General features: G+C 69.8%; 40 protein-coding genes, 1 pseudogene and 3 CRISPR repeat arrays (1 of these 44 only partly in view). Of the genes and pseudogenes, 27 read left to right on the forward strand and 14 right to left on the reverse strand.

All coding sequences use genetic code 11. The features are described 5' to 3' along the window. Positions 1-6,837, reverse strand: partial view of an RHS repeat-associated core domain-containing protein gene (locus KZQ38_RS09105; protein WP_219440200.1) — the 5' portion only. The gene continues 2,853 nt to the left of window position 1, outside the view; only the first 6,837 of its 9,690 coding nucleotides appear in the window; it begins with the start codon at positions 6,835-6,837; its stop codon lies off the left edge, out of view. 300 nt (positions 6,838-7,137) lie between these two features. On the opposite strand from KZQ38_RS09105, the gene KZQ38_RS09110 reads away from it, so the two are divergent. From KZQ38_RS09110 to cas2e, 10 genes are all read left to right on the forward strand, one after another. After that, complete coding sequence (locus tag KZQ38_RS09110) at positions 7,138-9,048, forward strand: tachylectin-related carbohydrate-binding protein (RefSeq protein ID WP_219440201.1); 1,911 nt, start codon at positions 7,138-7,140, stop codon at positions 9,046-9,048. Between the two features lie 676 nt (positions 9,049-9,724). Further along, the gene (locus KZQ38_RS09115) at positions 9,725-10,927 is read left to right on the forward strand and encodes a site-specific integrase (RefSeq protein ID WP_257900976.1); all 1,203 of its coding nucleotides are present in this window, start codon (positions 9,725-9,727) and stop codon (positions 10,925-10,927) included. Between the two features lie 549 nt (positions 10,928-11,476). Beyond that, positions 11,477-13,438: a CRISPR direct-repeat array (repeat unit 27 nt; unit sequence GTTCTCCCCGCGCAGCGGGGGTGGGTC). Positions 13,439-14,092: 654 nt separating this feature from the next. Then, positions 14,093-16,687, forward strand: a complete 2,595-nt coding sequence (gene cas3 / locus KZQ38_RS09120; RefSeq protein WP_219440202.1) for a CRISPR-associated helicase Cas3' — start codon at positions 14,093-14,095, stop codon at positions 16,685-16,687. A 3-nt stretch (positions 16,688-16,690) separates the two neighbouring features. Next, on the forward strand, positions 16,691-18,271 hold the full coding sequence (casA, locus tag KZQ38_RS09125) for a type I-E CRISPR-associated protein Cse1/CasA (RefSeq protein WP_219440203.1): 1,581 nt from the start codon (positions 16,691-16,693) through the stop codon (positions 18,269-18,271). After that, the gene (gene casB / locus KZQ38_RS09130) at positions 18,268-18,831 is read left to right on the forward strand and encodes a type I-E CRISPR-associated protein Cse2/CasB (RefSeq protein WP_219440204.1); all 564 of its coding nucleotides are present in this window, start codon (positions 18,268-18,270) and stop codon (positions 18,829-18,831) included. Before casA ends, casB begins: the two co-directional genes overlap by 4 nt. A gap of 41 nt (positions 18,832-18,872) precedes the next feature. Next, positions 18,873-20,075, forward strand: a complete 1,203-nt coding sequence (gene cas7e, locus KZQ38_RS09135) for a type I-E CRISPR-associated protein Cas7/Cse4/CasC (RefSeq protein ID WP_219440205.1) — start codon at positions 18,873-18,875, stop codon at positions 20,073-20,075. Further along, positions 20,072-20,827 carry a type I-E CRISPR-associated protein Cas5/CasD gene (gene cas5e / locus KZQ38_RS09140; protein WP_219440206.1) on the forward strand — a complete coding sequence of 252 codons (756 nt, stop codon included), beginning with the start codon at positions 20,072-20,074 and terminating at the stop codon, positions 20,825-20,827. Before cas7e ends, cas5e begins: the two co-directional genes overlap by 4 nt. Further along, positions 20,824-21,474, forward strand: a complete 651-nt coding sequence (gene cas6e / locus KZQ38_RS09145; RefSeq protein WP_219440207.1) for a type I-E CRISPR-associated protein Cas6/Cse3/CasE — start codon at positions 20,824-20,826, stop codon at positions 21,472-21,474. The genes cas5e and cas6e overlap by 4 nt, the downstream gene beginning before the upstream one ends. Before the next feature lie 3 nt (positions 21,475-21,477). Beyond that, positions 21,478-22,458, forward strand: a complete 981-nt coding sequence (cas1e, locus tag KZQ38_RS09150) for a type I-E CRISPR-associated endonuclease Cas1e (protein ID WP_219440208.1) — start codon at positions 21,478-21,480, stop codon at positions 22,456-22,458. Continuing rightward, positions 22,458-22,781, forward strand: a complete 324-nt coding sequence (cas2e, locus tag KZQ38_RS09155) for a type I-E CRISPR-associated endoribonuclease Cas2e (RefSeq protein WP_219440209.1) — start codon at positions 22,458-22,460, stop codon at positions 22,779-22,781. The genes cas1e and cas2e overlap by 1 nt, the downstream gene beginning before the upstream one ends. 29 nt (positions 22,782-22,810) lie before the next feature. Then, positions 22,811-23,677: direct repeats of the CRISPR family, unit length 27 nt; unit sequence GTTCTCCCCGCGCAGCGGGGGTGGGTC. Positions 23,678-24,451: 774 nt separating this feature from the next. On the opposite strand, the gene KZQ38_RS09160 is transcribed toward cas2e, so the two are convergent. The 8 genes and pseudogenes from KZQ38_RS09160 to KZQ38_RS09190 form a co-directional block, all read right to left on the reverse strand. Next, the gene (locus KZQ38_RS09160; RefSeq protein WP_219440210.1) at positions 24,452-25,099 is read right to left on the reverse strand and encodes an RNA polymerase sigma factor; all 648 of its coding nucleotides are present in this window, start codon (positions 25,097-25,099) and stop codon (positions 24,452-24,454) included. Then, a complete protein-coding gene (locus tag KZQ38_RS09165) occupies positions 25,096-26,304 on the reverse strand; it encodes a tyrosine-type recombinase/integrase (protein WP_219440211.1) in 1,209 nt (402 codons plus the stop codon). The genes KZQ38_RS09160 and KZQ38_RS09165 overlap by 4 nt, the downstream gene beginning before the upstream one ends. Positions 26,305-26,409: 105 nt before the next feature. Next, positions 26,410-26,589 (reverse strand): helix-turn-helix domain-containing protein, encoded by a 180-nt coding sequence (locus tag KZQ38_RS09170; RefSeq protein ID WP_219440212.1) that lies wholly within the window; start codon positions 26,587-26,589, stop codon positions 26,410-26,412. Between the two features lie 244 nt (positions 26,590-26,833). Continuing rightward, positions 26,834-27,757, reverse strand: a complete 924-nt coding sequence (locus KZQ38_RS09175; RefSeq protein WP_219440213.1) for a hypothetical protein — start codon at positions 27,755-27,757, stop codon at positions 26,834-26,836. Next, the gene (locus KZQ38_RS36975; protein ID WP_308258327.1) at positions 27,754-28,068 is read right to left on the reverse strand and encodes a hypothetical protein; all 315 of its coding nucleotides are present in this window, start codon (positions 28,066-28,068) and stop codon (positions 27,754-27,756) included. The genes KZQ38_RS09175 and KZQ38_RS36975 overlap by 4 nt, the downstream gene beginning before the upstream one ends. A gap of 450 nt (positions 28,069-28,518) precedes the next feature. Then, positions 28,519-28,959 (reverse strand): annotated as a pseudogene (locus KZQ38_RS36980) (DNA cytosine methyltransferase); the annotation flags it as partial. After that, the gene (locus KZQ38_RS09185; protein WP_219440215.1) at positions 28,956-30,026 is read right to left on the reverse strand and encodes a TRM11 family SAM-dependent methyltransferase; all 1,071 of its coding nucleotides are present in this window, start codon (positions 30,024-30,026) and stop codon (positions 28,956-28,958) included. The pseudogene KZQ38_RS36980 and the gene KZQ38_RS09185, both read right to left, overlap by 4 nt. Then, complete coding sequence (locus KZQ38_RS09190; protein ID WP_308258313.1) at positions 30,023-30,778, reverse strand: hypothetical protein; 756 nt, start codon at positions 30,776-30,778, stop codon at positions 30,023-30,025. The genes KZQ38_RS09185 and KZQ38_RS09190 overlap by 4 nt, the downstream gene beginning before the upstream one ends. Before the next feature lie 773 nt (positions 30,779-31,551). Here KZQ38_RS09190 and KZQ38_RS09195 point away from each other — a divergent pair. The 13 genes from KZQ38_RS09195 to KZQ38_RS09255 all read left to right on the forward strand — a co-directional run bounded on the left by KZQ38_RS09195 (position 31,552) and on the right by KZQ38_RS09255 (position 46,413). Further along, the gene (locus KZQ38_RS09195) at positions 31,552-32,580 is read left to right on the forward strand and encodes a hypothetical protein (protein ID WP_219440217.1); all 1,029 of its coding nucleotides are present in this window, start codon (positions 31,552-31,554) and stop codon (positions 32,578-32,580) included. Between the two features lie 155 nt (positions 32,581-32,735). Continuing rightward, positions 32,736-33,047: a pilin gene (locus tag KZQ38_RS09200; RefSeq protein ID WP_219440218.1), complete on the forward strand. Its 312-nt coding sequence runs from the start codon at positions 32,736-32,738 to the stop codon at positions 33,045-33,047. A 260-nt stretch (positions 33,048-33,307) separates the two neighbouring features. Further along, complete coding sequence (locus KZQ38_RS09205; RefSeq protein ID WP_308258314.1) at positions 33,308-35,209, forward strand: TrbL/VirB6 family protein; 1,902 nt, start codon at positions 33,308-33,310, stop codon at positions 35,207-35,209. Between the two features lie 32 nt (positions 35,210-35,241). Further along, positions 35,242-36,315, forward strand: coding sequence for a PrgI family protein (locus tag KZQ38_RS09210; RefSeq protein WP_372452216.1), 1,074 nt, complete (start codon positions 35,242-35,244; stop codon positions 36,313-36,315). Further along, complete coding sequence (locus KZQ38_RS09215; protein WP_219440220.1) at positions 36,315-38,234, forward strand: VirB4 family type IV secretion system protein; 1,920 nt, start codon at positions 36,315-36,317, stop codon at positions 38,232-38,234. The genes KZQ38_RS09210 and KZQ38_RS09215 overlap by 1 nt, the downstream gene beginning before the upstream one ends. A gap of 63 nt (positions 38,235-38,297) precedes the next feature. Further along, positions 38,298-40,874 carry a DUF8128 domain-containing protein gene (locus KZQ38_RS09220; protein WP_219440221.1) on the forward strand — a complete coding sequence of 859 codons (2,577 nt, stop codon included), beginning with the start codon at positions 38,298-38,300 and terminating at the stop codon, positions 40,872-40,874. A 77-nt stretch (positions 40,875-40,951) separates the two neighbouring features. Then, complete coding sequence (locus KZQ38_RS09225; RefSeq protein ID WP_219440222.1) at positions 40,952-41,998, forward strand: replication-relaxation family protein; 1,047 nt, start codon at positions 40,952-40,954, stop codon at positions 41,996-41,998. 4 nt (positions 41,999-42,002) lie between these two features. Further along, a complete protein-coding gene (locus KZQ38_RS09230) occupies positions 42,003-42,980 on the forward strand; it encodes a C40 family peptidase (protein WP_308258315.1) in 978 nt (325 codons plus the stop codon). Positions 42,981-43,095: 115 nt separating this feature from the next. Next, the gene (locus KZQ38_RS09235) at positions 43,096-43,734 is read left to right on the forward strand and encodes a helix-turn-helix domain-containing protein (RefSeq protein ID WP_219440223.1); all 639 of its coding nucleotides are present in this window, start codon (positions 43,096-43,098) and stop codon (positions 43,732-43,734) included. Positions 43,735-43,935: 201 nt separating this feature from the next. Further along, the gene (locus KZQ38_RS09240; protein WP_219440224.1) at positions 43,936-44,169 is read left to right on the forward strand and encodes a hypothetical protein; all 234 of its coding nucleotides are present in this window, start codon (positions 43,936-43,938) and stop codon (positions 44,167-44,169) included. A gap of 209 nt (positions 44,170-44,378) precedes the next feature. Further along, entirely contained in the window at positions 44,379-45,200 is an 822-nt protein-coding gene (locus tag KZQ38_RS09245; protein ID WP_219440225.1) for a restriction system modified-DNA reader domain-containing protein, read from the forward strand. 250 nt (positions 45,201-45,450) lie between these two features. Further along, on the forward strand, positions 45,451-45,912 hold the full coding sequence (locus tag KZQ38_RS09250) for a hypothetical protein (RefSeq protein WP_219440226.1): 462 nt from the start codon (positions 45,451-45,453) through the stop codon (positions 45,910-45,912). A 120-nt stretch (positions 45,913-46,032) separates the two neighbouring features. After that, positions 46,033-46,413: a hypothetical protein gene (locus tag KZQ38_RS09255; RefSeq protein ID WP_257900978.1), complete on the forward strand. Its 381-nt coding sequence runs from the start codon at positions 46,033-46,035 to the stop codon at positions 46,411-46,413. Positions 46,414-46,677: 264 nt separating this feature from the next. On the opposite strand, the gene KZQ38_RS09260 is transcribed toward KZQ38_RS09255, so the two are convergent. Next, positions 46,678-47,736: a LysR family transcriptional regulator gene (locus KZQ38_RS09260; RefSeq protein ID WP_219440227.1), complete on the reverse strand. Its 1,059-nt coding sequence runs from the start codon at positions 47,734-47,736 to the stop codon at positions 46,678-46,680. A 229-nt stretch (positions 47,737-47,965) separates the two neighbouring features. Between KZQ38_RS09260 and KZQ38_RS09265 the strand changes: the two genes are divergently transcribed. The 4 genes from KZQ38_RS09265 to KZQ38_RS09280 all read left to right on the forward strand — a co-directional run bounded on the left by KZQ38_RS09265 (position 47,966) and on the right by KZQ38_RS09280 (position 51,139). Then, positions 47,966-49,084 carry a radical SAM protein gene (locus KZQ38_RS09265; RefSeq protein WP_219440228.1) on the forward strand — a complete coding sequence of 373 codons (1,119 nt, stop codon included), beginning with the start codon at positions 47,966-47,968 and terminating at the stop codon, positions 49,082-49,084. Then, on the forward strand, positions 49,081-49,737 hold the full coding sequence (tmk, locus tag KZQ38_RS09270; RefSeq protein ID WP_219440229.1) for a dTMP kinase: 657 nt from the start codon (positions 49,081-49,083) through the stop codon (positions 49,735-49,737). Before KZQ38_RS09265 ends, tmk begins: the two co-directional genes overlap by 4 nt. Further along, complete coding sequence (locus tag KZQ38_RS09275) at positions 49,728-50,567, forward strand: endonuclease/exonuclease/phosphatase family protein (RefSeq protein WP_219440230.1); 840 nt, start codon at positions 49,728-49,730, stop codon at positions 50,565-50,567. The genes tmk and KZQ38_RS09275 overlap by 10 nt, the downstream gene beginning before the upstream one ends. A gap of 71 nt (positions 50,568-50,638) precedes the next feature. Beyond that, the gene (locus tag KZQ38_RS09280) at positions 50,639-51,139 is read left to right on the forward strand and encodes an NUDIX hydrolase (RefSeq protein WP_219440231.1); all 501 of its coding nucleotides are present in this window, start codon (positions 50,639-50,641) and stop codon (positions 51,137-51,139) included. A 198-nt stretch (positions 51,140-51,337) separates the two neighbouring features. Here KZQ38_RS09280 and KZQ38_RS09285 read toward each other — a convergent pair whose 3' ends face one another. From KZQ38_RS09285 to KZQ38_RS37585, 4 genes are all read right to left on the reverse strand, one after another. Beyond that, complete coding sequence (locus KZQ38_RS09285) at positions 51,338-53,074, reverse strand: VWA domain-containing protein (RefSeq protein WP_219440232.1); 1,737 nt, start codon at positions 53,072-53,074, stop codon at positions 51,338-51,340. A gap of 57 nt (positions 53,075-53,131) precedes the next feature. Beyond that, positions 53,132-54,289 (reverse strand): AAA family ATPase, encoded by a 1,158-nt coding sequence (locus KZQ38_RS09290; protein ID WP_219440233.1) that lies wholly within the window; start codon positions 54,287-54,289, stop codon positions 53,132-53,134. Positions 54,290-54,969: 680 nt separating this feature from the next. Beyond that, entirely contained in the window at positions 54,970-55,266 is a 297-nt protein-coding gene (locus tag KZQ38_RS09295; protein WP_257900979.1) for a hypothetical protein, read from the reverse strand. Between the two features lie 245 nt (positions 55,267-55,511). Then, a CRISPR array of direct repeats spans positions 55,512-56,379; the repeat unit is 27 nt. Between the two features lie 595 nt (positions 56,380-56,974). After that, a complete protein-coding gene (locus KZQ38_RS37585; protein WP_443706233.1) occupies positions 56,975-57,331 on the reverse strand; it encodes a hypothetical protein in 357 nt (118 codons plus the stop codon). Positions 57,332-57,671 lie beyond the last annotated feature (340 nt).

Raw genomic sequence — 57,671 nt, forward strand, 5'->3', positions numbered from 1 at the left:
GGACCCGGTTTCCCGGACCAGGCGGTTGAGCAGGTCGTACTGGCGTTCGCGGACGACGGCGCCGGGGGCGGTCAGTTTGGTGACGTTGCCTGCTTGGTCGTAGGCGGAGGTCCAGGTGCGGTCGGGGGCGTTCGGGTGGGTGGTGGTGGCGGGCTCGACGACGGATTCGGGGCGAGACCACGAGTTGTAGGTGGTGATGAAGCTGTTGCCGCGGCCGTCGGTGTAGCGGGTGGGGTTGTCCTTGGCGTCGTAGCCGAGCGAGGTGGTGATGGTTTCGGTGTCGGAGACCGGTTCGACCTGGCGGGTGGGACGGTCCAGCGCGTCGTAGGAGTAGGTGGCGGTGCGGTTGAGGGCGTCGGTGGCCGTGAGCACGTTGCCGGACGGGTCGTGGGTGTAGGTGGTGCGGCGCAGGATGGCGCCTTGGCCGTTGAGGCTGAACTGGCCGGTGAGCCTGCCTGCGGTGTCGTGGCGCAGGTAGCTGGTGCGACCCAGGGCGTCGCGCTGCCACACGGGGCGGCCCAGGCCGTCGTAGCCGAGTTGGAGCACTATCCCGGCGGGGTCGGTGGTGCTGGTTCGCTGGCCCAGGGCGTCGTAGGTGAACGTGGTGACGTCGCCCGACGGCGCGGTCGTCTTCAGCAGCTCGCCGGCGTCGTTGTACTCCAGGGTCGTGGTGTACGCGGCGGCGCTCGGTTTGCGTTCGAGCGCGGTCTCGGTGATCTTGCGGCCGAGTGCGTCGTAGGTCGCTTCCCGGCGTGCGCCGGTCGGGTCGGTCGTCGACAGCAGTTCGTTGTTGTGGGTGTAGGTGTAGCGCCACGTTCCGCCGACTTCGGTTCCGTTGTCGGGCTTGGGGTCCTGGCGTTCGATCACCCGGCCGATCTGGTCGTAGCGGAATCTGGTGATCTCGCCGCGTGGGCCGGTCACTTCGATCGCGTTGCCGGCCGCGTCGTACTTGGTCGCGGTGGTGTTCTTGACCGGTGTGGACGAGCCGGGGGCGGTGTAGTCCGGGGACTCCGCGCGGACGGGGCGTCCGGTCTTGTCGTAGGCCCAGCGGGAGACGTGGCCGTTCTCGTCGCGGACGGCGGTCTGGTCGCCGAAATTGTCGAAGCCGACCAAGGTTTCGGGGCGGGTGGTCACCGGCGCGCCGCCACCGGTTTCCACTACCACCGCGGGCTTCTTGACCGCGATCTGGCGTTCGTTCTCGTCGTAGCGGTACTCGGTGGTGAACGCGGCGGGGTCGGCGCCCGCCGCGTTGCCGCGTGGGTCGGTCTCGGCGACCATCAGGCCACGTTTGTCGTAGCGTCGCGTGGTGGTGATGGGGGTCGCGCCGAACTGCACGGTTTCGGCGATCTGGTTGCCGACGTTGTCGTAGGTGTAGTCGACGGTCGTGACGGCGGAGGTCTGTACACCCGGGGTGTTGGATCCGTTGCCGGAGCGGGTGAGTCGGGTGACGTTGCCGTTGGCGTCGTACTGGTAGACCGTGCGGCGGGCGAGCCCGGCCGGGTCTTCGACGGTTTCGCTGATGCGGCCGACTTCGTTGACCGCGTGCGTGGTGACCTTGCCGTTGGGGCCAATGCGCTTGATCAGGTTGCCCGCGCCGTCGTATTCGTTCTGTTCCAGTACGACGCGTCGGGTTCCGCTGGCGGACGGGACTTCGGCGACCACCCGGAAGACCAGGCCGTTGGGCGTGTACTCGTAGCTCGTTTTGCGGCCCATGGCGTCGACGCTGCGGATCAGTCGGCCACCGAGGTCGTAGGTGTTGGCCTCCATCACCAGCAACGTGCCGTCACCCGGTGGTTCGCCGGTACTGATGCCGCCGGAGACCGGTTTGCCGTGCCAGCCGCGCAGTCGCACCTCGGCGACCTTGTTGCGGGCGGTGTAGGCGTACTCGATGCGGGTGCCCAGCGGGTCGACGACCCAGGTGCGGTTGCCGAAGACGTCGTAGCCGTAGCTGGTCTTCGCACCCTCCGGGTCGGTGACCGAGTCCTGCCGGCCGCGGTCGTCGTAGGTGTAGGAGATGGTGCGGGTCTCGCCGCCGCCGGTGAGGTCGGAGACCTCCAGTTTCTCCGGGCGGCCGTCCGGGTCGTAGGTGGTCTTGGTGAACTTGGTGTGCTTGACGCCGGTTATCGCGTTGGTGACGGGTGCGTCGGTGACTTCGGTCGGTTGGTTGCGCTCGTCGTAGACGAACTTGGTCTCCAGGCCCGCCGGGTAGGTGTCGGAGAACTCCGTCTCGCTGATCTGGCGGCCCAGCAGGTCGTACTTGTTGGTGGTGACGCGGCTTTCGGCCTCGGCGTCGGTTCGACCGGGTTCGGTGGTCGAGTACAGGTCTCCGTTGGGGTAGTAGCGGTAGGTGGTGACCTTGCCGCGTGCGTCCTTGGTGGTCTTGAGAAGTCCGGGGGGTTCGTTGCCGCTCGGGTAGGCGGCGGTGGTGCCGTCGGTGTAGGTGTGCGTGACGGACGTGCCGTCCGGCATGGTTTGGGTGAGCAGTTCGCCGCGGTCGGTGTAGGTGGACGTGGTCAGGTACCGGTTGTCGTTGGCGTCTGTCGAGCGTCCGTCGCGGGCCGTGAGCTGCTTGTCGATGCGCGGGTCGGTGTCGTTGACCTTGCCCGGCTCGGGTTTGTGGTAGGTGAACCGCTCGGTGTCGCAGACCCCTGGTGCGCGGCAGGTCTTGCGGGAGAGCACGTTGCCGCGCTCGTCGTGGACCAGTTCGACCTGGTTGCCGTTCTCGTCGGTGATGGTCTGTTGGAAGCCGGATGGGTCGTAGTCGTAGGTGCGGACGCCGACTCCTTGGACGGGGCCGCCTTGCCAGTTCGGGTTGTTGACGCCTTGGCCGCCGCAGTAGACGGGTGTGCCGTCGGGGTTGGTGGTCGGCCCGGTGCACGGTGGTCCGGTGGAGGGGGTGGTGGGCACGACCGAGGGGTCGGGTCTGTCCTCCAGGCGGAGGCCGATGCCCAGGGGTGCGACGAACCGGGTGATCCGGCCGCGGATCGGGTCGTAGTCGAAGAAGTGCTGCCGGTTGCCCGGGTCGGTGACCTGGATGGTGCGCACGAGGTTGCGCACGGTCCGACCCTGCGCGTCCTGCTCCTCGGTGCCGCTGACGGAGGGCAGGCTCAGCTTCCACAGGCCGCCGTCGGTGTCGGTGTACTCGCGGATGCGGTCGTTGGTGGTGTCGTAGGCCAGTTGCGCGGCCACCCGACCGCTCGGCGTGGTCACCTTGGTCAGCTGGTCGGAGTGCTCTCGTGCGCGGAAGTGCGCCTGCACTGCGGCGTGGCCGAGTGGCTGCTGGTAGATCGCCACCTCGTCGACCTGGCCGGCGAAGTGCTTCTTGCCCTCGCCCGGCCACCAGCCCGCCGGCGCCCAGGCCGACGGCGGGACCACGTGGGCCGCGCCGACCTGGCCGAAGTTGAGCAGGCTGTCGTCGATCTCGCCGTTGGTGGTGCCGACCTTGTTCCCGTCCAGGTAGAGCGTCTGGACGGCCAGTGACCCGGTGAGCACGACGTGGTGCCAGTTGCCGTCGTTGACGGTGCCGGGGCTGGTGATCGGGTCGACCCGGCCGTGCCAGAACTGGCCGCGCAGCTTGCCGTCGCGGTCGACGTACAGCGCCGGCACCGCGCCGGTCTGGGTTCGGTCGAACGGTGCGTGTTGGAAGCCGATCAGCGGGCCGCCGGAGGCGGTCTTGAACCACAGCTCGATCGACAGGTCGCGGGACTTCTTGATCGCGCCGTCGGGCAGCGTCACGTACGACGAGGTGCCGTTGAACCCAGTGGAGGCGTCGTCCGTGCCGTCCAGCACACCCGGCTCGGCGAGCTGCGTGTTGCGGTGCGCGCCGTTGTCCTTGCCCAGGTTGGTGCCGACCTGGCTGACCGCGACGTCGCCGCTGCCTTCACCGAGCCGCCAGTACGAGTCCGGCTTCGAGTCGATCACCACGGAGCGGTAGTGCGAGCCGTTCTCGTACTCGTACTTGGTGCAGCCGTTCTTGGGGTCGCAGACCTCGGTCAGCCGGTCACCGAGGTACTTGTACGTCCACCTGATCGGGGTGCCGCCGGTGACCGGCGGGTCCGTACGGACCTCGGTGACGTGGTTGCCGGCCCACGTGAAGTACAGCGTGCGGCCACTGGTCATGCTGACGGCGCGTCGGATCTTGCTGTCCAGGCCGTAGTCGAGTTCCACCGCTCGACCGGCGTTGTCCCGGATGGTGATGAGCCGTCCGTCGAACTCTCGGAACGTGTAGACCGTGTTCGCCTTGTCCACCAACACGAACGGCCGACTCGGCTGGCCCACGTCCTGGTAGAAGGTGGCGAACCGGCCGGCGGGCGGGTCGAAGCTGCCGTCGGCGGCGTTGCGGCCGAACCGCACCTGCTGACCGTCCGGGTAGGTGACGACGACGTTGCCGCTGCCGTCGTCGTCCCGCACGACGCGCATGTCGTACCGGGTCGACCAGCCCGCGCCGAACAACGAGTCCTTGCGCGGGTCGAGGCTGTTATAGGTCCGCGCGACTGTAAGTTCCGGTCCGGTGACGACGATGGAGGCATCGACCGCGGCGGTGCTGTAATTGCCGATCTGCGGGTCGAAGTCCAGATCGCCCGCGCTGTAGGGCGCGCCGCCCAGGTGCGAGGTGATGTCCGGTTGCGGCACGGCGGTCAGCAGCGCGCTGAACGGCAGCGCCTCACTGCGGGTGCCGCTCGGGTCGACCGCCCACGCCCGCCAGTGGTAAGTCTCGCTCCAGTGCAACCGTCCACCAGGGACGGTCCAGGTCTTGCTCGTGGAACGCGGCCCGAGCGTGCAGTTGCCGGTGTCCGGCGAGCCGTCGACGGCGCTGCCGCAGACCTCGAACTCGTACCGCACCGAGGTGTTCGGCGGCGCGTCCACGTCGACCGCGTCCGCCCACAGCTGCGGGTTGAGCGTCGGCGCGGAGTGCCCGGCGGGCGGGTACTGCGCCTTCACCACCGGCGGCAGCTCGAACATCGTCAGCGACAGCCGCGCCGGTGGGATCTGCTCGTCGGTGAAGTAGGTGCCGTTGTGCACCATGCTGAAGTCGAGCAGGTAGTCACCGGGGCTGGCGAACCGGAAGACGGTGGCGTCGAGCGTGATCGTGTCGCCCGGGGGCACGTTGCGGGGCAGCGCTGCCGATTCGCGGGAATCGACCGGGCGGCCGGCGGAGGTGAACGCACGGTAGGCCAGCTTGAACGCGCCCGGCGTCCAGGTCTGCGCACCCCGGTTGGTGACCGCGATCCGCACCTTGCCGTCCTGCCGGCGGTGCACCGGCGGCTCGGGTACACCCCGCTCGATCCGGTAGGACGCGTCGTAGGACGTGTGCGTCACGAACAGCCGGGGCGGATTGGCCGTGCCCGCACCGGTGAACTTCTTCCAGCTGCGCACCGCTTTCACGGCCAGCCCGTTGTTGGCGCCGCCGCGCACCCAGTCCTGCACCGCGGCGCGGCCCGCGTCACCGAGGTCGATGGAGTCGGGTGCGGCCGGGCACGCCGAGTGCGACTGGCCCAGTGCCACGTAGCCGTGCGCGAACGACGCCGTGCCCAGCGTCGGGCCGGTCGACGGGTGGCCGGACCCCGAGGGTGCCCAGCTTCCGGTGACCCGGTGGACGGTGATCGGCTCGGGACGGCAGGACGGTGCGTCGAAGCTGGTCAGGTAGAGCTGCGCGCCGAAGATCCGGTGGTTGGCCAGCGCCGACGAGACGCCGTCGAACTTCAGGTACATCGCACTGCCGTTGCCCACCAGCAGTTCCGAGCCGCCGGTCCGCGGACCGCCGGACGTGACGACCGCGGCGTTCGCTTTGGCCCCGTGCACCGACGGATCCACCGACACCGGGTAGATCCGCGCCGGGTCGCGCAGCCACGCGTCGTCCAGCGTCATCGTCAGCGCGTCGCCGGTGACCTCGTAGCGGACACCGTGCGAGACGTTCGGCTGCTCCGGATCCGCATCCGTCATGAACCCGGCGGGGATGCGGGCCTTCTCCTGGCCGGCGGAGTCCAGCAGGGCCACGTCGCCGTTGTCCGGCTTCGCGGTCAGACCCTTGAGCCGCAGGGGGAACACGAAGGTGCGCGGGGCGTCCGGCGAGGCGAGGACCAGGGTCTCCTTCACGCCGCCGGGCAGCACCTCCAGCCGCAGGTCGGTGTCCTTGCCGACGCCGGGATAGGTGACGCCGCTGCCCTCGACCCGTGCCCGCGCCGGGGCCGTGCCCGCCAGACCGAAGGCCAACTCGTGTCCGCCGGACAGCGTCAACCGCACGAACGGGTCCTCCGACGCGGTCGCGGCGAATCGGGTCCGCACGTCGTCGGCGGTGTTGCGGAACGAATCGCCGTCGGCGACCACACGCGTGTCGATCGGCTGCCACGAGCCATCGGCCGCCCGGTAGTGCACCGGCGACTGGCTGAACTCGGTGGTCGCCGTGCCGTCGGTGTTGCGGTAGGTGCGGGAGTTCGCCTGCCGCTGCCCGGCGTCCTCCTCGCTGGACGCGGGGTCGTAGCCGGTCGGTCTGGTCTCGGATGCGACCTCGCGTGCCTCGTTCGGGCGCGGCTGTTCCGAGGGGAACTTCGGTTGTGGATGCTTCGCGGACTCCGACCGCGGGAGCGCGCGGTTGGCCGTCGAGCCGGCTTCCTCTTGTGGCTGCCCCTCGGCGGAGCCCCATACCTGATCGGGGGCGGACTCCCCCGGATCGACCGCGGGCGCTGAGGACGACCCGAACGGGGGCAACGGCTCGATCAAATCCGCCGGAACCACGCCGAGCGCCAGCACCAGAATCAGTCCGAGCGCGCCGACCACCCGCCCGGCGCGGGAACGCGGAAACGGAAAACGGGCACGCCGAATACGCCGTTCGACCATTGCATCCCCCCGCGCCGAACTCCCGTGGCAGTCCCGGCCGACACCGATCCCGGACCGGTACGCGACGTAGCATCCGCGACCGATCTTGAAAAGGCAAGAGAGGCTTCGAATGGAATAAGACGACATTTACCCACTTGCCCCGAACAGTCGAACACACTGGTCCGCAACACTGCCCAACAGCCGATCAAGCACCGATCGCCACCCACTGACACTGGCCTTGGCCTGCGAAGGTGGGCTACCTTTCCTCCATCCGTCCAGCGAGCGGACACGGGGGAGATCATGCCGACAACCGGAACGACCATGTCCAGAAAACTCCTGGCGACATCGTCCGCGATCATCGTCGGATTGGCCGCCACGAGTAGCCCGACAGCACGATCCGATATCACGAAGAATTCCACTCTGACTTGCAAAACTGCGGTGAACCTGGTCGGCTCGAGCCAGGACGGAACTTTCTGGATCCTTCCGCACAACGAACCGGAGATCGGCAACTACGACTGGTCCACGAAACGGACCGTGGGATCCCAGTGGCACGTCGGCCGCACGCTGGCCGGTCCGGACGGAGTGGTCTACAGCCTGGTCGGCAGCAGCGGCGATCTGCGCCGGTTCCGGTGGAACGGCGCCAGTTGGGACGTGTGGAACGGTGCCCAGTTCCGCATGGTGGGCACGGGCTGGGGTCGTTACGCCCAGACCGAGCACCGCAACAAGGTCACCGTCGACGAGAAGGGCCGACTGTACGAGATCAACGCCGCAGGTGAACTCCGGGTCCGCATCTGGACGGGCGACGACGCCACCGGCAACTGGACCCCGGAGACCAGCGCTGGAGGGAAGGCTCTCGGCACCGGCTGGAACCAGTACAACCTGATCATCGCCGCAGGCGACGGAGTGCTCTACGCCCGCAAGCCCAACGGCGACCTGTTCCGCTTCCGCTACCACTTCGGCTCCGACCGCTTCACCCAACACGGGCTACGCGTAGGCACCGGGTGGGCCGAGGCCAAGCACATCCTCTCGGTCGGCGGCGACATCCTCTACGGCACGTGGCCGGGCAGCGACGGCCCGCTCCTGTGGTACCGGTACTACGAGGACACCAACTCCTGGGCGAGCGGGGTCGGCAAGAAGGTCGGCGTTCGGTGGTACGGGGAACTCGACGTAACAGCCGACAGCAACGGTTGCCGCCTGACCGGCTACCCGGTCCCGTCCCGTCCCGCCGTTCCTCAGCGCTTCGACGCCCCGACGACCGTCCGGCAGGGGCCGGACGGCAAGGTGAGCTGGTTCTACGTCAACAGCTCGGGCGGCCTCACCGTGGCCACCCAGCGGTACGTGGGCGACTACACCTTCCTGGAATACAACACGTTCGCCGAGTACCACAAGTTCACCGGGCAACCCGGTGCGGGACTGCGCCAGGACGGCCGGTTCGAGGTACTGGCCAACAGCTACGACGACGCCTCCTTCCGCGGCAAGACCCAGCAGGTGAAGAACGGCGTCTGGGGCACTGCCCTGACCAACCAGGAAGGGTGGATGCGCAGCGATCCGGTGCTGGTTCGGGAATCCGACGACACCCTGAGCCAGTACGCGGTGGATGACGCGGGCGCGCTGTGGCGACGCGCGCAGGTCGCGCAAAACGGGCCCTACAGCGGCTGGCTCAAAGTCGTGGCGAGTGGCGTCACCACAGACTTCACCGCAGTGCGCAACGGAACCAACGTCGACCTGGTCGCCCGATTCACCGACAACTCCGTCAACACCGCACGCGTCACCAACGGTGTTGTCGGCACCTGGCGGACCGTCGGAACCGATACCACCGACCGACCGGCCGCGGTCGCCCATCCGAACGGCGACCTCCAGGTCTTCGCCCGACGGGGCAACGGCGTGGTGCACACGCAGCGGGAGTCAGCCGGAACGTTCCCCGGAACGTGGACCGCGCTCGGCAGCCTCACCACCAGAGGCTCACCCGCGGCGGTGGTTCGAGGCAACGGCCTGGTCGAACTCGCCGCACGTGGCACCGACAACTACGTGTACCAGGCCAGCCAGTTGGCACCGTCCGCGGGCTTCGGCGCGTGGAGCGTCCGCTACTTCGAGGAGACCGCCACCGACCCGACGGGAACCGTCCTCGCCAGTGGCGACCCGATCTTCACCTGGCGCTCGCCTCAGGGGTTGATTCTCACGTCCTACATCAACCCCGGTGCCACGTTCACCGGCGCGACCGCCAAGCGCTGAGCGGAACAGCGGATCGCAGGTCCACCGGGCGACAGTCGTGCCTGGTGGACCTCGTATCCCACCGGGACTCGCCCGAAAAGCGAAGTCGACGAGACCACGCCAACCGCATTCCCCGCGACCGGAAAACTCGAGGCGTCGGCAACCACCCGCAGCACCGCCACTCGAGGACGATCCTGGCTCAACTCACGCCGGCTTGACCATCGCCGCGACGCGCACTCCCCCGCCCAGGCCGACCCGATCGGCACCGACGAAGGCATCGCCGATCTCACCCGCTAATCCGGTGACGGCCACGTTTCCCTATACCAGGGCCGCAGCGACGTCGAACCAGGGCAGGCATTCTGGTAGGCACGCGACCACGGCACGAGCTGGAACTGAACACCCGTGAGGCCAGCTGGTTCCTCCAGCACTGAAAACATCAACCGTCCCTCTGAGGCGGCTGAGCTTAGTCCATGCGCGGTCACCGTCCGCTTGCGCGACAGACCCGCGGCACGACCCGGAAACCTTTGGGGACTTGAAGTGATCGAGGCAGTCCCACCGCGCCGATAGCGCTGTCGTGGCGTCAACTGCCAGCCGTTCGACCTGCAATGACATGACCTGTGGTCGCGATGTGGTCGCGTCCGGCGCACGCTCGTGCCCCTCACCCACCCCTGGGCGAGGAACACGGAAGAAGGTCGTGATGAGCAATCCCCAACGCGGGCGCGTGTACCGACGCTGCGGCTGCCGCAACGCCGCAGGGAGGCAACTCGGCGCCCAGTGCCCCAAACTGGCCGGCGGCAAGCATGGACGGTGGACCTTCGCGGTCGACATGCCGTCATTGGACGGACGACGTAGGACCAAGCGGCGCGGCGGGTTCGCATCCAAGTCCGCTGCACAGAACGAACTGGGCAGGGTGCTGGAGTACGAACGGATCGGCATCGTCACCGACGACAGGCAGACCGTCGCCGCCTACCTGACCAACTGGTTGCACGACAAGTCACGGACACTCAAACCGACCACCGCAGCCCTCTACCGCGGCTACGTCACCAAGGACCTGGTCCCCGCGCTGGGCTCGATCCGGCTCGACTCGCTCAGCCACCACCACGTCATGGTGTTCATCGCCAACCAGGTCGCCGAAGGACGCGGCAAGACCACCCTGCGGCGGTGCGTGGCAACTCTGTCGAGCGCGCTCACCGACGCCGTCCGACAACGACGACTCCCCCACAACCCCGCCCGTTACGCACTCGTCCCCCGACCACCCAAGTACGAACCCACTTGCTGGTCACCCACCGAGGCCGCGCGGTTCCTGCGCTACTGTCACGAACAAGACGATCCGCTGGCAGACCTGTTCGAGGTCGTCATCGGCACCGGACTGCGCAAAGGCGAGGCACTCGCGCTGCACTGGGACGACATCAGCCTCGACGACCACGTCGCCTTCATCCGCTACACACTGTCCAACGTCAACAACACCACACCTGTACTGACGGCGCCCAAGACCAGGAGCAGCCGGGCCTGGATCGGCCTGTCCGACCGTGTCGTCACCGCCCTGCGCAACCAACTCATCCGACAGCCCGGCCGTGACTTCGTGTTCAGCCGACGCAACGGCAAACCACTACGACCCGAACACGTACTCCACCGCTTCCACCACCTCACCACCGCCGCAGGACTGCCCAAGATCCGCGTCCACGACCTGAGGCACTTCGCCGCGACCACCATGCTCAACTCGAACCTGCCACTCGCCGTGATCTCCCGGGCGATGCGCCACTCGCACCTCTCGACCACAACCGACGTCTACGGCCACCTGCTGCGCCACGTCGCACACGACGCCGCCGACGTCGTCGCTAACGCCCTCAACGCCGTCGACGCAACCCTGACCGAAGGAGACCACACCGCGACCACATAAACCTCAAAACGAAACCAGCGGGTTCACCATCATGGTGAACCCGCTGGTCACAGCCGTCGGGACGACAGGATTTGAACCTGCGACCCCTTGACCCGGTCGCCCAGATCATGTCCTGACCTGCGGAAACAGCGAGTTCGCCCTCGATTAAGGAGCAGTTGAGAGCACTTGTTGCTTGGACATGTCGGCAGCGGGCAGCACGCACCTCCCTCCTGCACCTCGACCGAGCAAGGCCGGCCCGTTCCGAGGCACCCGCATGGTGGCTGACAGGTGAACTGCAACCCGCCCACTCCTAGCGACTGATCTCGGGGCGAGAGCCCCGGCGCGCGTCCGAGGGGTGACGACGACCGTCAAGCCTGGGCTTGTGTCCGGGATGCGGACGGCTGAACAATCAGCGGGACAAGGTGTGTACGCCTACGAACGCGGCGTGGCCGCAACCGTCGGGATCCGACCATGGCAGGGCAACCGAGATGCGGGGGCACCGTCTTCCAGGACACCATCCGGGAACATCACGAAACGGTAACCCCTGTGCATCGTCGCTGTTCAGGAAGTGTTCTCCCCGCGCAGCGGGGGTGGGTCCCGAACAGGACGCCTCCGCACAGGACCCGTCGCAGACCGGCGAGGAGGTTCTCCCCGCGCAGCGGGGGTGGGTCCTGCGCCGCCGCGCCCGCGCCGAAGCCGACCGGGTTCTCCCCGCGCAGCGGGGGTGGGTCCACCGACGGCGAGTTCTTCGACGGCACGCAGTTGTTCTCCCCGCGCAGCGGGGGTGGGTCACTCGCGCTCGTGCACGCCATCGGTGAGCATCCTGTTCTCCCCGCGCAGCGGGGGTGGGTCCTGCTCCACCCGCAACGCCGGCGGCGCGAGCGGGTTCTCCCCGCGCAGCGGGGGTGGGTCGGCGACCGCCGAGGCCAACGAGGGCAACATCAAGTTCTCCCCGCGCAGCGGGGGTGGGTCCCTGGAGACCAAGATCCGATGAGCACTTCGACTGTTCTCCCCGCGCAGCGGGGGTGGGTCTGCCTCCAGGTCGGCCACCGACTCGTTCGCGGCGTTCTCCCCGCGCAGCGGGGGTGGGTCCGTGTAGGCACCGGGCCCCACGTGCGTGGCGGAGTTCTCCCCGCGCAGCGGGGGTGGGTCGAAGTACACCGACACCGCGGTCGGCACGCTCGAGTTCTCCCCGCGCAGCGGGGGTGGGTCCAGCGCCCAGTCCTCTGCGGACCAGGCGTAGCGGTTCTCCCCGCGCAGCGGGGGTGGGTCCTCCGCGATGAGTTCCAGCAGGTTGGCGACGCTGTTCTCCCCGCGCAGCGGGGGTGGGTCCCTGCACGTCGACCGCGGTCTCGGTGGTGTCGAGTTCTCCCCGCGCAGCGGGGGTGGGTCTTTCCTTCTTCGTCGCTTCCGAGATTTCCATCTGTTCTCCCCGCGCAGCGGGGGTGGGTCCCGCACGCGCCACAGGGCGACGTTCGACGCGATGTTCTCCCCGCGCAGCGGGGGTGGGTCCAGGTCCGTGATCACGGACCACACCGCGGTGTGGTTCTCCCCGCGCAGCGGGGGTGGGTCCACTCCATCCGCTCCGACGGCTACACCCAGCCCGTTCTCCCCGCGCAGCGGGGGTGGGTCGTCGCCCCGGCGGGAGAACAAGGCCGCGAGCTAGTTCTCCCCGCGCAGCGGGGGTGGGTCCGTGCACTGCTCGACCTTGATGCGGTTGAGGTCGTTCTCCCCGCGCAGCGGGGGTGGGTCCGTGCCCACGTGCACCGCGTTCCCGAGGCGCGTGTTCTCCCCGCGCAGCGGGGGTGGGTCCTCGATCGCCCACACGTTGCCGTCGCCGTCCGCGTTCTCCCCGCGCAGCGGGGGTGGGTCCTGATCAGCTCTGCGGCCCTCTCCCGGTCCTGCGTTCTCCCCGCGCAGCGGGGGTGGGTCCGCGTAGTAGCGGGAGTGGGCCGAGGTGTTCCGGTTCTCCCCGCGCAGCGGGGGTGGGTCGGCGGCGCGGGCGCTGTTCGCGGACACCGTGTTGTTCTCCCCGCGCAGCGGGGGTGGGTCCTCGATGTGGAGCCCACGGGCGTTCGCGGTAGGGTTCTCCCCGCGCAGCGGGGGTGGGTCGCAGTCGGCAGCGATGGCGCGCTCGGAGTCGATGTTCTCCCCGCGCAGCGGGGGTGGGTCCTCCCACGTCTTGGCCTCGACCACGCCGCCGACGTTCTCCCCGCGCAGCGGGGGTGGGTCCTCGCCGTGGCAGCACCCCACCGACACGCGGGTGTTCTCCCGCGCAGCGGGGGTGGGTCCTCGTCGCGTCATCGATCTTCACTTCGATCGCCGTTCTCCCCGCGCAGCGGGGGTGGGTCGGGCGTCGTAGTGGTGATGCCTTGGTCTTCCCCGTTCTCCCCGCGCAGCGGGGGTGGGTCCGTGGCGTGGTCGCCGTCGACCACCAGGGCGCTGTTCTCCCCGCGCAGCGGGGGTGGGTCCTTCGCCGCGCCGATGAGCAGTAGCGTCTCCGCGTTCTCCCCGCGCAGCGGGGGTGGGTCGATGCCAGTGGGGTGGGTCGGTTCGGGTGCCTCGTTCTCCCCGCGCAGCGGGGCGGTTGGCCTTCACGTCTTCGAGGGTTCTCCCCGCCCAGCGGGGGTGGGTCCATCTCGTCCGCGGACAGGCCCAGCGACTCGTAGTTCTCCCCGCGCAGCGGAGGTGGGTCACTGGAGCGCAAGCTGGGCCGGTCCACCGGCCAGGTTCTCCCCGCGCAGCGGAGGTGGGTCCCGCGAGCTTCAACCACTGGCTCGGTGGAAACCCGCCCCCGTTAAGTCCTGCCTACCGTGAAGTCGCTGGTGGGTCGCTCTCGTCGTCTGGGTTGCCGTTCCCCGCTGGCTTCGCTGTAAGCGAAGCCAGCGGGCCCTCGCTAGGAGCTCACCCGCGGCCAGGTATACGGACCGTAGCCGGAGGTTGCGCTGTCGCGAGGAGCGCGGCACGTCGACCGGGTTCTCAAGCACCCAGATGACTCACCCTCGCCGAGGCGAGGAGCAGTTGGACTCATCCGGAGTCCGGTTGCCCAGTGCCGCCGCGTCACCGTCACTCGGTGGTGCCGCTGACAAGGGCAAACCTTAGCCGGCACCTCGCTGTGCCGCAGGCCACAGCGGCCTGGTAGGGTCCTTCTCTTCGATTCTGAAGTCTGGTTGCTTAAGGAGGAACGTGAGGATCGACGCTCCATGGGCTAAGGACAAGGACCTTGATCCTCGGTATCCCCTGGTTCATCACCTGCTCGATGCGGCTGCGGCGGGGCGGGCCTTGTGGGAGCTGCACGCGACACCCGGGATGCGACGGTGGCTCACGGAGGAGCTGGGGATGTCCGAGGACGAGACCGGTTCGTTCGTGGCACTCCTGGCCGGGTTACACGACATCGGCAAGGCCATGCCGTGCTTTCAGGAGCAGAAGCTCCGGCCGGGCGCCCATGGCTACCTTCACCATGCTGAGGCGGCGTACCTGATTCTGCCGACGTTGCTGGATTCGGAGGTGGCGAAGGAGGCGAAGCCCGACCTGGTCGCCTGCCGGATCGGGCAACTCCTGGCGGGCCATCACGGTGTCTTCCCTTCGCCCAAGGCGTGGCAGGTCGAGCGGCCGTTGGAGGACGATCGGCTCGGTGGCGAGGAGTGGCACCGGGTACGGGTCGAGTTGGTCGCGGCCATCCGGGGTGTGCTGGGCGGGCCGCGGCTTCCCGAGTCGCTGAGCGTCGAGGCCGCGACGGTGTTGACGGGCCTTGTGGTGGTCGCGGACTGGGTGGTGTCCGACGTGAAGGACTTCATCCCGCACCAGCAGGCGAACGCGCCCGAGGACCTGGAGGAGCGGTATCGGTACACGCTGGAGGTGGTGCGGCGTCGGGTCGTCGAGGTCGGGCTGCGTGCGCCGACGTTCGTCGAGTCGTTGACGACCGAGCAGGTGTGGGGTTTCGCGCCCAACGCGTTGCAGCGGTCGCTTCAGGAGGAGTGGCTGCCCGGGTTGTCCGAGTCGGGTCTGCTGATCGTCAGCACGTCGACGGGTTCGGGCAAGTCCGAGGCGGCCCTGTTGGCGGCGCATGGTCTCGGGCGGGTGACCGGGCGCAGCGGGGTGTACTTCGGGTTGCCGACGATGGCCACGGCGGACGCGATGCGCGCGCGTGTGGCGGAGTTCGTGGCGGGGTGCACCGTCGGTGGGGTGCCGGTGACGTTGGCGCATTCGATGGCCCGGTTCAGTGAGCGCTACGAGCAGGATGCCGATGTCACCGCGTGGTTGCGCGACCCGAACACGACGTTGCTCGCCGGGTTGTGCGTGGGCACGATCGACCAGGCGTTGTTGGCGGGGTTGCGGGTTCGGCACAACGCGTTGCGTGTCCACGCGTTGGCGAACAAGACGTTGATCATCGACGAGGTGCACTCCTACGACGCGTACATGCTGGAGTTGCTCGCGAGTCTGTTGAACTGGTGTGGGCGGTTGGGCACGCCGGTGGTGTTGTTGTCGGCGACCCTGCCGAAGAGGATCAGCGACCGTCTGGTCTCCGCTTATCTGGGTGGCGCGGGCATCGACCGCTCCGGCGGTCCCGAGGCCGCCTATCCGGGGTGGGTGTTCGTCGGGCGTTCGGGTTCGGTCCTGTCGCCTTCGGTCGAGTCGGCGGCGGCGATGGCGGTCGAGAAGTCTCCGGTTCCGGTGGTGGAGGTGCGGCGGCACGCCCGGTCCGCGGAGAGCCGGTTCGGGGTGATCACCGAGTACGCCGGGCTTGTGCGGGCGGGTGGTGGTTCGCTGGCGGTGCTGTGCAACACGGTGGCGTCCGCGCAGCAGACCTTCGCGCGGTTGCGGGCGTGGCTCGCGGACGCCGAGGTGGATCTGGTCCTGCTGCACTCCCGTTTCCCCTTGTATCAGCGGCAGGAGATCACCGAGGAGTTGCAGGGGCGGTTGGGCAAAGGCGGGCGTCGCGATCGCCCGGTGATCGTAGTGGCCACGCAGGTCATCGAGCAGAGCCTTGATCTCGACTTCGATCTGATGGTGTCGGACTTGGCGCCGATCGCGTTGCTGATCCAGCGTTTGGGTCGGTGCTGGCGTCACGACCTGCTCGTGGACGGTCGTCCGGCTCGGCCGTCGTGGTGCGTCGTTCCACGTCTGGTCGTCCTCGATCCGGTCGATCTCGAATCGTCTGAACCGTGTCCGCCGGAGTGGGGTGAGGTGTATCCGGAGTTCGAGCTGGCCGCGACCCACCTGGTGCTGGCGGGCAGGCGACCCGAGCTGCGGGTGCCCCACGATGTCGACGCCCTCGTCCAGGAGGTGCACTCGACCACCATGCAGGGCGTGCCCGCGGCGTTGCGCGAGGCGTGGTTGACGCAGTACGCGAAGGAGCGAACTCAGGTCCAGTTCGCCGCGGTGGCCGGTGTCGGCGCGGTCAGCGGACTCGTCGACCTGGCGCAACTCAGCAAGAATGAGGTGTCGGAGTTGGACGTGTCCACGCGGTTGGGTATCGACACCGCCCGGTTGATTCCCCGCTACACCGGACCGGACGGGAAGTGGTTCCTGGACTCGGCGTGCTCGGTGGAGTGGCCAACCGGCCGGCCGGGTGTCACCGAGGTCAAGCTGTTGATCCGCCACTCGGTCACCTGCCCGGACGCGTGGGTCCGTGACGCGGTCGCGGCCGGCCGACTGGCTCCCGATCCCAGATGGAAGCGGAGTTCGGTGCTGCGTGACGCGCTCGTGCTGCCCGCGCCGGCGCATGGGGATCTGCGCCTCGATCGCGACTTGGGTTTGTTCCGGGAAGGGAAGAAGTAGTCGATGTCCTCGCCGTCGTACCCCGTCGACAGCAGGCCGTGGGTTCCGGTGCTCACCGGGGATGGCACGTGCGAGCCGCTGTCGCTTCGCGACCTGTTCCTGCGCGCGCACGAGTTGCGCGACATCGCCGTACCTGTCCCGCCCGCGGCGTCGGCGGTGCTGCGGCTGCTGTACGTGATCACGGCCCGGATCACCGACCTGGACCTGAAGTCCGTCGAACGCGGCTCGGTCGACTCGTCCGGGTGGCTCGCGCTGCGCCGGGACGCCGTGGAGAAGGGCGAGTTCGACCCGACGCACGTGCGCGCCTACTTCGACGACCCCAGATACCAGTGGGATCTGTTCTGTGCGGAGCGACCCTGGATGCAGGACTCGCGGCTGCGGACCGAGGCGCGTCCCATCGGGATCAACCGGCTAGATCCCACTCGGCCTCGGGACAACTCCCCCGTGTGGTTCAAGCACACCTACCACGGGCACGCGCCGGCGATCGAGACTCCCGAGGCGATCCTGTGGCTGCTCACCACCCACCTGTACGGGCCGGGAGGCGGCGGGGGGACCCGGACCGTCACCGGCACGTTGCCCGACGGCACCGCGGCCACGGTGTCGGACCAGTACATGAGTTCGGGCCCGTTGCGGGCGGCGCTGACGCACTACCCCTTGGGCCGCAACCTGTTCGAGACCCTGATCGCCGGTCTTCCCGATCCGGTGAACCCGCCCGAACGCGGCGAGGACCGCGCCCCGTGGGAACACGACGAGTTGCCCGACCCGCTCGGTTCACCACCGCCGATCACCTCGCCCGCCGGTCTGTTGTTGGGCCGCAGCCGCCACGCGGTGCTGTTGCACCCCGACCCCACCGGTGAGTACGTGGTGGACGCGCGGATCACGTGGGCGTTCAAGCAGCCCCACGTCGAATTGGTCGGCAGTGATCCCTACACGATCCGGCAGCGCGACAAGCAGGGCGGTTGGCAGGACAGGCAGGCGGACGCCGACCGGGCGCAGTGGCGGGACCTGGACGCGTTGCTGGCCGACTCCGACCACCGCACCCGCCCCGACACCGTCCGGATGATCCAGCACAACCTTCCCCCCGCTGTGCGTGACAGCCTGCGGGTCCGGGTGCACGGCGTCGACCAGGACCGCCAGGCGACCGACCGGCAATGGTTCACCGCGACGACACCACCGCTGTTCGCGTGGCTGGCCGAACAGGACCGCAACTACGCGCGGGGCGCGGAACTCCTGCGCACCGCCGCCGAAACGGTCGCCGGGGTGCTGCGCAGCGCGTTGAACACACAGTTCCGGATGCTGACCGGAGGAGGCGGCGGTGGTCCCGGCAAACGGGACGCGCCCTGGGTCGCGTCCGCGATGACGCACTACTGGCCACACGCTGAGACCCTGTTCTGGGAACGCTTCCACGACCAGGACTTCACCGAGCCCGTCCGCGCGTTCACCGGCATCGCGGAGAAGTCGATGGCCGCCGCCACCGACCACGAGGCACATCAGCCCCCTGTCGCCCGCGCCCAGGCGAGAATCCTGCGCTACCTGCGAAACCATGCCGCGAAGAAGGAACCCCGCGAGGACAAGGACCTATGACCGCCGACATCCCGACCCGGTTGGACTTCAAGGATCGCAAAGCGGACTCCGCCGCGTTCGTCTCCAGGATCGTGTCGCTGTGCGAACGTTACCCAGGCGCGAGATCCGCACTGCGCTCCGGACTGGGCCGCACGCCCCAGGACTTCGCGTCCGCGCCCATGCACCGCTACATCTTCCAAGCCGTCCGGCGCCCGCTGGAACCGCGGCACCTCGAGCACTCGCTGCACACCATCGCCTCGCTCATCGCGCTGCGGCCCGACACCGCCATCCCCCGGCTGTCACCGGGAAACCTGGGGGCGACGTTCGCGCACGCGGCGAACACCGGTGCCTTCGCCACGAACACGATGGACAAGTCCGTGCAACGCCTGGCACGTCAGACTTCCGACACCATCTGCGCACACATCGCCAACGTCGTGGCCCCGTTGCGCGGCAGCGACGTCCCCGTGGACTTCGCGCTGCTGCTACGCGACTTGATCAACTGGCCCTACGACCAGCGGGACGTGGGCACCCGTTGGCAGCAGACCTTCTTCCTCCGCCTCGACCACGACCCCGACCTGTGACAACAGCTCCCGGCATCTTTGAAACCGTTGAAAGGCCGATCGTGCACCTCGACATCCACGCACTGCACGCCGTTCCCTACAGCAACCTCAACCGTGACAACATGGGCTCCCCCAAGGAGGCCGTCTACGGCGGCAAGATCCGAACCAGGATTTCCAGCCAGTCGTGGAAGCGCGCCGTGCGCCACCAGGTCGAGACCCTCCTCGGCGAGTCCACCGTGCGCACCCGCGCGGTGGCCCAAGGCGTCGCGAACCTGCTGGTCGACCGGGGATGGGCCGCGGACCCCGCACGCAAAGCCGGCCGCGCCGTGTTGTACAGCGCCGACGCGGCGGCCAAGCGGTCGGACTCCAAGGCCGGTGGCGTGACCCCCGACGACAGCGATCTGTCCAAGGTCCTGTTCTGGGTTCCCTCCGCCGCGCTGTCGGAACTGGCCGACCTGTGCGAGCAGCACCGCGACGCGATCGACGCCACCGCGCTCCCGGCCGCCGAGGCCGCCGCGGAAGGCGACGTCCCCGACGGCGAACCCGCCACCAAGCCTGCCAAGGGCAAGGGCAAGGCGGCCAAGGCGAAGGTCGAGGTCGTGCTGCCGTCCGAGCGGGTCGACGAGATCCTGCGCCGCCGCTCGGCGACGATCAACCTCCTCGGCCGGATGCTCGCGGAGATGCCGGGCCACAACGTGGACGGCGCGACGCTGTTCGCCCACGCGTTCACCACCCACGAGACCTCGGTCGACTTCGACTTCTTCACCGCCGTGGACGACCTGCGTCCCTCGACCGGATCCGGACACCTCGACACCGCCCGTTACGCCAGCGGCGTGTTCTACCGCTACAGCAGCGTCAACATCACCGACCTGGCCGCCAACGTCGGCGGCATCGACGACGCCCTGAAGGTGACCGACACCTACCTGCGCGCGTTCTGCTCGGCCATGCCCAGCGGCAAACAGCGCACCACCGGCGCGGTCACCCCGCCCGACCTCGTGCACCTGGCCCTGCGCCACGCCCCGCTGTCACTGGCCGGCGCGTTCGAGAAGCCCGTGCCCGCCGGACACGGCGGCGGCCATGCCGCACCGTCCCGGCAACGCCTGGCGCAGTACGCGGAGAAGGTGCACACGTTCCTGGGGCGGGACGCCCTGCTGTGGCACGGCTACGCGTCGATCGAGGACGACCACACCGGGCTCGGTGAACGACACGAGTCCCTGCACGACCTGGTCACCGAAGCCATGAACCAGGCCGGGGACCGGGCGTGACCGCGCTGCTGCTGCGGCTGGGCGGCCCCCTGCAGTCCTGGGGCGCGCTCGCGGTCAGGAACGAACGCTTCACGCTGCCCTTCCCCACGCGGTCGGGACTGATCGGCATGATCGCCGCCGCCGAGGGCCGCGGTCGTGAGGCGGACCCCGCCCGTTACCGCCCACTGCGATTCGAGATCCGCGTCGACCGCGTCGTGGAACCGAGGGTCGACTTCCACACGGTCGGCGGCGGACGCCCCGCCCGTGAGACCGTCCCGATCTCCGCCGGGGGCCACCGGCCGGCGGGACAGGGCACCGTCGTCACCCGCCGCCACTACCTCCCGGACTCGGTCTTCGCCGTCGCACTGTCCTGTGAGGACGACACGCTGTTCGGCGACATCCGCTCCGCGCTGCGCAATCCCCGTTGGGCGCCATACCTCGGTCGACGCTCCTGCCCACCCGACGGCCCCCTCGTCCTCGGTGAGGTCGACGACGGCCGACGCTGGCTGCAAACCCTGCTCCCCCTGGCCAGGCCACGCCCGCGGGACGGGAACGACGTCGCGGTCGAGTTCCTCACCGACACCCCGCCCGACGACGCGGTCCCGCACAGCGAATCGGTGCCCGACGAACCGGTGACCTTCCACCCCGTCAACCGGGCCTACCGCGACCGCACCGTCCACCGCTACCGGAAGCACCTCCCCGCATCCCTGTGCGCCGGGCACGGAATCGACTACCTCGACGCCGTCACCGCGGCCCTGGAGAACCACCGATGACCAACGCCACCGCGACCGCCACCCTGACCCGGCTGCGCCTGAACCCGCACCACCACGGCGCGACAGCCGACCTGGCCAACGCCCACCGGATGCACCGACGGCTGATGAGCCTGTTCCCCGACGACCTCGGTGACAAGGCCCGCGAACAGGCAGGTCTGCTCTACCGGGTGGAACACGACCGCCACCATGTCACCATCCTGGCCCAATCCGTCATGCGCCCCGACACCACGCGCCTGCCCGACGACTACGCCACCGTCGACACGACCGACCTGGACCCACTGCTGGACCTGCTCGACCACGACACACCGGTGCGCTACCGCATCGACGCCAACGCCGTCGCCATCAAGACCACCGACAACCACAAGGCACGTCGATGGCTCCACGGCGACGAAGCACTGGCCTGGTGGCAACGCCGAGCAACCGCCGCCGGACTCACCCTGGTCTCCGCCGCCCTCGTCCGGGAAACCCTCACCTACGCGTCGTCCACCCCGAAGAAAAGGGGCACCCCCCACGGCACGTCACGCTTCGAGGGCCTGGCCACCGTGACCGATCCCGACGCGGTGCGCCACGCCACGCTCAACGGCATCGGCCGCGCCCGCTCCTACGGATGCGGACTGCTGTCGCTCGCCCCCGCCGACGACAGGTGAGACATGGTCAGACGCCTGCCCAAGACCCTCGGCGCGCCCAGCGTCCTCGGACTGCACCCGGTCAAGGACCGCATCACCTACCTCTACCTCGACACCGTCCGGGTCGTCGCCGACCGCAACGGAGTGTGCGCCCAGGCCCAACACCCGGAAACCGGTGAACTCCAACGGGTCTACCTGCCCACCGCCAGCCTGGCCTGCGTCCTGCTCGGCCCCGGCACCAGCATCACCCACGGAGCGGTCACCACCCTCACCAGGGACGGCACCGTACTCGGCTTCGTCGGCAGCGGCGGCGTCCGCTGCTACTCGGCGTTCCTGCACGACAGCACCTCCACCGAGCTGCTGCACCGCCAAGTCCGGCTCGTGGGCGACCCAACCCAGCGCGAAGCCGCGGCCCGACGCCACTTCCACCTGCGGTTCGGCGAACAACCACCACCCGACACCACCCTGAACCAACTACGGGGCATGGAAGGCACCCGCGTCAAGACCACCTACAAGATCCTCGCCCGCCAACACCGTGTCGGCCCGTTCCGCCGGTCCTACGACCCCCACGACTTCGACGCCGGCGACCCCGTCAACAAAGCACTCACCGCGGGAACCACCGCCCTGTACGGCATCTGCACCGCCGTACTGCTCAGCCTCGGCGCCTCCCCCGCGCTCGGCATCATCCACGAGCACAACCAACGCGCCTTCAGCTACGACATCGCCGACCTCTACAAGACCGAATACGTCCTGCCCACCGCGTTCTCCCTGGCCCACAGCACCAACCCCGAACGCGACATGCGCCTCCGCCTGCGCGAGGACCTACGTTTGCTCAAACTGATCCCCCGAATGATCCGCGACATCCACTACATCCTCGACGACAACGACCAACCCCCACCCACGGACCACCCCGCCACCGGCGTCGTCGACCTCTGGGACCCGGACGGCAACGTCCCCGCCGGCGTCAACTACGGCACCCACGACACACCGGACCCGGGCTTCTGATGGCACACTTCGCCGTCATCACCACCAGCGGCATCCCCGACGGAACCCGCGGCGCCATCACCCGCTGGATGATCGAACCCGCACCCGGCGTCTACGTCGGCACACTCACCACCAGAGTCCGCACCTACCTCTGGACAGCCGTCAAAGACAGCATCGACCAACAAACCGGATGGGCCGCGATCGTCTACAACGCACCCACCGAACAGGGCTACCAGGTCGAAACACACGGACAACGCCACATCGAACGAACACTCACCAACCTCGACGGACTCACCCTCGTCGCCTGGCCCCGCAACACCACCAGCAACACAACAGAATGGTAACGCCACCACATCAGCCCAGGTCAGCAAGAGTTCTCCCCGCGCAGCGGGGGTGGGTCCGTCCAGCCCGGTGCGCAGGGCGTCGAGCCGAGGTTCTCCCCGCGCAGCGGGGGTGGGTCGATCGTCGAGCGGCTCGGCGCCGCCGAGGTCGGGTTCTCCCCGCGCAGCGGGGGTGGGTCCATGGCGTCCTACACCTACAGCCTCTCCGCTCCGTTCTCCCCGCGCAGCGGGGGTGGGTCTTGGAGCCGGAACGGCCCCGCGGCGCGCGGTCCGTTCTCCCCGCGCAGCGGGGGTGGGTCGACCTACCCCGACCAGGTCGAGGAGGTCGAAGAGTTCTCCCCGCGCAGCGGGGGTGGGTCCTACGCGATGGCCGCCGACCTGTTCGCGGGGCTGTTCTCCCCGCGCAGCGGGGGTGGGTCCCAGAGGTTCCACGCCGTCCGCTTGGCCGGGTCGTTCTCCCCGCGCAGCGGGGGTGGGTCGTCAGTGGTGGATGCGGAGGCGCGCGGTGCCCCGTTCTCCCCGCGCAGCGGGGGTGGGTCCCCTGGGTGGGTGCGGGAGTAGCCGACGTCGGCGTTCTCCCCGCGCAGCGGGGGTGGGTCCACCAGGCCCGCGGCGTATGCGGACGTGGAACTGTTCTCCCCGCGCAGCGGGGGTGGGTCCTCTGGGTCTTGGACAAGGTTCCCGACCACCGTGTTCTCCCCGCGCAGCGGGGGTCGGTCCCATCCCCGGCTCGGCAAGCCGCTGTCGGACCGGTTCTCCCCGCGCAGCGGGGGTGGGTCCTCGGCTCCGCCTTGGGATAGGGGGTGATGTGGTTCTCCCTGCGCAGCGGGGGTGGGGCGGTCTCGTAGCTGGCGAGGTCGCCGCAGCGGAGGTTCTCCCCGCGCAGCGGGGGTGGGTCTTCTCCGACGCTGTGGCGACCCGCTCCTGCTCGGTTCTCCTCGCAGCGGGGTGGGTCGATCCCCGCGTTCACCTTCCGTGTTCGCGCCGCGTTCTCGCCGCGCAGCGGGGGTGGGTCCCTGGACGCGAGCCTGCACCACCTGGAGATCCAGTTCTCCCCGCACAGCGGGGGTAGGTCCGTGGTCAGCTCATCCGGGGTGATCGGGCCGTCGTTCTCCCCGCGCAGCGGGGGTGCGTCCCTGATGCTGAGCCCCCTGGGTAAAGCGATCATGTTCTCCCCGCGCAGCGGGGGTGGGTCGTCACCAGCGCGGCACGGGGTCCGAGGTGACCAGTTCTCCCCGCGCAGCGGGAGTCGGTCCGTGCTCCTGCCCATCGAACCACGCGAGGTGCTGGCCCCCCGCCCCCCGCGCAGCAGCGCGGTAGATCGCTGCTGCTGCTCTCCGGCGGCGGGGAATCGTCCCCTGCGCAGCGAAGGGTGAGTCCTCCAGACACCCACCGCGGACGTTGCGGATCGGGTTCTTCCCGCGCAGCGCGGGTGGGTTCGTCCGGCGGTTCCCTGAGCCATCCCGCTGAATGCTGTGCGTGCTGGTGATCCGGTCCGGAGGCGAGCGGCGAGAATTCAACTGGTTCGGAGCGGGCCAACGACGTGTAGCTCTGGACCGTCCGCGTCAACTCCGACTCCTTCGCCGAAGCGGTCTTCGCCATGACGGTCGCCATGATCACGGCCGGTCGGGTATCGCGCTGGCCGGTGACATCCGGTTGAAACCGTCACGTCTTCAGGCTTGTCGGACTGCGGGCGGTCTGTCGGTGTCACCGGTCGCGCTGCCCAGTGCGCGTCGTAGTCCCGACCGTGCCCGGTAGGCCAGTGCCGAGATGGCGTTGGGGCTGGCTCCCAGGCGGGGTGCGATGTCGGCGGGGCGCTGGCCCTCGATGTCGATCAGCCACAGAATCGCCCTCCAGCGTGCGGGCAGTTCCGCGAAGCTCTTTGCGAGACGGGCATGTTCGTCGGCGACTGCCTGGGCGTTCTCGGGGCTGGGGGTGTCGTGGTCGATGAGGTGGGCCATGTCGTCGACGAGGACGGTGCGGCGTTCCCGGCGGGTGCGGTCGTAGGCCAGGTGGCGGAGGGTGGTGTGCAGGTAGGCGTGGAAGTTCCTGATCGGATCCCGGCGTGTTCTCGATGTGGCGAGGATCCGGCTGAAGGCTTCGGAGACCAGGTCCTCGGCGTCGGGCCGGGATCGCGAGAGCCGGAGTGCTGTCGCGGTGGCCGCGGAGAGGTGACGGGCGTAGAGCGTGCCGTAGGCGTGGTGGTTACCCGCTTCCACCTGCCTGACGAGTTCGGTGTCCGGTTCGGCGTTGTCGTGGTCGTACCGCATGCGTTTGCCTCTCGCCGCGGCCGGTTGCCGGTCGTGGGTCGTGCGGATCACGCGGCGGGCGGGCTGAGCGGGCGGGGCCCGCAGTGGGGAGTCGATGGTGTGGCGCGGGAGGCGAGGGTGGCCAGGGCGTCGACCCAACGCTGTTGGAGACGCTGGAGGATCGTGACTTCGACTTCGGGCGCGACGTGCTCGTAGATCTCCCGGATCTTATCGGGGAGGAGGTGGCCGAGGCGGCGGGCGCGGCCGACGTCGGGGATGCCGTCGGCGATGAGCCAGGTGTTGTGGCTGTGGCGCAGTCCGTGGAACGTCAGGCCGGGTGCGACGGGGTGAACGGATACGGCGGGGTTGGTGCGGTGGTGGTTGCCGTCGGCGGCGGGGCGCATGGCGCGGCGTCCGAAGTTGGAGCGGCGCAGGAGTTGTCGTTCGGAGGTGACGAAGATGTGCGGGTGGTCGTGGGTGGTGAGGTGGTGACGCCACAGGTCGATCAGGAAGGGTGGGAGGGTGACGGTGCGGGCGGAGGAGTCGGTCTTGGGCGGGCCGAGTTGCAGGGTGCCGCCGACTTCGTGGAGGGCCCCGGTGTCGGGGTCGATGACGAAGCAGCCGTCGTCGAGGTGGATGTTGCCGCGTTGCAGGCCGGTGAGTTCACCCCAGCGGGCTCCGGTCCAGGCCGCGCTGACGATGACGACCGCGGCCCATTCTCCGACGAGGTCGCCGGCCTGGAGAGCGACGAGCAGTGCTTGTTCGGGTGTTGCCCAGACGACGTCGGGTTTGCGCCGGGGTCGTCGCCGGCCACGCCGACGTGGTCGTATGGGAGTGGTGGAGATGATGCCTTCGTCGGCGGCGTCGGCGAGCATCATGGTGATCAGCTTCATGATGGTCTTGACGGTGCTGTCAGCGAGGCCGCCGGCGCGGAGTTCCGCTGCCCAGGTGTGGGCGGCGAGGTTGCTGATGGTGTTGAAGGGCACCGCGCTCCAGCGGGGGCCGATGTGGTTGCGGACCAGGCTTCGGTATTGGGCCAAGGTGGCCGGTGCGACGTCGAGTGAGTCGAACCAAGGCTCGATCCAGGTGCCGAACCGTTGATCAGCCGTGGTGGCTTCACTGGTGGGTGTGCCGCCGTGCCGACGCTCGGTAATGCGCCGGGCTTCGTTCCTGGCGGCTTCCTCGGTGGTGAAACCCGTCTTGGATCCGAGGCTTCCGTCGTCCCGCAGATACCGGACTCGCCAGGAGTTCCTGCCGGACCGTTCGTAGTAGGCCATCCGCGTGTCTCCCTGCTGGCGGTGGTTCGGGTGGCGTGATGGGTTGATGGACGCATCGTCGGGTCGAGGCGATCAAGCCTGGTACGTACCGTTACCCGGATCGGGTTACGGGGTGTGGCGCGTGGGTGTGTGCTTGCTCGCGGCGGCGATGTCGTCGATGTCCTGTCGCGTGAAGCGGAGGTGTTTGCCGAGGAAGCGGCAGGGGACCGCGCGGGCGGCGGCGCGGCGGCGCAACCACGAGGGTCGGACCTGGAGCAGCGCGGCGGCTTGTTCCGGTGTGTACAACACAAGTTCCGGTGCGGCGCCGGGATCGTGTGTTTTCTCGCCGGGGACTCGCTGCTGCGGTGGCGGTTCGGCACGGCTCGTGTCCGGAGTGGAGTCGCCGGGCGGTGGTTCTCCGGGATGGTGAGCGGGCGGTGGGACGCGGCGGGTGTGCGGGCGGCCGGCTATTCGGCGTGACGGGTGCACCATGTTTCTCTTCTCCGGGACGGTATGCGGCGGCGGTGGGCGCCCGGTTCGGTCGTGGCGTTCATGCCGCGCGTTCCGCTGGACGGGTGTCCGTGGTGGCGGCGGGGTGGCCGGAGCGGCATGACCAGGGTGAGCAGCCGTCCGGGTCGTCGTCTTCCTCGCGTGTCGATTCGGCGGTGATGAGCCGCAGGTGTCGTTTGCCTGCCGCGGGTGTGTCGAGGTCGGCTTGGTCAAGGGGGATACAGGACCGGTGCAGGAAGTACTGCCCGTGCAACTGCTGGCCCTGTGTGGTGGCGTGGGGGTAGCCGTGGCGGATGGCGTGGTCGAACTGGACCGCTTCGGCCCAGCCGTGCGGGTCGTTGTCGCGGATCCAGCGCCAGCCGGCGTTGCCGTGGTACGGGCATCCGACGCAGGCTGATTTGACCGTCTTCTCGAAGCCGTGTTCGGCGAGGTACTCGATGCATCGTGCTCGGTCGAAGCCGAGGTCGAGCAGGGGGAAGACGTTGCGCAGGAACCGCACGCCGGAGTCCTTGGCGCGGCCGATCTCGTCGGTGCTGATGCCGATGGCCTGCTCGGCGTACATTCCGCGAGGAATCCGCCGTGGGTGCGGGTAGCCCAGTAGCTCGCGGGCTGCCTTCTTCAGCGGTGTGATCTTGTATTCGCTGGTGCACTGTCGCCGTGCGAGTCCTCGGGAGCCGTCGGGGTTGAGGGTGTGCAGGGGCATCGAGACGAACCGGTGGCGGGGGTCGAGGGCGTCGGCGCGGATGTTTCCCGCGGAGACGCGGCGCACCGGGATTCCCTTGCTCTCGGCGTAGGTCGTGAGGCGTTCGAGGTTGGTGTAGACGGCGCGGGGTTCCCAGCCGGTGTCGGCGAACAGGGCCATGTCGAAGGGCGTGATGTCACCGGCGCAGGCCAGTAGCAGCACGGTGGTGCTCTGCACTCCGGCGCCCAGGGACAGCAGCCGCAGGGTCGGTGGTGAACTCATGCGGCGGTCGCCTCCCGCCTGGTGCGGGAGAGGGCGTCGTGGTGGAGCAGTGCGGCGAGGTCGTCGAGGAGGAGGTCGACGGCGTGGGCCGCTTGTTGGGGGACGACGCCGTTGCCGAGGGCGTGGAGTTGGGCGGTGCGGGGCAGTGGGAGGGCGGTGACCCAGCCTTCGGGCAGGCCCATCATCCATTCGACGATCGCGGGGTTGAGGACCGTCGACTGGCGTTGGCCGGTCGTGGTCGGGTCGGGAGCTGGGCGGTTCAGGCGGTGTTCCCACCGCTGGATGGCGGGTTCGTAGCCGCCGAAATCCACGACGCGGGCACCTCGGTCCAGTCGCGGAACTCGTGGGGCAGGACACCGCGAGCCAACTCCAGCGCCTGCTCCAGGCTCGCCCCGGCCGCGCCGCCTTGTGCGGCCGGGCGGCGTGCCCGACGGGCGCTGGTGCGTTTGGTTCCCGTCCGGGGTGTCGGGAGCAGGCTGTGGGCCGCCGCGGGCAGGGAGGGGTGGCCCTTGCTGTCGTGGTAGTTGGGCGAACCACTCACGCCATCCGAAGCCCGTGGCGTCGGCAGCAGTCGCACCGAGGAACGGGCGAAGGGGAGGATCCGGTGGGACAGCGGTGGCCGGAAACCGGGGCCGGGTCGGCGGCCGGGGGTGCCGGTGTCGCTGGCGCGGGGTGTGGGCAGCAGCGGGTGGTCCGAGTCGGGGCCAGGCCAGGAGGAAGAGGCGTTCGCGGAGGTGCGGGGCTCCGACGTCGGCGGCGCGAACGCTGCGCCAGACAGTGTCGTACCCCGCTTCGGCCAGGTCCGCGAGTACACGGTCGAGTCCGCCGCCGCGCCACCTGAGGGCGGCGACGTTCTCCACGACGACGAGCGGCGGTCGTAGTACGCGAAGGGCTGCCATGATGTCGCGCCAGAGTCCACTGCGGGTGCCTTTCTCGATGCCGGCGCGTCTGCCGGCAGCGGAGATGTCCTGGCAGGGGAACCCGGCGGTCACCACATCGACCGGGCGCACCGCGGTCCAGTCGACGGCGCGAAGGTCGCCGAGGTTGGGCACGCCCGGCATGCGGGCGGCCAGCACGGTGGCGATGTGGGGGTCGTTGTCGGCGCACCAGGCGATGCGTCCCGTGCCCAGCGCGGCGAGCACGCCGAGGTCGAGTCCGCCGTACCCGGTGCACAACGACCCGATCAGGGGCCCGGTGTTCATGCCGCCGACTTCGCTGAGGCGGACCCGCGCGCGGCATCCGGTTGCGAGGCGGGATGGCGCCGTGCTGCTGCCTGCACGGCGGCGGAGTGCGGCGGCGTGCGGAGGACGAGGACGTCTTCGTGGGCGATCAGATGCAGGGGCAGTCCCGACTCGCGCTGCTTGCGGATGAAGTCGCGTTGGAAGAAGCTGCCGCGCGCCACCAGGTCGGTGTCGGCGGCGCGGGCCAGTAGCGCGACGTCGCGTTCGACGGCCACCAATCCGGCCGCGTGGCCGCAGGCGAGGACCTGTGAGGGCAGGTCGATCAGTTCGGCGTGTTCGCGCCACGGGCGGGCGGTGATGACGACGTGTCCGCCCGGCCGTAGGAAGGTGCGCAGGGCGGCGAGGACGCGGGTGAACCCGGCCAGCAGTCGGTGGTGGCCGATGTTGGCGAGGTTGCCGCGGTCCAAGGTGCTGCCGTAGAGGTGGTGGTACTTCTGCACCCCCGCCGGGGTGGCGGACACCTGGCCGTGGGTCGACGGTCCGTAGGGCGGTGAGGTGACCACCAGCGCCACCTGGCCCACGTACTCGGCCGGCAGCAGGGTCACGAGTTGGCGGGCGTCGCCGCGAATGACCCGCGCGTCGTGGTCGACGCCCCGCTCGCGTGCCAACGCGAGGTTGGCGGTCGCGATGTCGGCCCAGTGCGGTTCGTACTCCACGCCGACGGCGCGTCGACCGAGCCGGACTGCTTCGACGAGCGTGGTGCCGATGCCGCACATCGGGTCGAGCACCAGCTCGCCCGGCTCGGTGTAGTGGGCGACGGCGTGGCGGACGACCTCGGGCAGCATCTTGGCCGGGTGCGCGGTCGACTCCGGGACGTAGAAGTCCTTGCGCTGGGCGGCCGGTGACGTCTGCGCGGTGGTCCACACCGAGAGCGCGGGCGGGATCTCGGGCACGGCGACAAGCGCGGGTGGAGTGCGCCGGGTCGGCTGGTCGCCGGCGGAGGGCGAAGCGGCGTGGTCGGGTGTCGCCGCGGTGTTCTTCCGGGGGCACGGGATGGGCTGGATGAAGACGGCCTCGCACGCGGTCATCGGAGGTCTCCGCTCCGAAGGCGACTGTCCTGGTGCGGTGAGGGTGGTGGCTGGTGGTCGTGTGGCTGGGCGAAGACCAGGACGTCGGAATGGATCCGCCGGTGTGGTTCCGGGGCTCGGCGATGCTCCGACGCGATGCGGCGCGCGCGGGTCCGCGGGTCCTTGCTGTCCGCACTGTGCGGGTGGCCCGGATGGGCACCGGGCAGCTCAAAGCGTCCGTCGTGGACAGGTGTGTGGACGGCGACGATGTGCTGGAGGTAGAGCAGGTCGGCGTTCTGTCCGGCGGTCACCGCGGCGCCGGTGAGGTCGAGCAGTTCGCCGCTCGTCCAGTCGCAGCGCGTGAGCACGACGAGGATTCCGCCGAGGCGCAGCAGGCGTGCAGCGAACAGGGCGACGAGGTCCGCGGCACCGATGCCACAGGGCAGCGACGGGCGCCAACTGGTGACGACCAGGTCGGCGGTGCCGGGGTGTGTTGTGCCACGGTGGCGCGTTGCCGTTCGCGGGGCGACCGGAGCCGTCGGGATGGTAGTGGGGAGCGGCCCGGTGTTTGCGCGGGCCGGAGTCGAGGCCGAGTTGGACGGCGGGCTCTCGACCGGGACGCGCGCGACACGCGCCGTTCGGTCGAGGCGTTCGACCGCGCGCGCCGCGTCGACCAACTCGGTCGCCGACGCGGGGTCGGCGGTCGAGGTCGGCCAGTCCACCAGGACGACTCGCGCGGCAGGCGCACTGAACGACACGACGACCTTCTCCACGAGCGCGGTGGGCCATGTGGCGTCGAGGTCGATGGGGTGCGTTCCGGCGGTCCAGACGGTGGCCGGGGTGGGTGTCGAGGTCGAGTCGCGCGACCGCCGACGGGTGGTGCTGTCGGCGGGCTTGCCGGGGCTGAGGCGAGTGGTGAACGGGGCGGTCGGCCAGGGGCGTCGGTCCCCACTCCGTCGTCCGCCGGGGCGGGTCGAGGTGGAGTGGGTGGTGTCGGACCGGCGTCGGGGTGCGCGGTGGTCGGGTTGCGTCACGGGTGTCCCCTTCGCGAGGGCGGTGCGCCTTGGTGGTGCGAGGCGCTGACGACATCCCTGAACTCCGCGATACCGGCCATGAGGGGACACTCGGTCGGCGAATATCTCGAAAAAGGTCGCCGCGCGGTTCGGCCGACGGGAGTCGTCGCCGATGTGACCCGGTGCTATAGGAGAAAACGGTTCCAGGCGGAGCGGGTTGCCGTTTCGGCGGCTCGCCGACTTCGTCTGCCTGAGCGCGGCGGTCGGGCGGGACCATCGGCCGCGCGCCCGCGACCACACTGGTACCGGTCGAGTACCACCCCCGGTACCAGCAGGTGAACCGCCATTACCGCCCACCCTGGGCGACCTTGACGCACGGCCGCCGGTGATCGCGTCGGAAGCCCGGAGCGTGCCGGTACGTCGTCGGTGCCTTGGCCGTACCAATCCGGTGCCGGTTCGGTAGGCGGTTGGTGACACCCACTGTGGCGTCCTGAGCGGGTCGTTGTTTCCGACTTGCTTCGGGAGCCATTCCCATGGGTTCGCATGACGCTATTTCGCGCTCGGGTTTCGAGCACTCCATGCCGTTGGACGCCGCCCGCTCGGCGTTCGAGTGGCTGATCACCGGTCCGCACCCGGTGGCCGTCGACGGCCGACTGCTCCCCGACTTCCCGGCACGGCGGGTGCCGCTGAACGAGGTGCGCGACCGACTGCTGCGCCGCCAGTGCCCGCAGTCGACGCGCGACGCGGTGTGGGCGCACCTGGTCCTCCTCGCCCGCACCGAGGGCGCTGTGTGGACAGTCGGCGCGGTCGGTGTCGCACTGCCGGCGTTGACCTCCGTCGCCGCCAGGCTCTCGGCCAGGTTCGCCGGTGATCCCAGTGACGTCCACGCCGCTGTCCTGAGCGGTTTCGTCGCCGCACTCGGCGAGGTCGACCTGCGTCGGCCGCGCATCATGCTGCGGCTGCGGTGGGCCGCCTACCGCGGCGGTCACGCGGCGGTCCGCGAAGCGCTCACCGCCCCGGTGCCCGTCGGGCACGGACTCCGCTCGACCTTGCCGCAGCCGCCGTGGGGTCATCCGGACTTCGTCCTGGCACGCGCCGTCGCCGAGGGCGCGATCACCGCCGCCGAGGCAGAACTCATCGGCTCGACCCGCCTGGAAGGTGTGCCGCTGGCGGACGCCGCCACCACGCGTGGCGTGTCCTACCAGGCCGCGAAGAAGGCGCGCCGGCGTGCCGAGCACCGCCTCGTCGCCTACCTGCTCGACGACACTCACGCCGCGGCCGATCCCGGTGCGTACGAGGGCGATCCGGTGAACCGGGTCGCCGATGCGCTGGCCATGACCGCAGCCGCCGAACACGTGGTCGCCACCGCCGAGCCGACGCGCTCGGTCACCGCCACTCGGGCACGCGCGGCGCGGAAATCCGGCGACCGCATGTCCCCGCAGGGCCGATCTCGCGGAGTTCAGGGATGCGGGAGTCCCGTCACTCCCGCGCACACCACCTCCTCGCCCGCGCCGCCGCAGCCGGCGCCGGGCTCGACACCGGGAGTGCCGCGATGCGCCTGACCGTTCGTCCTCGCACCAGCCGTGGGCTCCTCGGCCTCCGGATCGTCCGTGGTCTCCCACCGGGCGGCCGTGATACCGCCTTCCGCGTCCGCCCAGCGGTCCGGCGTGGGACCGGGATACCTCCGACCTGTGGCGGTCGCGGAGCTGTGGCGGCGATGCTCACCGGGCTGGTCGTGCTGGTCCTGCTCATGTCCGGTGCGACCGCCCACGCGGACCCGGTCGTGCTCGCGGTCGCGGGCAGCGTCGAGGAAGTCCTGACCAACATTCGCAACTGGCTGATGGGCATCCTCGCCGGACTGGCGACGGTCTTCCTCACCATCGGCGGCGTTCGCCGGGTGTTCGGCGGTGGCGACCCCGGTGAGCAGGAGAAGGCCAAGGAGGCGTTCAAGGCCGCCGGGATCGGCTACGGCCTGGCCGCGCTCGCCCCACTGGTCGTCACCGTCCTCAAAGGCATCGTGGGGGCCTGATGTGTCCGTCGAGCAGGTCCACCACGCGGCGCGCGCGGGTCGACCTGACCATCACCCCGCCTCATCACGGAACGTCGGACACAGTCGGCCCGGAGGGCAGCCGCCACAGCCACGCGCCTTCGACCGCGAACCCCTGGTGGGCCGTACGGGCGGTGCGTCTTCCCCGCCGGGTGCTGGTGGCCTTGGCGAGCCTGGTCGTCCTGCTGGGCGGTTCCCTTGCCGCGGTGTCCACGCCCGACTCGGTCGCGACGGCCGCCGCCGTGCCACTGCTGCCGAGCCCGGCGGTTGACCCGATTCCCTGCGGTTCTCTACCGCAGCCGACCTGCCCTCTGCCCACGACGTCCACCGGGCTGCCGCTGCCTGTCCTCACCGGGCCTCCGACCACGCCGCCGTGCACTGGCGAGGGTTGCATCCCGCGGCCCGGCACCACCGCCGCGCCGTCGACCAGCCCCGGTGCCGGGCAGCCCGGACAGTGGAAGGAGACCGACTGCGGTATCACCGACATCGGCGCCTGCGTCAACGCAGGCATCATCGCGTTCTTCCGGGGCATCGTCACCGACGCGCTGAACCCGTTGTTGGACCTGTTGTCCAGGACGCTGTTGACCACGCCGACGCCGGACTCGCTGCCGCGGGTGGGCGAACTGTGGGACAACTCCTGGCAGATCCTGCTGGTCTCCTACGGCCTGCTCGTGCTCATCGCCGGGACCATCGTGATGGGTTACCAGACCGTCCAGGCCCGTCACTCCATCAAGGAACTCACACCGCGCTTGGTGGTCGGGTTCCTGGCCGGTGCCCTGAGCCTGTGGGTGGCTACCAAGGGCATCCAGATCGCCAACGCGCTCGTCGCGGCGATCATGGGCGGCGGGGTCGACGCGAACGCCGCGGGCGAGACGCTGCGCAACCTCGTGCTGGGCAGTCTCAACGGCGGCATCTGGATCATCCTCATCGGCATCGTTCTCGTCGGGATGCTCGTCGCGCTGCTCATCACCTACGTCGTGCGAGTCGCGCTGACCATCATCCTCATCGCCGGGGCGCCGCTGGCGCTGATGTTCCACGCCCTGCCGCAGACCGAGGGCATCGCCTACTGGTGGTGGAAAGCCTACGGCGGGTGTCTCGCGGTCCAACTCGGCCAGAGCCTGACGTTGATCACAGCGATGAAGGTGTTCCTCGCCCCCGGCGGGTTCACCGTCTTCGGCCCGACCGTGTCCGGTCTGGTCAACCTCCTGGTCGCGCTCGCGCTGACGTACATCCTGTTCAAAGTCCCGTTCTGGGTGTTGTCGTCGGTGCGCGGCGGTGGCGGCAGGCGCGGCCTGATCGGGTCGGTGGTCAAAGGCTTCCTCGCCTACAAGACCTTCGGTCTACTCGGCGGTCGCGGCGGCGCGCGCCCGAAGCCGCTCCCGTTGGGCGGCGGTCGGGACGGCGGTGGCGGTAGCGGTCCGTCGATGTCGTACTCCAGCACGCGCGCCACGGCGAACGAGCAGTATGTCCTGCCGCTTCCCGGTGTGCGCCGGGCCCGCCCGACAGGCGGGCCCACACCGAAGGCGAAGCCCGGTACGGCCTCGCGACAACCCAGGCCGCGGGGCCGCCAGCTGGCACTGCCGCTGGGTGGGGACTGGCCGGAGAACAAGCCGGTGCTCGGCCGCGACGGGCAGTACCGGCTCCCCCTCGATGTCCGACGCACGACACCACCGTCAACCGCATCCACCGGGACGGACACCGGCGGTCGTCGCACCCGCACTGCTGGCGGCAAGCAGTTTGAGTTGCCGTTCGACCCCTACCAGGGCAACCGACCCAACCGGTCCGGGCAGTACCCGCTGCCCCTGGACGGCGTACGCCGGGTGCCGCGTCCGGCCGGTCCACCGCCCCCACTACGTTCGCGACCGAATGGACGCCTGGGAGTGCAACCGGAGTTGCCCTCCGACCCGTACACGGGCAACCGGGCGACCCGCGACGGCCAGTACCCGCTGCCGCTGGACGGCGTGCGCCGGACTCCCACGCCCACTTCCGTTCCGCCAGCGCCCGCCTCATCTCGCCCCATCCCGCGCGCGGGACGGCAGTTGCGGTTGCCGCTGGACCTGCCCACACCCACCAAGCCACCGCGCTCCAGCCCACCATCGCCGCCGGGGCGGCCGGGTCGCAAGCCAGGGGGTAAGACGTCGTGACCGCTCCCGTTCGTATCCCGGCTGATGTCGACATGCACGACCGTGTGCTCGGGCCACTGACCGCACGGCAACTCGCCATCCTCGCCGCCACCGGGGCGGTGCTTTACCTGATCTGGGCGGCCACCCGTGCCGTCGTCCCGATCCCGGTGTTCCTGGCCTTCGCCGTCCCGGTCGGCGCGGCTGCGGCGATGCTCGCCCTGGGCAGACGCGACGGCGTGCCACTGGACATGCTGTTCGTCGCCGCGATCCGCCAGCGGATCTCGCCCCGTCACCGGGTCGCCGCGCCCGAGGGCGTGCGTCCCGCGCCCGCGTGGCTCACCCCAGGCACCGACCGGGCCGGGAACCGGCGCAATGGCCGGGTCGGGCAACCGGAACAGGTGTCGCCCGCGGCGTTGCGGCTTCCGGCCGAGGCGGTCACCGAGACCGGCGTGGTCGACCTCGGTGCCGACGGTTTGGCGGTGGTCGCGGTCGCCTCGACGGTGAACTTCGCGCTGCGGACCCCGAACGAACAGGAAGCCCTGGTAGCAGGCTTCGGCCGTTACCTGCACTCGCTGACCGCGCCGGTGCAGGTTCTCGTGCGCACCGAACGCCTCGACCTCTCCCCCCGGATCGCCGAGCTGCGCGACCGCGCGGGTGGGCTGCCACACCCCGCGTTGGAGGCCGCCGCGGTCGAGCACGCCGACTACCTGGTCCAGCTCGGGCAGCAGTCCGACCTGCTGCGTCGTCAGGTGCTGCTCGTGCTGCGCGAGCCGTTCGACGTCGCGACCCTGACCGACGGCTTGGGCGGACCCGGCCCGCTGGCGGTGCTCACGTCGATGGCAGCGCGCCGTAAGCAGGCGGGCGGACGGGTCGACGCCGGGGCCCGCCGGGCAGCGGAGTCACGGCTGGTGCGCCGTCTCGGTGAGGCGATCGACTTGCTGTCCCCGGCCGGGATCGTGGTCACCCCGCTCGACGCGGGGCAGGCCACGGCGGTGCTGGCCTCGGCATGCAACCCCGACAGCCTGCTGCCGCCGTCAGCGGGGCTGGCCGCCGCGGACGAGGTCATCACCACCTTCGGCGCCGACCTCACCCCGGATGACTATGAGGACGGCAGGGGACAGTCCTGATGGCCGCTCGCGCCCGCACCACCCGCGGCAACCGCCCGGCCGCTCCGACGGCAGCCGCCGCGTTCACTCCCGACGCGTTGTCGGTGGCCGCGCGGCATCTGGAGGTCGGCGGCGAGTGGGTCGCCAGCTTCGCCGTCGTCGGGTTTCCCCGTGAGGTGCATCCCGGCTGGCTTACGCCGCTGCTGACCTACCCCGGCCGGCTGGACGTGTCGGTGCACATCGAGCCGATCGACCCGGCCACCGCCGCCTCGCGGTTGCAGAAGCAGCTCGCGAAATTGGAGGCGGGGCGACGGCACACCGCCGAACACGGCCGTCTGTTCGACCCCCGAGTCGAGGCCGCGACCGAGGACGCCTACGACCTGTCCTCCCGCGTCGCCCGCGGGGAGGGAAAGCTGTTCCGGGTCGGCCTGTACCTGACCATCCACGCCGCCTCGGAGAAGACGCTGGCCGACGAGGTGGCCGCGCTGCGGTCGCTGTGCGCGAGCCTGCTGCTCGACGCCAAGCACACCACCTACCGGTCCCTTCAGGGTTGGGTGTCGACGCTGCCGATGGGCCTGGACCTCATCGGGATGCGCAGAACGTTCGACACCTCGGCGTTGGCGGCGGCGTTCCCGTTCACCAGCCCCGACCTGCCCGCCCCCGACCCGACCAGCGTGGCCGCGCCCTCGGGTGTCCTCTACGGCTACAACATGGGCTCGCAGGGGCTGGTGCACTGGGACCGGTTCGGCGACGGGATGCACAACCACAACTCGGTCGTCCTCGGCCGCTCCGGGGCGGGCAAGTCATACCTGGTGAAGCTGGAGCTGCTGCGCAACCTGTACCGGGGCGTCGAGATCGCCGTCGTCGACCCCGAGGACGAGTACGCCCGCCTGGCCGCCGCGGTCGGCGGCACCTATCTTCACCTCGGCGCGCCAGGTGTCCGGGTCAACCCGTTCGACCTGCCCGTCCACACCCGCCCGGACGGCCACCGCACCGCGCCCAAGGACGCGCTGGTGCGCCGGTCGCTGTTCCTGCACACCCTGCTCGACGTCCTGCTCGGCGGCGAGCCGGAGGCGGCGGAGCGGGCGGCGTTGGACCGGGCGATCGCCGCGACCTACCAGAGCGTGGGGATCACCGCCGACGCCCGGACCTGGACCCGCCCGTCGCCGACGCTACGGGACTTGCGCGACCGCCTCGGCGGCGCCGGGCAGGCGGGCGACCGGGCCGCGGGCGAGCTGGCGGCGAAGCTGCACCCGTTCGTCGAGGGCGCGTTCAAGCAACTGTTCGACGGGCCCAGCAGCGTCAACCCCGAAGGCCATCTCGTCGTGTTCAGCCTGCGCGACCTGCCCGACGAACTCAAAGGCATCGGGACCCTGCTGACTCTGGACGCGGTGTGGCGGCGGGTGTCCAACCCGGCCATCCGCCGCCCACGGCTGGTCGTGGTGGACGAGGCGTGGCTGCTGATGAAGGAGCCCTCCGGCGCCGAGTTCCTGCTCCGCATGGCCAAAGCCGGCCGCAAGCACTGGGCCGGGCTGACCGTGGCGACCCAGGACACCGCCGACGTCCTCGGCAGCGACCTGGGCAAGGCTGTCGTGGCCAACGCGGCGACCCAGATCCTGCTGCGGCAGGCGTCGCAGGCCATCGACGAGATCACCCGAACGTTCGATCTCTCCGGCGGTGAACGCGCGTTCCTGCTCTCGGCCGACCGTGGCCAGGGCTTGCTGGCGGCCGGGACACAGAGGGTGGCGTTCCAGAGCATCGCCTCACCGACCGAGCACTACCTGGTCACCAGCGACCCGGCCGAACTCGCCGCCTACGCCGACACCACCGAACCGGTCGACCACGCCGACACCGCATTCGTCGACTTGGGCTTCGACGAAGACAGCTCCCAGACCGACGACGAATCCGACCCCGATGAGATCCACCTCGACACTGCCTGAACCGTGGCGCTTCTCCTCGCCGCCCGCGCTCCGATCGCGCCTCGCCCATGAAGGGACTCGATCATGCTGTCTCGGATACCGGCTGTTCCTGATCGCCCAGCCGGTCCGCTCTCCCCCACCAACACCCCGCTCGCCGAGTCGTCCGCCGCGGTGGCCGAGTGGCTGGAGGACTACCTGCGTGACCCCGGTGGCGCTCTGCTGACGCTGCTCGCCCGGCTGCGTGCCCTCGCGTCGGACTGGGGCCCGATCGCGGTCCCGGTTCTCGCCGTGCTCGTCACCGCGATCGTGATCGCTCGGCGGTGGTGGGCACGGCGCTGCCACGAACTGCTGCTGGCCGACGCCCGGCAGGTCACCGTGCTCGCCCCTCCCACCGTGGACCCCGCGGGAGGGGACGCGCTGTGGTCGAACCTCGTTGGCCTGCTGCGCCCCGGGTGGCGGCGGGCGTTGACCGGTCAACCCCACGTGGCGTGCGAGTACGTGTTCTCCGAAGCCGGGGTCGCAATCCGGTGGTGGATACCCGGACTCATCCCGCCCGGACTGGTCGAACGCGCCATCGAGGCCGCATGGCCCGGCGCGCACACCCGTGTCGGCCCGGCCGGACCGCCTCTGCCCACACCGGGCGAGGGGCAACGGCGGCTGGTGGTCGGCGGCGAACTGCGACTGGCCCGCCCCGAGGCGTTGCCCCTGCGCAGCGACTTCGACGCCGACCCCCTGCGTGCCCTGATCGGCGCGCCGGTCGGGCTCGCGCGCGACGATTACGCCTGCGTGCAGGTGCTGGCCCGCCCGGTCACCGGCCGCCGCGTCCAGCAAGCCCGCCGCGCCGCCCGACGGGTCCACATCGGCGGCTCGACCCGGCTGGTCGGCCGACTGCTCGACGCGCTTACCCCCTGCACCGGCAGCCATCTACGACGTGCGGGTGTCGCGAGGTCGAGGGCGTCCTCTCGCAGCGACCCGCAGACCTCACTGGAATATTCCGCGCAGAACCGCGCGATCGTCGGAAAGCAACGCGGCAGTCAGTTCGAGACGGTCGTCCGCTACGCCGTGGCGACCCTGCTGCCCGCCGACGCCGATGATGGCGAGGTCCGCCAGGCGCGGGAGGTCGCCCGCGGACGTGCCCACGCCCTGGCGGCCTCGTTCGCCTCCTACACCGAGCACAACCACTACACCCGACACCGCCTCCGCCACCCCGGCGCCGTGGTGGGCTCACGACGGCTCGGACGTGGCGACCTGCTGTCGGTTCCCGAACTGGCGGCGATCGCGCACCTGCCCACCGACGAGGCCATCCCCGGCGTCCAACGCGCCGGAGCCCGCGCCATCGCACCGCCGCCGGGCATCGCCACACCAGGGCCGGACGCCAAGCCGATCGGGGTCGCCGACACCGGCCACCAGCGGCCCGTCGCGCTACGTGTCCCGGACGCCCGTCACCACCTGCACGTCCTCGGCGCGACCGGCTCCGGCAAGAGCACGCTGCTCGGGAACATGGTCCTGTCCGACGCCGAGGCCGGCCGCGGGATCGTGCTGATCGACCCCAAGGGTGACCTCGTCACCGATGTCCTCTCCCGCCTGCCGAAGTCGGCCGCCGACCGCGTCGTGCTCTTCGACGCCGACAGCAAGTCCCGACCGCCGTGCCTGAATCCTCTCGACGGCGGGGAGACCGACCTGGTGGTGGACAACCTCGTGTCGGTGTTCCGCAGGGTGTACTCAGCGTTCTGGGGACCACGCACCGACGACGTCATGCGCGCCGCCTGCCTCACCCTGCGCGGCCAGGACGGTGTCGCCACGTTGGCCGACCTGCCCAAGCTCCTCGGGGACGCGTCGTTCCGCAGCCGCGTCACCGCCGCCGTCACCGACCCGGTGCTACGAGGTTTTTGGTCCTGGTACGAGGATCTCACCGACTCGTCCCGCTCGCAGGTCATCAGTCCGCTGATGAACAAACTCCGCGCATTCCTGCTCAGGCCGTTCGTCCGCGACGCGATCGCGGGCGGCCACTCCACAGTGGACATGGGGCGGGTGCTCGACGGCGGTATCTGCCTGGTGCGCATCCCCAAGGGCACGTTGGGCGAGGAGACCACGCGGCTGGTCGGGTCGCTGGTGGTCGCCCGTACGTGGCAGGCCACCACCGGTCGGGCCCGTATCCCGCAACGGCAACGCCGGGACGCCTCGATGGTGATCGACGAGTGTCACAACTTCTTGAATCTGCCCTATCCGATCGAGGACATGCTCGCCGAGGCTCGCGGCTTCCGGGTCGCGATGACCCTGGCCAACCAGCACCTCGGCCAACTCCCCCGCGAACTGCGGGAGGGCATGTCGACCAACGCCCGCTCGAAGATCTTCTTCAACGCCGGCCCCGAAGACGCGCGCGAACTGTCCCGCCACACCGCGCCGCAACTGTCCGACCACGACCTCACTCACCTCGGCGCCTACCACGCCGCAGTTCGCCTCGTGCTCAACGGTGGGAACGCCGCGCCGTTCACCATGCGTACCCGGCCCCTCCCGCCCGCAGTGCCCGGCCGCGCCCGGCAGATCCGCGCCATGGCGCGCCGGGCGGCTCGAACCCAGGCCAGCGAGCCCACCGCGACACCCCGCTGGACGGAGCCCGTCGCGCGTCCGCGCAGCACCGATCCACGCCGCAACAGCTGACGTCCACTACAGCCACACCTCGGCACGAACCGCCGCGGCGGAGACGTCCCCACGTTACCCGTCAGGAGGCCCTCTCCATGATCACCGATCCCACCCGCCAGCGTGCTCTGCGCGGCCACACGCCTGCGCGGCCCACACCGCGTGCGGCGAGTTCCGCCGACCACCTGGCCATGTTGGCGCGGCGGTTGACACCACGCGACAGGTGGATCTGCCGCATGCTCTGGGAGCACCGGGTCCTCACCTCCCACCAGATCACCGCGCTCGCCTTCCCGTCGTTCCGGTCCGGACGCCAACGCTTGCGGGAGTTGCACGGCTGGGGCGTCGTCGACCGGTTCCGCCCACTCGTCGCCACCGGCACCGCGCCCATGCACTACGTCCTGGCTCCCGCGGGCGCGACTGTGCTCGCCGCCGAGAACGGCGTGGACGTCAAAGACTTCGGCTACCGTCACGAACGGGCTTTCGGCATCGCCCACAGCCTGCGCCTGGCCCACACCGTCGGCGTCAACGAGTGGTTCACCGCCCTGGTCGACCGGGCACGCCACCCCCTGCCCGGAGAAGATGTCGCGTTGACGGCGTGGTGGTCGGAGACCCGCTGCGCCCGGCACTTCGGCGACATGGTCAAACCCGACGGCTACGGCCGCTGGCGCGCCGACGACCGGCAGGTCGAGTGGTTCCTGGAGTACGACCTGGGCACCGAGTCACTGCCGAAGGTCGCGGGGAAGATCACAGGCTACGCGGCCCTGGCCCAGGCCACCGGCATCACCACTCCGCTGCTGGTGTGGCTGCTGACGGCACAACGGGAAGCCAACGCCCGCAAGCTGATCCACCGCGTCTGGCTGGACTTGGACACTCCCGGCCAAGTGCCGATCGCCACCGCCGCGGCCGACCTCCTCGACCCCCAGGCCATCCGGCCCAGCCCGGCCGACGAGGTCTGGCTTCCACTCAACACAGCCGGTAGCACGCGGAGGTCCCTGTCCGGACTTTGCGATGCCTGGCCGCACGTCCGGCCACCGACCGCCACCGACAGCGACGTCGCGCCCCTATCGGCTCTGACACTTCCTCCTCCGCCGATGCCACCTCCACCGGCGTCATCCGGCCCGGAACAAGCACAGCGGAGCCGGTGACCCCGTGCTCGCCAGGATCGCCATCGGAGCCGGCGCGGTTCTGCTGCTGGTCCCCGTCCTCCTCGGCCACGGTGCGAAGACCGCGGTCGACGCCCTGTTCGGCCGCCCGACCGCCACCCTCGACTGCGCCCAGCCGGTCGCCGACATCCCCACCCGGTACTGCCTGCTCTACGTCACCGCGGCACCGAATTGCCCCGGACTGGACTGGACCGTTCTCGCGGCCATCGGCGAGATCGAAACGGATCACGGCCGGCTGACGGCACCTGGTATCACCGACGGCGAGAACTCCGCCGGGGCGGGCGGTCCGATGCAGTTCCTCGCCCCGACCTTCGACGGCATCATCGCCGCACACCGCATCCCGCCTGGCGGCGCCACCCCGCCGTCGCGGTACAACCCGCACGATGCCGTCCACGCCGCGGCCTTCCTCTTGTGCGACCAAGGAGTCCGCCGGGGTGACCTTCCTGCGGCGCTGTTCGCCTACAACCCCGCCGACTGGTACGTGGCCATGGTCCTCGAACAAGCCGCCGAGTACGCCAAGGCCGCCAACACTGCCGGAACCGGCGACTGCGACAACGTCCGCGCACCCGACACCGTCACCCTCACGGCGATCAACTACGCCTGCGGACAACGCGGACTGCCCTACGTGTGGGGCGGCAACGGGCCCGACGCCGGACACGCCGGCTTCGACTGCTCGGGACTGACTCACGCCGCCTACGCCGCCGCCGGGGTGACGCTGCCACGCACCGCCCAGACACAGTTCGACACCGGTCCCCGTGTCCCGGCCGGACAACCGCTTCTGCCAGGAGACCTCGTCTTCTACGGCACATCGGACAACATTCACCACGTCGGCCTCTACCTCGGCGGCGGACTCATGATCGACGCACCCGACTTCGGCCAGAAAGTCAAGATCGAGCCCTACCGGTACGACGGCGACGACTACGCCGGAGCGACTCGCCCCGCGGTACTCGTCACACGCGAATGAGCATCGCCTCAGCGCGCGGCGAGGAACCGATGAAGCGCCCGATCCCGTGTGGCAACAGCCGCTTGACTTCGCCGGAGAAGGAAGCGTCCATAGGCGTGTGGCCCACCCCACCCGGATGCGCACCGGGGGCCACACGCTCCGGCCGGGGCATGACCAACACAAACCCGTCGCACTATGCGAGGTAGTCATGTCCACCACCAGTACCGACCCGGCGAAGCCACGCACCGAAGCCGAGGAGAAGCTCTGGCAAGCGCTGCTGGACAACGCAGGCGGCACCGCCGCCACGCTGTCGGCCACCGCCGGCATCGGCAGGTCCACCGCCTCGAAGATCCTCTCCCGTTGGGCAGAGGAAGGCATCGTCATGCGAACGTCCGGCATAGCCGACGGCGGAACCTACTCCGCCGACCGCTGGTCCGTCACGACCGACGGCCGGCACACGAACGACGGCCAGCCGATCGACGACCAACCCGTTGAGGCACAACCATTTCCCGCCACCGAGAACGAAGTGGAACCGGCAGGTGCGCGATTGCCACCGGGCGCGTTGCGCGGGATGGTGGAGGACCACCTTCGGGAGAACCCCGGCCAGGAGTTCAGCCCGAACGCGATCGGCACGGCGTTGGGCCGATCCTCGGGTGCGGTGCACAACGCGCTGGAGAAGCTGGTCACGAGTGGCTACGCCCAGCGCACGAACGACAAACCGAAGAAATACTCCCTCGCGCCCGCCACCGGCACGAAGACCGGGACGGGACAGTAGCCGACGCGGGCGGGCGGCACGATGCCAGCAGCCTGTCGATGACCGCGCCACCGGCCGACCGTCAAGTCGACCGGTGGCGCGGAACCGGACCGCACGTCCAACTCCGTAGTGGCACATGCACATACCAGGAGAGATGGATGACCGCACACCCCGTCCGCAACCGAGATCGTCGTACGCGGCTTCACCTACAACGGCTGCGACGTGACCTCGATCGTCGCTGACCCCTCCGACGCCCAACAGATTCTCTACGGGACCGTCACCCGTCAGGGCGTACTCGTCGGAAGCTACTACTGCGCCGACCGCCTCCTGCAACAGGACTGGCGCGTCATCACGGCTGACGCACACCACCTCACCTACCGCGGCCGGTTGCCGGAGATCGACCACGCCGGTGCCGTATGGCTGTTGACGCAGCTGGCCGCACCCTGGACAGGGTGACCAAACCGCCCGCGCTCCCGAGAACCTCCGGGGTTGCACCCGGACGTGCGCGGCCTGCCGCAGTAACCGTTAACCCACAAGGGCCTACCTCACCGGCGGACGCGCACCGCGTATTGACAACTCGGCGAGCACCAAGCGTCCATGAATGTCGATCGTTCGACCTGTCGAACGGGAGCCGAATCTCATACACCGGAAGGGATACGACAGCGATGACCGATGACACCACCTCGCCGATACAGCCCGAACCTTCTGATCCGCACGCACCGCTCTCCCTCACGGCACAAGACGACCAGGAGGCGGAGACCCTGTGGTGGGAGGGGCTCCCTTCCGACGGGGTGGTGCTCGTGCCATCGGTCGCCGTCACGCCGATGCGGCATCCTAAGGACACCTGGGCGATGCTGGTGTTGGCCGTAGACGTCCTGGACGACATCGACTCCGACACCGACCGCGATGACCAAGTCGTCTTGTTCGCCGGGTGTTGGCTTCCCAAGCAGCCACCGGCCGCCCTCCACGAGGGCGATCTCGTTCTCATGCTGACCGCACCGGACGGACGGTCGTCTTCGGACGACCTGGTCGATGTGGAGATGCGGCTCGCCCACGGCAACGGGTGGCTGTGCGTCGGTCGATGGAGCCGGCTGGACCCACGTTGGCCGTGGACTGTCGCGGTGACCGCCGCAGCGACCTTGGAGCTGCACGGGGAGGCAACCGAAGCCGGCTCCACAGGTTCGGGTGCGACCGCTGATCGCCCCGTCCCCGGTTACGGTGGTCTGGCGGACCTCCTCGCCGCCGGGCTGGTCCGCCCCGGCGACGAGTTCATCTGGGATCGGCCTGGGTGCGGTGCCCGGCACACCGCCCGAATCCACTCCAGCGGCACACTGGTCCTCGCCAACACACTCGCCTACTCCAACCCCTCCGCCGCGCTGACGGCGCTCGGTGGCGGGCACCGGAACGGTTGGAGGATGTGGCGACGCACCACTGACAACCGCGCACTCGACGAACTCCGCGCGAAACTGCACAACGCAGGACGGTGAGGTGAAGGTGTCCGCGTCGGCAGTGGCGTTACGACACGTCCGATCACCCGCCGCCACCGGAGGCGAACCAGCCGACCGGTTGCGCACGGTCGGATGCGCCGTACCGTAACCGTAATCGACCACAGATCACGACCGTGAACGCGTGAGCCGGCAGCCACGTCATCCTGACCTCGGCGTAGCACTCTCGCCAGTCCCCTCGCCTGGTCCCCACCGGGAACGCCCCTCTTCCTGAACTGCAAGGCGAGGACCCATGTCGACCAAGACCGACTTCTACATCGGACGTGACCGCGACACCACAGCTTGGATCGGTTCACTCGAGTGGAACTGTGAACCCCGGAACCTCCTGCGGTTTCCCCCCGGACGCTTCGCCCTGACCGCGACCGACGAGTCCACCTACCGCACCGCCGTGACCGACCTGCTCGTTGCCTGGGAGACCGAACGCATCGGCACGGCCTACCCCTACCGATCCGGATGGCCCTGGCCGTGGCCGACCAGCCACGTCAGCGACTGGATCATCACCTTCGATCCCGGCGACAACGGCGTGTACGCCACGATCGGCGGAGGCGTGCGATGGGAACGGATCAACCCGCAGCACCCCCGCGAACCGGACACCGACGGGATCGGACCGACCGACTTCGAACACTGGTTGCGCGTGCCCGCGGCCCCGCCCTCCGTTCCGCTACCCACTATGCCCACGGACCGTCACCGGTGACACGAGCGGCAGAAGCCGGCCGAGTGAGCGACATGCCCGGCCTCGGTCCAGCTGTCGCAACCCCCGCAGTCACCGTCGGCCCGACGACAACGGACTACTCGGCAACAAGAGAAGGCCACGATGAGTACAAGTGACGACCGCACGCCGACCCCCTCCCCGCAGCGCTCCACGTCGCTGTCCTCGCTGATGGGTCCACAGGAGCGGTGCCCGGACTGCGGCGTTGCGGTCGGTGAAGCTCACGAGTACGACGAATACGACGGCGGCTGCGATATCGCACGCTGCCTTGCGACCGGCCACCAGCGCCTCATGTGCGACCTCGACCACGATTGCGGACAGGACATCTGGACCGGGTGGTGGCCAGGCCACACCGACTGCGAACGGCTCGGCTGGATGCTCGCGCCAGGCTTCCCCGACCTCAACCGCCTCTACACGCAAGCAGTATGGGACTCCGAACGCCACACCTGGGTGGCCCCGGATTCCGAGCAGACCGTTCAACGGTAGCTTCCGGAGGCCGCTCGCGACTCGGCTCACCGGCTGCGTGCTGCTGCGGATGCAGGACACGCATTCCACCGGTCTTCACGGCGACTACGTCGCCTGGGCCACGGTCGACCCGGTCCGTCCGGTCAGCTCAGACTCGATCCGTTCACCGACAGGATGCTCGGCGCGCGAGGCGATCAGGTCGCCGCGATCGCGGTAGGAGCCCGCCATGCAAGGGGCCTCGGTTCAGTACGCGGCCTACAACTGTGTCTCCGCGGTGGGGGTAGGTCACCCGGGTAGAGCAGCGGTGACGGTGTGGGCGGGTGTCGCGTTGGCGAAGGCGTTCCACAGCAGGTTGAGCGGGTGGTCGGCGGCGTAGCGGTCGCGTTCGCCCTTGCGCGAGAAGATGCCGGTGACGATCTCCAAGCGGGGCTTGTAGTCGTCGCCGAGGTCGATCTTGCGCAGACCTTGGCCGGGCAGGCGGCCCTCGATCGCCGCGTCGGCGACGCGTTCGGTGGTGAGCAGGCACCCGTGCAGGAGTCGGCTGGTGAGCAGGTTGAGGCCGTAGTTGAGTGAGTCGATGTCGGCGATGACGCGCAGCACGCCGCGGTAGTCGGGGCTGTACCAGCGGCTGAGGAATTGGGCGAGCAGGCCGGCGGTCGGGGCGAGCAGCGGCAGTCCGGGGAGTCGATCGGCGGTGACCGGGGTGTCGGGCAGTTCGCGGGTGGTGAGGTTGGTGAGTAGGGCGACGCGTTCGCGGTGCCATTCCGAGAAGTCGTAGTCCAGTGTGGGCGGCTGACCGATTTCGGCGGCGAAGCTGCCGCACACCAGGTCGACTTTTTTTGCGTCGAGTTTTCGCCACAGGTCGCGGGTGCGGACGTGTTCGATGTTGAGGTGGACGCCGCGGCGTTCGAAGTCCTCGCGCACCGCGGGCCACACGGCGCCGAGGAATTGCACGGTGAACTCGGTGGTGCCGAAGGTGACGGTGGACCCGACCCGACGACGGCTGCGGTGCAGGCTGTCGGTCCACGAGAGCAGGGTCCGCTGCGCCAAGGCGACGATCTCCTCGCCGGACGGCGTGAACAGGAAGTCCCTGCCGCGGCCCTGTTTCACCACCAGCGCTTCGCCTACCAGGCGGGTCGCGGCCTTGTTGAGGTTGTCGAGCTGCTTCTGCACGCTGGACTGTTCCCGCCCCAGCGCGCGGGCGGCGCGTTGCGCCGTGCCCGTGGCGTGCACGATGGCCAGGGTGCGTAGTTGGTCCAGGCTGACGTCGAGTATTCCCGGTGGGAAGGCCAGCAGTGCCGCCAGGGTCTCCGCCGTTTCGTCGTCGCGTGTCTTCTCCGGCACCGCGCCCTCCTTCGCCCTGACCTGTCGATGGCACGACTTGACATGGAATTGGTCGCTTGGACAGTGCGGTTGTCCTTGATCGCAGTTCCCGCCGAACTATCCCACAAATGTCTGCCCGAACATCTCAAGTCACGAGGTTGTTCGACCGAACATCTCGGGTGGGTGCCTGACCTGGTGCCCTGGCGGCGGCCTCCGACAGAGGTGCGCCTGGGGAACGGAGGTCGCGCTGGTGACCGCTCGCGGTATCGCCACCGACGGGGTGGCGTCGTCCTGTTACTTCCGCACCACTGTCGAACAGCCGTTCCGCAAGGCACTGGTCCAGATCAACGAGGACTGCAACCTGCGCTGCGCCCACTGCTTCGTGTCCGCGACCAGGGTCGGCAGGCAGATGCCACTGACCGAGGTGGTGGAGAAGGTGATCCCACGCCTGGTGGACAGCCGTGTCCGCAGGGTGACCCTCACCGGCGGGGAACCTACGATCCACCCCGATTTCCTGGACATCGTCCGCGCGTTCCGCGAGGTCGGGATGGACGTCGGGATCTGCACCAACGCCACCGCACTGACCGCGGCCCAGATCACGGCCCTGGTCGAGCTGGGCGTGCACTGCAACGTCTCACTGGACGGGTTCGCCGCCGACTCGCACGGCAGGTTCCGGGGCGACCGGGCCAGTTTCGCCGTCACCGTGGCCACGGTCGAGCAGTTGGGGCGTGCCGGCATTCTGCAGGGGCTGCTGTGCACGCCCAACACGTTGGCGCAGAACGAGGAGTACGCCCGGCTGTGCGCGTTCGCCCGGACGAACGGGGCCCGCTACGTGCTGCTCAACCCACTGGGCAGCATGGGCCGCGGCGTCAAGTCGAAGGCCAGACTGGCCAAGACGACCCTGCACATGCGGGAGATCTTCGAGTTGACCGCACCGTTCGACGGCCCGGAGCTTGACCTCGCCCACATCCGCTTCCCCAACACCGAAGCACGGCCACTGGCCGGATGCGAGGCCGGGACGATCATCTACGTGTTCACCCCCGGCGAGGTCACGGTGTGCCCGTACCTGGTGTTCGCCGCCCGCACCCCGCGATCACGGCACACCGACACCGAGTTCATCGTCGGCAACGTCTTCACCGACCCCGACATCGCGCAGCGGCTGGACGACTACCGCTTCCACGACCGCTACCGGGTCGGCGCGAGCGCCACCTGCACGGCGTGCTCGCTGAACTCCGGCTGCGGCAAGGGCTGCCCGGCCGCGGTCGTCGCCGCCGGTGGCCGGATCGGTGACATCGACGCCGAGCAGTGCCCGGTCGTCGACGACGACCACGTCGAGGGCCACCGGCTGCTGCCGCTGATGCCCGCGTGACCCGCCGGCCCTCGGACGAGCCGCGCCGCCTGCCGGGCACGCTGATCACCCTGGACGGCCCCGGCGGGGTGGGAAAGTCCACTGCCACCCGCTTGGTCGCCGAGACGCTGACCACGGCCGGGGTGCCGGTGCACCCCACCACGCAGCCGTCCCGCGCACCGCTGGGTGAGCTGGCCCGGCACGGCACCGACACCTACCACGGCATGGCCCTGGCCTGCCTGTGCGCCGCCGACCGGCACCACCAGCTCGCCACCGAGATCGAGCCAGCGCTGCGCGCGGGCGCGACCGTCGTCTGTGATCGCTACGTCGCGTCCTCGCTGGTGCTGCAAGGTCTCGACGGGCTGCCCGCCGAGGTGGTGTGGCAACTCAACCACGGTGTCTACCGGCCGGATCTGACGGTCGTCCTCACCGGCGACCCGCGCGTGATCGGCACCCGGCTTCGGATGCGCGGCGGGCACAGCCGCTTCGAGCGTGCCGAGGACAGCAGCGAGGCAGAGGCCGACCTGTACGTCCGCGCCGTGGTCGACCTGCGACGACGGGGCTGGCGGGTCGCCACCCTGGACACCACCGCCGACCCGCCCGACACGATCACCGTGGCGATCGTGTCCCTCATCCAGCACGTCCTGAAGGAGAAGAGCGCGGCATGTCCCTGAGCGTCATCACCGTCAATGTCGGCGCCCCCTCACTGGACCGGGCCCACCGCCAACTCCGTTGGCTCGCCGCCCGCTCCGAGGACATGCTGGTGCTCACCGAGACCAAAGCCACCGCGGGAAGCCGGTTCCTCGCCGAGGCGTTCACCGCCGCCGGCTACTCGGTGACCTTCCCCGACCACGCGCCCGGCGAACTCGGCGTCATGATCGTCAGCAGGCTGCGCACCACTCCGGACCCGCTCGGCGCGGCACTGGACTACCTGCCCGCCCGCGCGGCCGGGGTCGTGGTCGACACCACCGACGGGCCGCTGCGCGTCATCGGCGCCTACGCGCCCTCCCGCGACGCCACCGCCGAGAAAACCGAACGCAAGAAGACCTGGCTCCGACGCTTCAACCACGCCCTGGACGCCACCGCCCACGACGTGCCGCTACTGCTGCTCGGCGATCTCAACGTGCTCGAACCCGGCCACACCCCGGCGCACAGGGGCCAGTTCGCGCCGTTCGAGTACGCCTTCTACACCGATCTCACCGATCGGCACCACCTGGTCGACCTGTTCCGGCACCTGCACCCCGACCAGGTCGAACACAGTTGGGCACGACGGCCGGACCTCGGCTACCGCTACGACCATGCCCACGGCTCGCACAGCCTCGCCGAACGGCTCACCCACTGCGAATACATCCACGAAACCCGGCAACCCGCCGCGGACGGCTCCCGGCTCACCGACCACTCGGGACTCGCCGTGCGCCTGGCGCTGACCGCCACCACCACGCTGCTAACGTCGGACCCCGCCACGGTGGCCACACCGGCCGAGCCGGAACCCACCCTGTTCTGACGAGCCGGTCCCCCTTCCCGGCCGCCGGACCACATGCCCCGTCGGACGAGACCGCGAGGACCAGCCGCAGGATGACCGCCTCACCGACCAGCACCGTCAAACCCCGCATCGGCGCCCGAGTCCTCCTGCTGGACCCCGACGACCGCGTACTGCTCATCCACGCCCTCGACCCCGACGACCCCACCCACCACTGGTGGGAACTACCCGGCGGCGGCCTCGACGAAGGCGAAGACCCCGAGACCGCGGCCCGCCGCGAAGTCGCCGAGGAAACCGGGATCCTGCTCACCACCCTCGACCGGAAACTGTGGGTGCGGGAATCCCGCTTCCGCTACAAGAACCGCGACCACCACCGCATCGACCACGTATTCCTCGGCCGCACCCCCGACACCACACCACAGATCACGCCCCAACCCACCGAAAACGAAAGGGCCGGCCTGATCGAACACCGCTGGTGGCCTGCCAGCCGGCTACGGCAGTGCCACGACAAACTCCTGCCCGCCCAACTGCCCACCCTGGTCGAGGACCTGCTCGCCGACCGGTTCAGCCCCACTCCCCTCACCCTCACCGACTGACCGTTCCACCAGCCTGCCGTGCGGTAATGGGGAAACCGTTCGACGGTTGAACGATGTCCTGCGGCGGCGACCCAGCGAGCGGTTCGCGTTTGATCGCGGCAGAGGTACGACGTCGTCGGCGATCGGCACTCCCCGCTCGTGCCGGTGCCTCGTGCAGCGGCACGGAGGTCGCCCAGGATGAGTTCGCGTAGCCGCTTGTCAGCGGGCGGCGCGCAGGGCTGCCGTGGCGGCGCGCCCGATGGCTTGGGCGGTGGTGGTCGGGCTGGTGAGCTTGTGCACGGTGACCCCGTCGAACGGTTTGTCGCGGTCGTCGGTGGTCAGCCACAGCACGGCGCATCCCGACGCGCGCAGGCGGTCGACCTGGGCTCGTCCGGTGGCGCGTTCGTTGCGGTCGTAGTGCCCGTCGGACACGATTACCAGCAACCGCGCCGCTCCGGGGTGCGACAGTCCGAGCGCGCCGTCGAGTGCCGCGGTGGCAGCGGCGATGTCGTGGGAACCGTCGTCGGCTTCGAATTCGGTTACCAGGTCGGGTGCGGTTCCGGGGTGGGTGATCGGGCGGACATGCGCGCCGTAGATGACGGCGGCGGTGGTGACCGGGACGGTCGCGCGGTGTCCGGCGTGGGCGAGGATCCATGCGGTGGAGGCGACAGGGTGGCGCAGGTGGCCCATCGAGCCGGACACGTCGCACGCGATGCCCAACCGCAGCGGCGGGGCGGGCGTGATGAGTCGGGCGGTGCGGGTGAACGGTTCGGCGGTCACGGTCGCGCCGGCGGCGCGTTGGGCATCCGCGGCGAGTGCGCCGCGCATCCGCAGCCGTCCCGGTGGGATCGGCGAGGTGGACTTGACCGCCACCCGTTCCCGGACCCCGGCGGTGGACAACGCACGGGCGAGGACACGGGCGGCGGTGCGTTCGTCGGCGGTCGGTGCGCGGGTGCCCGCCGTGGCGGTGGCACCGTAGCCCCTGGGGTTGTAGTGCGCGCCGGAGAACACTGTCCGGGCGGTTGCCTCATTGGCCTCGTGGGCGGCGTTGTCGACGGCTTGCCGTGTCGCCGCCACAGTGGCGGGGTCCGGCGGCGGGGCTTCCTCGGCAACCGCCCGCGCGACGTTCGCCAATGCCTGTCCGATGGCCTGGGTCAGCGGTGAGGGCACGCCCGACGGAGCGGGGACGCCGGGGTTCGCGTCGGGGTTGTCGGGGTCGGTGCCGATGGCCTGACACCACCGCCGTCCCAGGTCGATCATCGCGTCGGCGTCGTCGTCGGTGGTGTTCAACGCTTCGCGCCACAGTCCGCGCAACTCGGCCAACAGGTCCGCGCCGAGGATGTTCTCGACCATGGCGGCGACCGGGGCGGTTTCGGTGGCGGTGAGGATGCCGCCGTCCACCCGTGCCAACAACAGCGCTGCGGTGTGCGCGGCGTCCGCCTTGGTCATCTGTGGCGCGCGGGCGGGGTCGGCGGCATCGGTTTCGGTGAGGATCAGGTCGGTGGCGGACGCGCGCAGCCAGTGCCGGTCATCGGGGCGGCGGCGCACCTGAGCTGCTTCCATGCGTGGCTCCTCCAGCAGCATGGCGGCGGCGACCACGGCGGGCGGCGCGTCGTCGGGTGGTTCCCACGCGGTGTGTTTGGCGTGCCCGCACTCATGGGTGAGCAGTCCCCACGTGGTGGCGTAACGGGTCCGGTCGGCGAGGCTGGCGGGATCCACGGTGGCGGGATCCACCCCGAGGTGGTTGCCGTCGACCTCGATCAGCGCGCGGGCGGGGTAGAAACACGCCGGGGCACCGCCGCCGGCACCAGGCGCGATGGTGACCAACAGGTCCTCGCGGTCGGCGATGATCTCGACCTCGTCCACGAGTGCGGTGGACAGTGCCAACCATTCGGGGCGAGCGGGCAACACGGCGGCACCGACGGCGTCGGGGTCGACTGTCAGGTGGCTGTTCATCACGAAAGTCCTTTCGGGACGGTGGGCGGTGTCGGATGCGTTGGCAACGGGTCGGGGTCAGATGCGGGCACCGAGTGCCAGGGGTGCCACAGCGGTGCCGAAGACGGCTTGCACGGTGGCGGCGACGATCTCGCGGTCCTCTTCCGGTGCGATGCCCACGAGGTTGCCGGCGGCGGCTTCCGCGCCGACCACGCCCGCGATCTTCTGGAAAGCGATCAACTCCCGAAGTTGCGGTGCCCAACCGATTTCGCCCTTGGCCTGTCGGGTGGCGAGGTTGCGCGCGACCTTGACCGCGCGCTTGTCGATCTTGAGTTGGGTCGCGAGGTCGTAGTCGGTGACCACCTGGATCTGCGCGGAGAACCGGGACGACAGGGCATCGGTGAGGATCGCGCCGTGCGCGCCGGGGTTGTGCCCGGCGACGACGTAGAACCCCGGCGCGGCATCCACGACCTCACCGCCGTTGGCTTTGATCACGATCCGGCGACGTCCGTCCATCGCGGGGTAGACCACCGCGAGCACGGTCGGCGCGATCAGCGTGGCGTCGTCGATGAACAGCGGCACACCCTCCCGCATCGCGCGGACCAGCGGACCGTGCACGAACACGTACCGGCCGTCGTCGGTCTGGGTGTACTCGCCCACGAAGTCCGCGACCGCGGTGTCCCCGTCGCCCTGAACCGTCACCAGATCCGGGAAAGCAGCCTCCACCACCGAGGTCTTCCCCGTACCGGGAGGTCCGTACAACAGCGCGGCGACCCCGGCGTCCCGGAACCGCCGCAGCGCGGTCACATCCGGCATTCCGGCCAACATCCGGGGGTGGTAGTCCACCCCGTTCGGACGTTTCACCGGACCTGTCACCACGCGCGCCGACCCGGCGGGAGTGCCATTCGGTGGGCTGGCGGGCGGTGTCCTCGGGCGGGGCGTGCGCGGCGCGCCGGGGGTGGTTGCGGACGCGGCGGCGGACGCCGTGGTCGCGGTCGCCCGGTAAGCCAACGGCGACGGGGTGGCGACCTCCGCCTCCCCTCGGTGTGCGAGCACCTTGCACGCGTTACCGACCGCCCCGGATGACCGGTTCAGGGTGTGCGCGATGGTGCGCGGCGTGAGGTCGGTGCCCGCGTTGTCGGCGAGGACTTTGGCGACCAACGCGCGCAGTTCACCGCTGCCGAGCCGCTTCCGCGTGCCCGCCGGCGTGGCGGTTGTCGGGGTGGACATAGTCATCGCGGGGGTTCGTTGCGAGTGCTCGCGGTCGACAGGACGGGTTAGGCGGGAGGCGGGAGTGGCAGTCGTGGTCATCGTGTGCTTCTTCCGGTTCGGTCGGGCTTACTGGGTCACACCACTATGGACGCTTCCGTACCGACGAGAAGTCAAGCCAGGTCTCAAACAAGATGTCCGTCTTCTGTGGACAGTGCCTCCGTGCCGACCGCACTCGCGCGGTTCTCGTGAGAGGAAGCTCGGCCCTGCTCCGACGCCACCGAGCTTGCCGTCACCTTGCCGAGTCGCGGCTCTCGGAACCGCCGAGGATGGTGTCGACCGTGGTTCCGGCAGCGGCAAGCCAGCTCGATTCCGACACGCAGGAGGAGCGCCGAGACGGGCATGGCCTTCGCGGTCACGGTGTGCGAGCCGCCTGCTTGGTCGTGCGACAGCAGGCCCGACATGAGGCGCGACGGCGTGACCGACCGAGCTGTCCGACCATTGTGGATGGACGGACAGGCGAACTCGGTGATCGGGCGGTGCACGTGGGTCCGCCGGGGCTGCCGTTCGAGTCCAGGACGGCTTGCCTGGCACCGCAGAGCCGCTCACCTTCAACCTCAGCTCGCGACGGCGGTGCCAGCGACTTGAACCTGCTCGTTGTGGGGATCGATGATCCACCGCTGCGGTGAAGAGGTCCCGGTGGCCGGTCATGCTGCTGTGGCTTTCCGGACCTGCTGCGCGCGAGTCAGGGCGACGATGTGCGCGCGAACGTGGTCGATGAGCGCTTCGGGAAGTTGGATGTTGATCGAGCGGTTGAGCTCGTCGCGCTCGCGCATGGACTCCTCGACACCGACGTCGGTCAGGTCGATGGGGGCATAGTCGAGCAGTTGGTCGGCGTAGCGGCCGACGACCAAGCGGCGGTGCCAGTCCGGTGTGCCGGGATAGGGCCGGTGTTCGGAGGCCGAGGCGCGGAACCGTCCGGGTAACGAGGTCAGTGAGGCCACGATTCCGGTGCTCGTACGAGGGCGACGGTAACCGGACGCCGAACCTGGACTTGTGTCCGGGATGCGGACGGCTGAAGAATCGGCGCGACGAGACATGTGCAGATAGCTACGAACGCGGAGTGGCCGCAACCGTCAGGCACCGACCATGGCAGGGCGGCCGAGATGCGGAGGCCACCATTCCACAGGGCGCCACTCAGCAACATCACGAAACGGTAACCCGCTCGTATCGTGCCTGTTCAGAAAGTGGTCTCCCCGCGCAGCGGGGGTGGGTCCACCGCGCTGTTCAACGGCCTCCAGCAGGCCAAGGTCTCCCCGCGCAGCGGGGGTGGGTCCTCGCCCATCCCCGCTTCCGCGGCGAGTACATCGGTCTCCCCGCGCAGCGGGGGTGGGTCGATGATCAAAGAGGCCAGGGAGGCCCGAGGGCTGGTCTCCCCGCGCAGCGGGGGTGGGTCCAGCGCGCCGCCGAGGTCGCCGACTACGAGGCCGGTCTCCCCGCGCAGCGGGGGTGGGTCGGCAGGTGCCTGATGCCGCACCGCCACGAACTCGGTCTCCCCGCGCAGCGGGGGTGGGTCCTATGTTGACCGCCGGGCCTGCCAGGCTCCCAGGGTCTCCCCGCGCAGCGGGGGTGGGTCCCTCGTAGACGAGCTGGTAGCGCTCGCCGGTCAGGTCTCCCCGCGCAGCGGGGGTGGGTCCCCGTACGGCGACCGCGGGGTGCTGCGCAAGGAGGTCTCCCCGCGCAGCGGGGGTGGGTCCAGGGCGAGCTGGTTCGGGTCGACCTCGGCCTGGGTCTCCCCGCGCAGCGGGGGTGGGTCCCTCACCAACGCGGAGCTGAACAGCGCGAACCTGGTCTCCCCGCGCAGCGGGGGTGGGTCCTACAGCGGCACTGGCGGCGAGCTGAAGGGTGTGGTCTCCCCGCGCAGCGGGGGTGGGTCCGCGCGTTGCATCGCGCCGACGCTCGGAAGGCCGGTCTCCCCGCGCAGCGGGGGTGGGTCGACTCATGGCTCTATCTCCTGATGTGGTCATGGGGTCTCCCCGCGCAGCAGGGGTGGGTCGCTGGAGGTGGCGGCATGAGCCAGGTACCCGACGGTCTCCCCGTGCAACGGGGGTGGGTCCTCCGGAGAGGTGGGCGGCCGATGCGGTGTAGTGGTCTCCCCGCACAGCGGGGGCGAGTCCTCGCTGTCACCCTGCACGACAGTCTGGACCGCTTGGCGCACGGAAGTTGACGCGCGCCTCGTTCAGCAACAGGATGCTCGGCGCGCGAGGCGATCAGGTTGTGGGGGGGCGATCTTCGTCGGAGCACAATTCCCGCATTACCACCAGGCAACCCTCGTCGTCCGGTATCCAACGTCGCCGCGATCGCCGTAGGGGCCCGCCACGCAAGGTCCGGTTCAGCACGTGCACTTGGTCAAACCTGGACTTGTGTCCGGGATGCGGACGGCTGAACAATCAGCACGACGAGACATTCGCAGCTACGAACGCGGCGCAGCCGCGGCCCCGCCGGGCGCACCAAACCATGGCAGAACAGCCGAGATACGGAGTCCGCCGTCTTCGAGGACACACCATCCAGCAACATCACGGAACGGTAACCGGTCCGTATCGTGCCTGTTCAGGGAGCGTTCTCCCCGCGCAGCGGGGGTGGTCCGGTGCGGGGGTCGTCGGGTTCGGTGAGGGCGGGGTTCTCCCCGCGCAGCGGGGGTGGTCCCGTCCATCAGGTGGCCCAGGCGGTCGACCCCGAGTTCTCCCCGCGCAGCGGGGGTGGTCCCGACGTCAAGAAGGTCAAGGCGACCGCCGAGGCGTTCTCCCCGCGCAGCGGGGGTGGTCCGTCGACCTCTACACAGTCAGCCCCGGTGCCGCTGTTCTCCCCGCGCAGCGGGGGTGGTCCCCGGGCTCGGCCGCCGGGCAGGTGCCAGGGGTGGTTCTCCCCGCGCAGCGGGGGTGGTCCCAGCACCGGCTCTACTCGCTGCTCAGCCAGCTTGTTCTCCCCGCGCAGCGGGGGTGGTCCGACGTTCACCGCCACGGCCTCGTCGACGCCGCCGTTCTCCCCGCGCAGCGGGGGTGGTCCCAAGGTCTCCCGGCAGGGCGGCTCGGAGTTCGGGTTCTCCCCGCGCAGCGGGGGTGGTCCCCACGCGGTCAGCGCGCCGCCGGCGGTGAGCAGCGTTCTCCCCGCGCAGCGGGGGTGGTCCCACGGCCTGGACGCCGGTCTCCACCGAGGTCAGGTTCTCCCCGCGCAGCGGGGGTGGTCCCCAGATCAGCGTGGACAGCACGCCGGTGGCGTCGTTCTCCCCGCGCAGCGGGGGTGGTCCCTCCCGGCCCAGGAAGGCGGCAGCCGATGACCAGTTCTCCCCGCGCAGCGGGGGTGGTCCGACCCCGACGCACTGTGGCGAGTAGTGCTGGAGGTTCTCCCC

Origin of the sequence: Saccharothrix obliqua (assembly GCF_019375475.1) — a bacterium.
Lineage (GTDB): Bacteria > Actinomycetota > Actinomycetes > Mycobacteriales > Pseudonocardiaceae > Actinosynnema > Actinosynnema obliqua.

What these genes read in the sequence shown, in the direction of transcription:
- KZQ38_RS09110 (WP_219440201.1), top strand. Translation starts at nt 7,138, where the DNA reads ATGTCCAGAAAACTCCTGGCGACATCGTCCGCGATCATCGTCGGATTG.
- KZQ38_RS09115 (WP_257900976.1), top strand. Translation starts at nt 9,725, where the DNA reads ATGAGCAATCCCCAACGCGGGCGCGTGTACCGACGCTGCGGCTGCCGC.
- casA (WP_219440203.1), top strand. Translation starts at nt 16,691, where the DNA reads ATGTCCTCGCCGTCGTACCCCGTCGACAGCAGGCCGTGGGTTCCGGTG.
- casB (WP_219440204.1), top strand. Translation starts at nt 18,268, where the DNA reads ATGACCGCCGACATCCCGACCCGGTTGGACTTCAAGGATCGCAAAGCG.
- cas6e (WP_219440207.1), top strand. Translation starts at nt 20,824, where the DNA reads ATGACCAACGCCACCGCGACCGCCACCCTGACCCGGCTGCGCCTGAAC.
- cas1e (WP_219440208.1), top strand. Translation starts at nt 21,478, where the DNA reads ATGGTCAGACGCCTGCCCAAGACCCTCGGCGCGCCCAGCGTCCTCGGA.
- cas2e (WP_219440209.1), top strand. Translation starts at nt 22,458, where the DNA reads ATGGCACACTTCGCCGTCATCACCACCAGCGGCATCCCCGACGGAACC.
- KZQ38_RS09165 (WP_219440211.1), bottom strand. Translation starts at nt 26,304, where the DNA reads ATGGCCTACTACGAACGGTCCGGCAGGAACTCCTGGCGAGTCCGGTAT.
- KZQ38_RS09175 (WP_219440213.1), bottom strand. Translation starts at nt 27,757, where the DNA reads ATGAGTTCACCACCGACCCTGCGGCTGCTGTCCCTGGGCGCCGGAGTG.
- KZQ38_RS09185 (WP_219440215.1), bottom strand. Translation starts at nt 30,026, where the DNA reads ATGACCGCGTGCGAGGCCGTCTTCATCCAGCCCATCCCGTGCCCCCGG.
- KZQ38_RS09195 (WP_219440217.1), top strand. Translation starts at nt 31,552, where the DNA reads ATGGGTTCGCATGACGCTATTTCGCGCTCGGGTTTCGAGCACTCCATG.
- KZQ38_RS09200 (WP_219440218.1), top strand. Translation starts at nt 32,736, where the DNA reads ATGCTCACCGGGCTGGTCGTGCTGGTCCTGCTCATGTCCGGTGCGACC.
- KZQ38_RS09210 (WP_372452216.1), top strand. Translation starts at nt 35,242, where the DNA reads ATGCACGACCGTGTGCTCGGGCCACTGACCGCACGGCAACTCGCCATC.
- KZQ38_RS09215 (WP_219440220.1), top strand. Translation starts at nt 36,315, where the DNA reads ATGGCCGCTCGCGCCCGCACCACCCGCGGCAACCGCCCGGCCGCTCCG.
- KZQ38_RS09220 (WP_219440221.1), top strand. Translation starts at nt 38,298, where the DNA reads ATGCTGTCTCGGATACCGGCTGTTCCTGATCGCCCAGCCGGTCCGCTC.
- KZQ38_RS09225 (WP_219440222.1), top strand. Translation starts at nt 40,952, where the DNA reads ATGATCACCGATCCCACCCGCCAGCGTGCTCTGCGCGGCCACACGCCT.
- KZQ38_RS09235 (WP_219440223.1), top strand. Translation starts at nt 43,096, where the DNA reads ATGCGCACCGGGGGCCACACGCTCCGGCCGGGGCATGACCAACACAAA.
- KZQ38_RS09245 (WP_219440225.1), top strand. Translation starts at nt 44,379, where the DNA reads ATGACCGATGACACCACCTCGCCGATACAGCCCGAACCTTCTGATCCG.
- KZQ38_RS09250 (WP_219440226.1), top strand. Translation starts at nt 45,451, where the DNA reads ATGTCGACCAAGACCGACTTCTACATCGGACGTGACCGCGACACCACA.
- KZQ38_RS09255 (WP_257900978.1), top strand. Translation starts at nt 46,033, where the DNA reads ATGAGTACAAGTGACGACCGCACGCCGACCCCCTCCCCGCAGCGCTCC.
- KZQ38_RS09275 (WP_219440230.1), top strand. Translation starts at nt 49,728, where the DNA reads ATGTCCCTGAGCGTCATCACCGTCAATGTCGGCGCCCCCTCACTGGAC.
- KZQ38_RS09280 (WP_219440231.1), top strand. Translation starts at nt 50,639, where the DNA reads ATGACCGCCTCACCGACCAGCACCGTCAAACCCCGCATCGGCGCCCGA.
- KZQ38_RS09285 (WP_219440232.1), bottom strand. Translation starts at nt 53,074, where the DNA reads ATGAACAGCCACCTGACAGTCGACCCCGACGCCGTCGGTGCCGCCGTG.
- KZQ38_RS09290 (WP_219440233.1), bottom strand. Translation starts at nt 54,289, where the DNA reads ATGACTATGTCCACCCCGACAACCGCCACGCCGGCGGGCACGCGGAAG.